The 57,671-nt window shown below is 46.7% G+C and carries 37 protein-coding genes and 1 pseudogene; 21 read left to right on the plus strand and 17 right to left on the minus strand.

From position 1 onward, the window contains the following. Positions 1 to 265: 265 nt before the first annotated feature. From QUA10_RS06830 to QUA10_RS06840, 3 genes are all read right to left on the minus strand, one after another. Positions 266 to 2,173: a TolC family protein gene (locus tag QUA10_RS06830; RefSeq protein ID WP_333081923.1), complete on the minus strand. Its 1,908-nt coding sequence runs from the start codon at positions 2,171 to 2,173 to the stop codon at positions 266 to 268. Positions 2,174 to 2,230: 57 nt separating this feature from the next. After that, the gene (locus QUA10_RS06835) at positions 2,231 to 3,403 is read right to left on the minus strand and encodes an ABC transporter permease (protein WP_333081925.1); all 1,173 of its coding nucleotides are present in this window, start codon (positions 3,401 to 3,403) and stop codon (positions 2,231 to 2,233) included. Between the two features lie 80 nt (positions 3,404 to 3,483). Then, positions 3,484 to 4,998, minus strand: coding sequence for an HlyD family efflux transporter periplasmic adaptor subunit (locus tag QUA10_RS06840; RefSeq protein ID WP_333081926.1), 1,515 nt, complete (start codon positions 4,996 to 4,998; stop codon positions 3,484 to 3,486). A 334-nt stretch (positions 4,999 to 5,332) separates the two neighbouring features. Between QUA10_RS06840 and QUA10_RS06845 the strand changes: the two are divergent. Both QUA10_RS06845 and cysS read left to right on the plus strand, forming a co-directional pair. Then, positions 5,333 to 5,500 (plus strand): annotated as a pseudogene (locus QUA10_RS06845) (Uma2 family endonuclease); the annotation flags it as partial. Positions 5,501 to 5,689: 189 nt separating this feature from the next. Further along, a complete protein-coding gene (gene cysS, locus QUA10_RS06850; RefSeq protein WP_333081927.1) occupies positions 5,690 to 7,261 on the plus strand; it encodes a cysteine--tRNA ligase in 1,572 nt (523 codons plus the stop codon). An 8-nt stretch (positions 7,262 to 7,269) separates the two neighbouring features. Here cysS and QUA10_RS06855 read toward each other — a convergent pair whose 3' ends face one another. Next, the gene (locus tag QUA10_RS06855; protein WP_333081928.1) at positions 7,270 to 7,503 is read right to left on the minus strand and encodes a DUF433 domain-containing protein; all 234 of its coding nucleotides are present in this window, start codon (positions 7,501 to 7,503) and stop codon (positions 7,270 to 7,272) included. 113 nt (positions 7,504 to 7,616) lie between these two features. Here QUA10_RS06855 and QUA10_RS06860 point away from each other — a divergent pair, with 113 nt between their 5' ends. Then, the gene (locus QUA10_RS06860) at positions 7,617 to 7,844 is read left to right on the plus strand and encodes a hypothetical protein (RefSeq protein ID WP_333081929.1); all 228 of its coding nucleotides are present in this window, start codon (positions 7,617 to 7,619) and stop codon (positions 7,842 to 7,844) included. Positions 7,845 to 7,891: 47 nt separating this feature from the next. Then, a complete protein-coding gene (locus tag QUA10_RS06865; protein WP_242729068.1) occupies positions 7,892 to 8,125 on the plus strand; it encodes a type II toxin-antitoxin system mRNA interferase toxin, RelE/StbE family in 234 nt (77 codons plus the stop codon). 40 nt (positions 8,126 to 8,165) lie between these two features. Here QUA10_RS06865 and QUA10_RS06870 read toward each other — a convergent pair whose 3' ends face one another. Then, the gene (locus QUA10_RS06870) at positions 8,166 to 9,122 is read right to left on the minus strand and encodes an alpha/beta fold hydrolase (RefSeq protein ID WP_333081931.1); all 957 of its coding nucleotides are present in this window, start codon (positions 9,120 to 9,122) and stop codon (positions 8,166 to 8,168) included. Between the two features lie 147 nt (positions 9,123 to 9,269). Between QUA10_RS06870 and QUA10_RS06875 the strand changes: the two genes are divergently transcribed. Then, a complete protein-coding gene (locus QUA10_RS06875) occupies positions 9,270 to 10,382 on the plus strand; it encodes an AI-2E family transporter (protein ID WP_333081932.1) in 1,113 nt (370 codons plus the stop codon). Between the two features lie 165 nt (positions 10,383 to 10,547). Here the strand turns inward: QUA10_RS06875 and QUA10_RS06880 are convergent, their stop codons facing one another. Next, positions 10,548 to 11,483 carry an OmpA family protein gene (locus tag QUA10_RS06880; RefSeq protein WP_333081933.1) on the minus strand — a complete coding sequence of 312 codons (936 nt, stop codon included), beginning with the start codon at positions 11,481 to 11,483 and terminating at the stop codon, positions 10,548 to 10,550. Between the two features lie 240 nt (positions 11,484 to 11,723). Between QUA10_RS06880 and QUA10_RS06885 the strand changes: the two genes are divergently transcribed. Together QUA10_RS06885 and QUA10_RS06890 are read left to right on the plus strand one after the other, a co-directional pair. Continuing rightward, positions 11,724 to 12,395, plus strand: a complete 672-nt coding sequence (locus QUA10_RS06885; RefSeq protein WP_333056017.1) for a hypothetical protein — start codon at positions 11,724 to 11,726, stop codon at positions 12,393 to 12,395. 5 nt (positions 12,396 to 12,400) lie between these two features. Beyond that, a complete protein-coding gene (locus QUA10_RS06890) occupies positions 12,401 to 14,476 on the plus strand; it encodes an abortive infection protein (protein ID WP_333081934.1) in 2,076 nt (691 codons plus the stop codon). 335 nt (positions 14,477 to 14,811) lie between these two features. On the opposite strand, the gene QUA10_RS06895 is transcribed toward QUA10_RS06890, so the two are convergent. The 5 genes from QUA10_RS06895 to QUA10_RS06915 all read right to left on the minus strand — a co-directional run bounded on the left by QUA10_RS06895 (position 14,812) and on the right by QUA10_RS06915 (position 19,753). Then, positions 14,812 to 15,981, minus strand: a complete 1,170-nt coding sequence (locus tag QUA10_RS06895) for a DUF4335 domain-containing protein (RefSeq protein WP_333081935.1) — start codon at positions 15,979 to 15,981, stop codon at positions 14,812 to 14,814. Between the two features lie 3 nt (positions 15,982 to 15,984). After that, positions 15,985 to 16,611, minus strand: a complete 627-nt coding sequence (locus QUA10_RS06900) for a DUF3038 domain-containing protein (protein ID WP_333081936.1) — start codon at positions 16,609 to 16,611, stop codon at positions 15,985 to 15,987. A 127-nt stretch (positions 16,612 to 16,738) separates the two neighbouring features. Next, a complete protein-coding gene (locus QUA10_RS06905) occupies positions 16,739 to 16,867 on the minus strand; it encodes a hypothetical protein (RefSeq protein ID WP_333081937.1) in 129 nt (42 codons plus the stop codon). Positions 16,868 to 16,890: 23 nt separating this feature from the next. Beyond that, positions 16,891 to 17,427 (minus strand): hypothetical protein, encoded by a 537-nt coding sequence (locus tag QUA10_RS06910; RefSeq protein ID WP_333081938.1) that lies wholly within the window; start codon positions 17,425 to 17,427, stop codon positions 16,891 to 16,893. Positions 17,428 to 17,548: 121 nt separating this feature from the next. Beyond that, on the minus strand, positions 17,549 to 19,753 hold the full coding sequence (locus QUA10_RS06915) for a cation:proton antiporter domain-containing protein (RefSeq protein WP_333081939.1): 2,205 nt from the start codon (positions 19,751 to 19,753) through the stop codon (positions 17,549 to 17,551). Between the two features lie 434 nt (positions 19,754 to 20,187). On the opposite strand from QUA10_RS06915, the gene rpsB reads away from it, so the two are divergent. The 7 genes from rpsB (at position 20,188) to QUA10_RS06950 (ending at position 29,781) form a co-directional block, all read left to right on the plus strand. Continuing rightward, on the plus strand, positions 20,188 to 21,018 hold the full coding sequence (gene rpsB / locus QUA10_RS06920; protein WP_172187021.1) for a 30S ribosomal protein S2: 831 nt from the start codon (positions 20,188 to 20,190) through the stop codon (positions 21,016 to 21,018). A gap of 425 nt (positions 21,019 to 21,443) precedes the next feature. After that, positions 21,444 to 22,103, plus strand: coding sequence for a translation elongation factor Ts (gene tsf / locus QUA10_RS06925; protein WP_333081940.1), 660 nt, complete (start codon positions 21,444 to 21,446; stop codon positions 22,101 to 22,103). A gap of 304 nt (positions 22,104 to 22,407) precedes the next feature. Next, positions 22,408 to 23,343, plus strand: a complete 936-nt coding sequence (locus QUA10_RS06930; protein ID WP_333081941.1) for a hypothetical protein — start codon at positions 22,408 to 22,410, stop codon at positions 23,341 to 23,343. A 4-nt stretch (positions 23,344 to 23,347) separates the two neighbouring features. Beyond that, on the plus strand, positions 23,348 to 23,488 hold the full coding sequence (locus QUA10_RS06935) for a hypothetical protein (protein ID WP_333081942.1): 141 nt from the start codon (positions 23,348 to 23,350) through the stop codon (positions 23,486 to 23,488). 102 nt (positions 23,489 to 23,590) lie between these two features. Continuing rightward, positions 23,591 to 26,104 (plus strand): ATP-dependent DNA helicase RecG, encoded by a 2,514-nt coding sequence (gene recG, locus QUA10_RS06940; RefSeq protein WP_333081944.1) that lies wholly within the window; start codon positions 23,591 to 23,593, stop codon positions 26,102 to 26,104. 541 nt (positions 26,105 to 26,645) lie between these two features. After that, positions 26,646 to 28,730: an elongation factor G gene (gene fusA, locus QUA10_RS06945; protein WP_333081945.1), complete on the plus strand. Its 2,085-nt coding sequence runs from the start codon at positions 26,646 to 26,648 to the stop codon at positions 28,728 to 28,730. 406 nt (positions 28,731 to 29,136) lie between these two features. After that, the gene (locus QUA10_RS06950; protein WP_333081946.1) at positions 29,137 to 29,781 is read left to right on the plus strand and encodes a Uma2 family endonuclease; all 645 of its coding nucleotides are present in this window, start codon (positions 29,137 to 29,139) and stop codon (positions 29,779 to 29,781) included. Positions 29,782 to 29,948: 167 nt separating this feature from the next. Here QUA10_RS06950 and QUA10_RS06955 read toward each other — a convergent pair whose 3' ends face one another. Next, positions 29,949 to 31,331, minus strand: coding sequence for a UDP-N-acetylmuramoyl-tripeptide--D-alanyl-D-alanine ligase (locus tag QUA10_RS06955; RefSeq protein ID WP_333081947.1), 1,383 nt, complete (start codon positions 31,329 to 31,331; stop codon positions 29,949 to 29,951). A gap of 409 nt (positions 31,332 to 31,740) precedes the next feature. Here QUA10_RS06955 and QUA10_RS06960 point away from each other — a divergent pair, with 409 nt between their 5' ends. After that, on the plus strand, positions 31,741 to 33,021 hold the full coding sequence (locus QUA10_RS06960; protein WP_333081948.1) for a hypothetical protein: 1,281 nt from the start codon (positions 31,741 to 31,743) through the stop codon (positions 33,019 to 33,021). 287 nt (positions 33,022 to 33,308) lie between these two features. After that, entirely contained in the window at positions 33,309 to 33,641 is a 333-nt protein-coding gene (locus tag QUA10_RS06965; protein ID WP_333035208.1) for an RNA-binding protein, read from the plus strand. A 239-nt stretch (positions 33,642 to 33,880) separates the two neighbouring features. On the opposite strand, the gene clpS is transcribed toward QUA10_RS06965, so the two are convergent. Next, positions 33,881 to 34,162 (minus strand): ATP-dependent Clp protease adapter ClpS, encoded by a 282-nt coding sequence (gene clpS, locus QUA10_RS06970; RefSeq protein WP_015178019.1) that lies wholly within the window; start codon positions 34,160 to 34,162, stop codon positions 33,881 to 33,883. Between the two features lie 291 nt (positions 34,163 to 34,453). On the opposite strand from clpS, the gene QUA10_RS06975 reads away from it, so the two are divergent. Continuing rightward, entirely contained in the window at positions 34,454 to 35,056 is a 603-nt protein-coding gene (locus tag QUA10_RS06975) for a DUF3172 domain-containing protein (RefSeq protein WP_333057009.1), read from the plus strand. A 216-nt stretch (positions 35,057 to 35,272) separates the two neighbouring features. On the opposite strand, the gene QUA10_RS06980 is transcribed toward QUA10_RS06975, so the two are convergent. Then, positions 35,273 to 36,601 (minus strand): AMIN domain-containing protein, encoded by a 1,329-nt coding sequence (locus tag QUA10_RS06980; protein WP_333081949.1) that lies wholly within the window; start codon positions 36,599 to 36,601, stop codon positions 35,273 to 35,275. 90 nt (positions 36,602 to 36,691) lie between these two features. On the opposite strand from QUA10_RS06980, the gene QUA10_RS06985 reads away from it, so the two are divergent. Continuing rightward, positions 36,692 to 37,249, plus strand: coding sequence for an NUDIX hydrolase (locus QUA10_RS06985; RefSeq protein WP_333081950.1), 558 nt, complete (start codon positions 36,692 to 36,694; stop codon positions 37,247 to 37,249). 47 nt (positions 37,250 to 37,296) lie between these two features. Here the strand turns inward: QUA10_RS06985 and QUA10_RS06990 are convergent, their stop codons facing one another. The 3 genes from QUA10_RS06990 to ppsA form a co-directional block, all read right to left on the minus strand. Beyond that, positions 37,297 to 44,352: a DUF4347 domain-containing protein gene (locus QUA10_RS06990; RefSeq protein WP_333081951.1), complete on the minus strand. Its 7,056-nt coding sequence runs from the start codon at positions 44,350 to 44,352 to the stop codon at positions 37,297 to 37,299. Between the two features lie 1,313 nt (positions 44,353 to 45,665). After that, entirely contained in the window at positions 45,666 to 45,986 is a 321-nt protein-coding gene (locus QUA10_RS06995) for a DUF6464 family protein (RefSeq protein ID WP_333081952.1), read from the minus strand. Between the two features lie 253 nt (positions 45,987 to 46,239). Beyond that, entirely contained in the window at positions 46,240 to 48,717 is a 2,478-nt protein-coding gene (gene ppsA / locus QUA10_RS07000) for a phosphoenolpyruvate synthase (protein WP_333081953.1), read from the minus strand. Between the two features lie 262 nt (positions 48,718 to 48,979). On the opposite strand from ppsA, the gene QUA10_RS07005 reads away from it, so the two are divergent. The 3 genes from QUA10_RS07005 (at position 48,980) to QUA10_RS07015 (ending at position 57,570) form a co-directional block, all read left to right on the plus strand. Beyond that, positions 48,980 to 49,111: a hypothetical protein gene (locus QUA10_RS07005; RefSeq protein ID WP_333081955.1), complete on the plus strand. Its 132-nt coding sequence runs from the start codon at positions 48,980 to 48,982 to the stop codon at positions 49,109 to 49,111. 495 nt (positions 49,112 to 49,606) lie between these two features. Further along, positions 49,607 to 56,098 carry a PAS domain S-box protein gene (locus QUA10_RS07010; protein ID WP_333081956.1) on the plus strand — a complete coding sequence of 2,164 codons (6,492 nt, stop codon included), beginning with the start codon at positions 49,607 to 49,609 and terminating at the stop codon, positions 56,096 to 56,098. Between the two features lie 266 nt (positions 56,099 to 56,364). Then, positions 56,365 to 57,570 carry a hybrid sensor histidine kinase/response regulator gene (locus QUA10_RS07015; RefSeq protein WP_333081958.1) on the plus strand — a complete coding sequence of 402 codons (1,206 nt, stop codon included), beginning with the start codon at positions 56,365 to 56,367 and terminating at the stop codon, positions 57,568 to 57,570. Positions 57,571 to 57,671 lie beyond the last annotated feature (101 nt).

The raw sequence follows: 57,671 nt of genomic DNA on the forward strand, positions 1-57,671 counted from the left end.
ATGCTTTCATTAGGTTTGATTACACAATGATATTTCATTATTATTGATTGTACCTCATTACAGCGGGAACCGCTGTAATACCAATTTAATATGAAGTTTCACATATCTCGATCCCCCCTCGCATCCCCCTGATTGTTGGGGAGTAGGGGTTGACTTTGAGAAGAATCTTGTCCCCGCCTTAGTAGGGGCGGTGCCCCCGTGCCCGCCCGCTCGCTAGGGGGGGATCGGATTCTATGCAACCTCATAAAAAATTGGTATAACATGATTATTCATTTTCAATCCTCACCTGCCAAGTCTCCAAAGTAGTACCTATTATTTGATCGAGATTTGTCAAAGCATTAAAATAGGCAATTCTCGCATTAAGTTCTGCATTTCTAGCCTCTATTAAATCCTTCTGAAAAGTCACAATATCGATACTCCGAGAACTTCCCACTCCCAATCTTCTTTTGTCTTGCTCTATTTCTAATTGCTTTTGCGCTAACTCCCTTGACCTTTGAGCTAGTTCTACTTGCTTAAGATTCAAATTTATATCTCGAATTGCATTTCTGACCCCAACTTCCAGCTTTTGATTGGACTCCTTTAAAATATTCTCAGCTTGTAATAGCTTAATACGACTATTCTGAAAATCTCGCTCAATTCCTCTATTTCCAAATTCGCGAGTCAAAACCAGTCCCGCTCTCAAATCCGAGCTGCTGTCTGAAAGATTAGTAGCATTATTATTATAACTTGCATTTACATCCAATTTCCATTTTCGATTATTTTCCGCTATGAGCAAGTTGTATTTAGCGATTTCCCGATCGAGCTGTACTTGTAAATAATCAGGACTATTTGACAGAGCTAATGGTAGAATCTTATAGAAATCCAGAGGGTTAGTCTGTACAGCAGCAGCTTCTCTTGCTATTATATTAAGATTGCGATCGAGGTCTAGAACTTGCAGCAGTGCTAATCTTGCCTTCTTCAGTTGCTCCTCACTAGCTAATACGGTCACTTCCCGATCTGCAACAGCTTTTTCACTTGTAAAAATCTCAACTTTTGCTAGCCTTCCTGCCTCAATCAAAACCTGATTAGTCTCCAATTCTTGACGAGCAATTTCCAGAGAAGTTTGTGAAATTTTAACTTGTTCCTGAGCCTTAATCAACTCTCGATAGGTTAAAATTACTTCAGTAATTGTCTCAATTAGCCTCGATTTCAAACTCAGAATATTTCTTTTTTCACTCAGGCGAGCAATCTCAATAGGTGCTCTATTGACAGCAAACCCAGCTCCCCTTAACAGAGGTTGGGTAAAATTTAACGTTAGATTTGGACTTAAAGAACCTTCACTATTAATGCCAAAACCATTCGCATCTTGTCCTTGTTTACTACTCCAAACAAAACTTATATTCCCTCCTGTGGGAATTTTGACACTCACCTGGGCCGATAAATCGACTTCGCCAGTAGTGGCGACTCTTCCCCCATTCCTCCAACGAATTGATGACACGGATAGTCTCGGTGTAAAACTAGGGACAAATAAGCCTTCTGCTACGGCTAAATCTTGTTTTTGGACGATGCGTTCGAGGTATTGATTTTTGATATCTCTGTTGTTTTCTAAGCCTAAAAATACAACTTCTGGGAGTGTCAGTTCAACCCCTAATTCATCCGCTATAGATTGCTGTTGAATAGTTGGATTTTTGGTATTTTCAGGTATTGATTCTGCTGTTATTTCTGGATTTGGTGGAACTTCAGAAATTACTATTGATTCTGGTGGAACAGGTTTCTTTTGAGTAGATTTTGTTAATAATTCGGAATTGGGGATTGGGGATTGGGAATGGGAAATTGGTGAGTGTTTGATTTTACTTGTGGGATTTTCGCCGGGGAATTGAGGAATAACTATTCTCTGGTTGGTAGTTGGCGTTTCTCTCTGATTTTGGGGTTTAATGAGCGCCTGATTTTGCGGTAGATTTTGGATGTATTGGAGATGTTTTTTAGTGGTAAGTGGCAGAATTTTTGGCGCGATCGCAGATTTAGAGCTAACATCAGTTTTGACTGTTGAACTAGACTTAAAAGCAACATCAAATATCGCCAATAGCCCACAGGTTGCAACCATAACTAGGCTAAAACGAAATATCCAAGGAATATCGTAGCGAGCAGGGGAATCGCTATTTGGGAGATAATCTTCATGCGGTTGCTCAGTCATGCTAACTCCAGTTATTCCTGCAAGTAATTTTATTTATGGCGATTTCCTACGGCATGACTACCCTTGACGCAGCGCTTTAACAGGATCGAGTTGACTAGCTCGCAGAGCCGGGAGAAATCCAGCTCCCACTCCCACAGCTAATGCCGATCCTAAAGCCAAAGCTGCTGTGTTGCTGTCAAATTTATAAGGCAACTTAAAAACATCCGCTACCACCACCGTTAACCCGTGTACCGTCACAATAGCAGCAATTCCCCCCGCTAAACTCAGAATTACTGCTTCTAGAATAAACTGCAACATTATATCTCTCTGAGTAGCCCCGATCGCACGTCTCAAACCAATTTCTGCGGTACGTTCCATCACCGCCGCGATCGTAATATTAGCAATACCAACCCCTCCCACCAATAGCGAAATTACCCCCACTGCCAATAGTCCCTGTGAAGCGAGTTCCAGAATTTCCTGCTGCTCCAAAATTTTCTTAACATTGTTCCGAGTATGAATCTCTGCCTTGGGAAAGCGCTGCTTCAAAACCTTTTTTCCCTGCTTTTCCATCCCTTTAATATCTTTGAGATTGTAAGGACGCACGGAAATTCCCCCAATTGTCTGGCTACCTGTCATCGCTTTGTAAACCGACATCGACACCCACATTTCAGCTTCGGGTTTGTCAAAAAAGCCTTCCTTGCTCTCCATTACGCCAACAACAATGTAAGGTCTACCGTTAGCATAAATGCGCTGATCTACAGGTTTTATGCCACCTTTAAAAAGTTGTGTCGCCAGCATTTCATCAATTACCACTACAGGTCGATAATTAGTAAAATCATTAGGGGAAAAAAAACGCCCCGCTATTAATCGCCGCCCCGATGTCAATAAATGATCTTCAGAAACAGCGAAGATATTAGTTTCCGCTTCTTCAGCCTGAAACATAACTTTTTCGTGATAACGAAACAAATTTGCTCCGCTAATCGCCTGAATTCCTTTCAGCCGATTCCGTAAAAATTCCATATCTTCTAACTTGAAACCTAAGTCATCCCACATAAAGATTTTAACTTGAGGCGCTTCTTGCTTGGCTAGTTGTTCAGCAATCACGGCGCGGCTAATGTTGCCAACTTGCAGCGTTGCGCTGACCGCAGCTACACCCATAAAAACTCCAACTGTAGTTAGGGCAGAGCGCAAAAGATTGCCACTTAGGGAAATGCAAGTAAGGCGGAGGAGGTCTAAAGGAGAAAGGCTCATAAGTAATTAAAAATCACAACTCAACATTTCTTACATTAATAAAATTAGCTAATTTGATCCTATTCTTTATTCTTTAATCTTTATTCCTGATCGGCACCGTCTGTTTTTTCTTTCTTTTTAGTTATTTTTTCTTCCTGAATAGGAGTTCCTGGCTTTAAGGAAGGTTCAGAAGGGGGTATCACAACACTGTCACCAGGCAGCAAACCAGAAGTTATTTCTACCTGTGTCAATCCTTCTAAACCTAATGTAACTGACCGTTTCTGGGCTTTGCCTTGACTGTCCCGAATCCAAACAAAAGGCTTAGACTCCGATCGCACAATTACCTCTGTATTTAAAACTACTACCTTCTGGCGCTGCTGCAAAATTATCTCCACATTCACTTGACTCCCTGGAATCAAAGTCCGGGTTGGAGCATCGAGTCTTACCGTTGCAGGAACCGTTGGTTGACTGCCTTGATTAGAGTCGTCATTTCCTTTACTATTACCACTTTGAGCAAGAATATATAAGCTATCTACTTTTCCTGAAAACTGCTTAGGATTGGGGCCAATAATGCTGATACGAACGGACTGATTGGGTCTAACTTTAGCAGCATTGAGGGTAGAAAGCTGTAGTTTTACCAGTTCTTGTGAAGGGTCACCTAATGTCAAAAGCTCTGTTCCCTGCGGCACTCCGTCGCCATTTTTAACTTGAATATTAAGTACCTTGCCATCAATAGATGCAGTCACCATATTGTTTTTTAGTTCCTGTTCTTTTTCTCGGTACTCAAGCAGAGAGCTTTGGAGAACGGGGCTATGTGTAGCAACATCTAACTGAGCTTGTCGCACTCCTGACTCAGCAGCGATCACTTTTTCCTGAAGTTCTTGCTCTTTATCTTGTCGCTGAATTTGCCGACTTTTGAGGTCGAGCAAATCGGTGTTGATTTGAGACTGTTCCTCTCGTAAACTGACTTTAGCCTTGCGAACTTCGTCTTCTTGGGAGCGCACGTTATCTGCCGGAATATAACCTCTTTCAAATAATGCTTTTTGCTCGGTAAGTTTCCGCTCAGCAGCAGCCAAAACCACCTCAGCGTCAACAACTTTTTGGCGATTATTTGCTAAGGCAATTTCCTGTTTTTTAATTTCTAATAAATCGTTATTTGGCCCGGATTTATAATTTTGAAGTCTCCCTTGGGCGATACTGAGCGTTTCCTGGGCTGCGACAAGTTTTTGGCGTAAGCTTTCTAGAGTGAGTTTTTCTTTTTGAATCACCAACTCTTGCTGGCTGAGAATTGTTTGTTTTTCGGGGTTACGAAGAGTGATTAAGTTCTGACCAGATGTGATATTTTGCCCGATTTTTACTAACACTTCATCAACAGTAGCATTAACGGGAGATTTAAGAGTTTGTTGACCAGCCAATTCAATAGTGCCGCTTTCATTAAGCGTATCTTCAATATCGCCAAGTTTGACGGGTATCAAGCCCACTCCTATGGGTTCGGGAGGTCGATTTTGATATAAGCCGTAGGCAAATAAGCCGCCGCCGATGCCTAGAGTGAGAAAACTCGACCACAGTAGCCATTTGACTCCTGTTTTGAAACTATTTTTTTCTTTATATTTCACTTTCAACTCCCCCCTACAAACTGTAAATAACTGTTAAGCGTGCGCGATCGCCCTTTAACCGTTTTGGTTACTGTTTGGATAAAAAAATGGCAACTTTGGGGCTGACATATTCTAGCATCTGTTGAGGTACTACTTTCTCTCTTCCCTTCTAAGGTTGCTATTTCTTCTGAATCTGTATTGCGTTCTAAGTCTGACAACCTGGCACTATTGCGATAAAAAATGCGGGAATATAGCCTTTCTCAGTAGCATGAGGTGCTCTTGGGGATGGGGCATCGGGTCTAAAAGCATGGGTCATCGAACTAGCCCGTGTATTTCACTTTCTTGAGAACCGCTATACATCGCAAATAGATCCATTTTGGGATGGTTAATCGATCGCAAAAACCAGAAAGTTGAGATATACAGACAAAATCAGGATGTGGAAATATTAGATAATCCCAGTACTTTATCCGGGGAAGATGTATTACCGGGATTTGTCTTAGATTTAACAGATGTTTGGCAGTAATACTAAATGCAGGTTTGATAACCCATTTATCTCTTAGTCTGCGGAGGTAGACTTCGTTTTTGTAGTTGCGGTTTCAACCGCCGAGTGATACAGGGGGTAGCAAACTCGTATTTGGTAGTGACACCGAAAGATTCACCAACAGCAATATAATAAATTAGAGCAGTACGTCAATCCCAAATCTCAAATCCCATGGCCCTAACGCTTTACAACAGCTTAACCCGTCGCGAATCACCTTTTGATCCCCTCGAACCCCCAAAGGTGCGGATGTATTGCTGTGGCGTTACGGTGTACGACTACTGCCACGTCGGCCACGCGCGCGCTTACATTGTTTGGGACATGGTGCGGCGTTATCTGATGTGGCGGGGATACGATGTCCGCTACGTGCAGAATTTTACAGATATTGACGACAAAATTCTCAACCGCGCCCGCGAAACCAATTCCACAATGGAAGCCGTGGCGGAACGCTTCATCGAGGAATATTTTGCAGATATGGACAAGCTAAATATTCTCAGGGCCGATGAATATCCCCGCGCTACCCATACAATCGACGGCATTAAACGGCTGATTCACGAATTAGAAAATAAAGGTTATGCCTATGCTTCCGGCGGCGACGTTTACTACAACGTGAGGCAATTTGCCGATTACGGAAAACTTTCCGGCCGTAAGTTGGAAGAAATGCAGGCCGGGGCTAGTGGTAGATTGGAAACCGCAGAAATAGAAGCTCAAAAAAAGCAAGATTCCTCTGATTTTGCCCTATGGAAAAGTGCTAAGCCCGGAGAACCTGCTTGGGATTCATCTTGGGGAAAAGGTCGCCCCGGATGGCACATCGAATGTTCGGCGATGGTGCGCGATTGTTTGGGCGAAACAATTGACATTCACTGCGGCGGTTCCGATTTAACTTTTCCGCACCACGAAAACGAAATTGCTCAATCTGAAGCGGCGACTGGCAAGTCACTTGCTAATTATTGGATGCACAATGCTTTTGTGACTGTCAACGGCAAAAAGATGTCGAAATCTTTGCACAATTTTATTACAATTCGCGATTTGTTGGAGGGGAATTGGTCGGGCGATTTGGAATCTAACCCCCCCACAGCCCAGGGCGGGCACGGGGGCACCGCCCCTACGCACGGGGGGAGTAAGAATGAAGGAAGCGAGAAGTCAAAAGCGGTGGAACCGATGGCGGTGAGGCTGTTTGTGTTGATGGCGCAGTATCGCAGTCAAATAGATTTTACCGAAGAGGCGATCGCTAGCGCTAAAAATGGCTGGCACACTCTTAAGGAAGGCTTACTTTTTGGAATTCAACACCGCTCTAAACTGGGTTGGGATGTTGAGAAAATTGATAAATTGACTGGAGAAGATAACACATTAGTCCAGCAATTTCAAGCAGCTATGGACAATGATTTCAATACTCCCGGCGCTTTGACTGTTTTGTTTGAATTGGCTAAGGAATTGGGCAAGGAAGGCAATGTTTTAGTGCATCAGGGAAAAACAGAAACTTCGCCGGATTTGTTGCAGCAAAAATGGGTAACTTTGGTGAATTTGGCGGGGGTTTTAGGTTTAGAAGTTCAGCCGGAAAGTGATAGGAATGATGCTGTTGACGGTTTGAGTGATGGGGAGATTGAAGCGATGATTCAGCAGCGGAAAGATGCCCGAAAGGCGAGGGATTTTGCTGAGGGCGATCGCATTCGCAACGAACTTAAGGATAATGGGATTACTTTGATAGATCAAAAGGATGGTACAACCATCTGGCACAGGAGTTGAAACTAAATTCATAGTCTGCGGAGGCAGACTTTGTTTGACAAGAAGCGGTTGCAACCGCCGAATTCTAAACACGATCTAATGTCTTCCTCCGTCAACTCAGGAAAATCGTTTAGAATCTCTGTATGAGACATTCCCGCAGCCAGCCAACCCAACAAATCATACACGGTAATTCGCATTCGGCTGATGCAAGGCTTTCCACCGCGTTTACCTGGTTCGATGGTAATGATTTTGCGCTCGCTCATGACAAGACCTAGTTTAGTGCATTTTTCTTGAAGTTTAGCCTAGTCTTGGAATAAGCGATACAATTTACTAAACTTCGCAAGTTGTTCAACCTTAGAGGTAATAGCCTAGTTCTATGAATACCCTCGACCAAGTGCTAGAAACTGCTTTGCAACTGTCCTACGAACAGCAGGAAATGCTGATAAAAATCCTGCAAAACCGTCACCGCGAGAGTATCCGCGCCGAAATAGCTGCGGATGCTCAACAAACCTTAGCTGATTTCCGTAAAGGCAAATTCCGACAGCAGTCAGCCGAGGATGTTATTTCAACATTACGCCAGTCTTTGGACGAGTCCGAAACATGAGACCACTGGTTCTGACCCCCAAATTCAAACGAGCATTCCGCAAGTTTGTGAAACGAAATCCTGACCTCCAGCAACGTATTGAAGACTCTCTTCAACAAATGGAAGCAGATGTATTTTTTCCCAACCTAGGTACTCATAAACTAGGTGGCAAACTTGATGGTCTTCAGTCCTGCTCTTGCGGCTATAATTGTCGGATTGTGTTCTCGATTGAAGAGGATACGGAAACAAATAGTGAAGTCATTGTTTTACTCGACATCGGGACACATGATGAGGTATATTAACTGTGCCAGTTATTATTAAATAACAACTCCACAACTAGATTTAATTTTTCTTTAACTTATCCACAAACTCCGCAACAGCCGCGACAAATTCTGCTGTTGATTCGTAGGGCAAAACATTGCGCCCCGGCATTAATAAACCTTCAGCATTGGGAAAAGTTGTTAAATATTGCGCTAATCTTTCATCCGGTTTCTCTTCCTTACCCGCTTGACTGATGCTTGAGGCTTTTTCTCCCATCACAATGAGTGCGGGGCGATCGAACTTTTGAATCGTACCGCTATAATCCTGGCGCCAAAACCCCGCTAAAAACGAGAAAACCGCGTGTCTGCTATCAGGATTTGCCGCCCCAGCCTGCAAAACATCCAACCATTCGCTGTCAACTTTTGCCGCATCGCCAAACAGTTGTTTCACTGAAAAAGAACGCAAAAACTCAGCGCGTCTGGCGTAGCGGTAAAAAGCGTTTCCCAAGGGAGAATTTAACAAATTCCAGACAATCCGTTGCTGTCTTTCGGTCGAATGTTTGTTCATTACCGCCCAAGCTGGAGGTCCCGCGAGGACTAAGCCACGAATTAAATTTGAGCCACTTTCCTGCTGCATTTTTGCTAAAGCCAAGCCTACAGACAGTAAAGCACCTTGCACGAGTACGATCGCAGGTTTTTTGACTACAGTTTCCAAGAAATACTGCAACTGTGCGGCCCAATCGTCTGGATAGCAAGCCACAGCGGGCATTTCGCAATCGCCACAGCCCAAAAGGTCGGGATTATAAATCGGATTAGTGTTCCCTGCTTTGTACCAACTCTCACAAAATCTATGCCAAAAGATTCTTGACAAACCAACTCCTATCGGATGAATTAATAACAAAGGGATGCTATCTTCTGCCGCAGTAGTTGGGTTATAAACTTCATAAGCACAGCGATAATTTTGCCATTCGTAAAACAGCGTTGGTGACTTTATAGACGAAATAGTGGAGAAATCTTGGGTTGAATATGGGGGTTGCATATTATTTTTTTTTTGAACCGATGTTACTTTTTATTATAATATGAGTAGGTGCGGGTTTTACCCGACATATATTTGGTAAATGAGAATATAAATAAACCCGCCCTGCGGGATGACATAAGCGCCAATACAAACCTTGATTACTTAATTATGTCAGAACAGCGGATAACTATTTCTTTACCTAACTTGCTGCTAATTGTAGCATCGTCCTTGCTGCTAGTGCTGCTGTGGCAATTGCGGAGCCTGCTAGTAATTCTGATGATATCAGTTGTGCTGGCTGCTTCGATCGTCCCGATCGTTAATTGGGCCCAAACGATGCGGGTTCCCCGCTGGCTGGCGGTGATTATGGTTTATTTAACTCTCATCGGCGGATTTAGCGGGACGGTAGTGTTAATCGGGCCCACGGTCATCGAACAAATAGAGTTACTGCTGCGGCAGTTACCACTGTATGTCGAAAGTTTGCGAACTGTGGCAACTAATTTATTGAGTCGCCTAACCGACGATGCCCCAACCTTGGTGGGTCAGTTGGTGGATACTCAATCGCTGACTAATTGGTTGATTCGATCGAGTCAACAACTGGTTTTGCGATCGTACAGTTTAACGAGAGGCATTCTAGGCGGGGTCTTCAGCTTAGTTTTAGCATTATTTATTTCAGGTTACATGGTAGCCGACAGCGACACATTAATCAAAAGTTTGGTGCAATTTTTCCCTAAACCTTGGGACACAAGATTAGCTGCACAAGCCGCACCAATCGGTCAAAGAATGGGGAGTTATATTCGCGGGCGAGTGTTAGTTTCGGGCATTTTAGGGATATTTATTACCACAGGTTTGAGCATTTTGGGAATGCCGGAATTTGCTTTAGGCTTGGGTGCGATCGCAGGTGTTACCAACTTGATTCCCTTCATCGGCCCCGTGTTAGGAGCAGTACCAGCATTAATCGTAGCATTAGCGAAAGGTGGCTGGGTACTTGTGTGGGTATTACTGTTATTTGTAATCATCCAGAATTTAGAAACTTACGTCCTCGATCCTTTGCTAGTTGGTTCATCGGTTGGTGTGCATCCTTTATACCAATTGCTGTCTGTATTGGGAGGAGTTCAAGTATTAGGAATTATTGGAGCTGTAATTGTGCCACCTTGGTTTGCGGGAGTGGCAGCTTTGATTGAAAACTTGTATTTAAAACCCAAACTTAGGAGCGAACATCGAGAGGCAATAGATCAGGCTAAAAATAATTCTGATTTGCCACCTCTTACACCTTCAGCGTGACAGCAGCTTACGCCTTGAGAATTCCACACAGTAGACTCCAATTGCCAGCATTCGCTCACCTCTGTGGAAATTATCTGCGTTTATCCGTGTTTATCTACCTTACATCTGCGGTTGACTATCAATCAAAGATTCATGCAATAAATCTAGTATCCACAAGTCCGCTGACTAAGGATTAATTGCCACTTCAATGCGACGGTTGCGCTGCCGATTAGTATCGGAACTATTATCCACCGAAGGGCGACTTTCCCCGTAGCCGATCGCCACCCAATGATACTTCTGACCGAGCACACCAGACAAATACTGCACCACAGCCTGAGCCCGCGCAAACGACACATTGCGATTGTCCGCCGCTTCCCCCGCGTCGTCAGTGTGGCCCGCAACGCGCACAGTTGCCCCCTCGTGATTGCCCAACTCCGCCACCAAATTGTCCAAAATCGCATTAGTTCCCGCGCGCAAAGAAATGCTGCCAGTATCAAACAAAACATCGCTGGGTAGAGTCACCATCAGCCCATCCCCCCCAAACACCGGATTATTGGCATTCTGTGGCGCAGTATTCACCGTTTCAGGGTTCAGACTCGGGCTGCTGCCGATCGCAGGTAAAGCAGGCGCAACACTTGCCGCCGTTTCCGGCGCCGCCAATTCCCGCGACATCAACTGCAAACGCTTTTCCAAAGTTTCCGTCGGGCGGCTGCTGCCCAACTGACTCTCCAAAGCCGCCGTGCGACCAATCAGCGCGTTGAGTTCACCCTGCAACTGTCTCAAATCCGACTGCAATTTCTCTCTCTGGGCAGGACTAACTTTTGACTGGGGAGTCGGTGTAGCCGTTGGTGGCGGAAGCGCCGGAATTGGCGTTGCTGGGGTGCGTTTCGGGCTGGAGGTCAAATTTTGAGTTACACGCAGCAATCTCTCTGCCAGCGGCATTTCCGTCGCGCCTGACGGATAAATTTGAGCGATCGCCATCCCCAAAACCCACGCAAAACCGCTGCCCACCCCCAGCAGCAGCAGTCGAAAAATCAGCGACAGTACAAGCAAACCTTTTCCCCGCGACTGGGAGACGCGAGTGGGGGGGATTGAAGGTTTTTGGTTAAAAGATCGCGTCATATTTCATCCCTCTCAGTGTACATACCAGATTAATTTCGATACTATCTTACCTATCCGATTTGAAATTTGAGATTTAAGATTTGAGATTTATCCTCCAATCTTAAATCTAAAAAATCAACCCGGTTTCTATAAATCTGGGGTTTGGTGGCGAAGCATCGAGGCAAAAACCGGGTGTCTAATCCGTTGCCTGCAAGCCTGAATCTGTTGGATAATTCAGTAAAACTTTTGGAAAAAAAACCGATGACTGACCCTTTAAATAGCCCTTATCCCGTTCCTTGGGAATGGATTAGTGCCACTCATGCTAAAGTGAGCTCCACTGCCGGCACAGGCCTCCGCTACTATCGCAGTCCATCCCTAGTATCAACTAACGGCCAATACGCAGCTTACAGTCGAATTGAGTTGCAAGTACAGCCGGAATTCTCCCGGTGTCGGGTTAGCAGCGTCATGTTTGTGGAAAATCTCAAAACCGGGGAACTGCAAACAGTGGCGGCTGCTTCGCCACTGGCCGAAAGTGGGATGTATGCTAGCGATGATACAGATATGTCCGGGACGATCGCCATTTTAGTGCCTGTTTCTTGGAATCAAGACGGTTCCCGCATTCTCGCCCGCGAATTTGAAGCACTTTTCAACTCTTCCGATATGTCCGACTACGGTGTCATTTGGGACAAAAATGATAATTACACTTATACCGTTGCTCCCGCTCGCAGTCTTTACACTCATGCTGTATTGTTGGGTTGGAGTCAAGTTTGTCCCGGAAAAGTTCTGTTCCGCGCCGGCAATTTGGGCGATCGATCTTGGCCTCTTTGTGCCGTTGATATGACAGGGCAAACGGTAGCAGTCACCGAGGACAAACCCCTAGTTTTCGGCAGTCAAGCCAGCACAGACTGGATCGAACCTAAAACTCGTTTTTAGACATTATGGCGGCATTTCCTTGGATCGGGCCAACCATTTTTTTACTGTCAGGTCAGTCTTTCAACCAATTCATTTTGACCCTGGGGCTGATTATTTTAGCTGTTGTTTTTGGTTTAACAGCGTTTATTTTTATTCGCATTTTCCTCAATTGGTTGCAGGCAAAATTCGATAACCATCACCTCTTTAGGCGATCGTTCACAAAAAAATCTGGTTATTTAACCGCTAATATTTCACAACCTGAAAAAGTTTTTTTAGAACCCAGATTTGTAGAAAGCGACGGCAATTTAACTGCTACTATTTTTGGAGGCAAAAGCGATATTTCAATAGCTTTTGAGCCGGAGATAATCTGCGAGAATTCAGCATCAGTTGCCTATCTCTATAAGCCGATCGCCCTTTGGCACGGACGCTTAATTTTGCCCTCAAACGAACAGCGCCAGCCCTACGGAACAGTGTTTTTTGAAGTAATAAATGCCCCCAAAAAATATAAAAGTTTTATTGGCAAAACAGCTTTTTTGAAATGGAGTACAAATCGCGAAGTACAGTTTTTTGTCCATGCAGTCAGTCAAGATATAAACTTCACACAAGAAACTAAAAAAAGTCAAAAAGCTGGCAATATCCATCCAGAAAGATTGAACGGCTGGCGAAATGTAGGCCCTTTAGAAACTCTAGCAGGCAGCAGACTTGAAGACAGCGTGACTGTGATGCTACGCAGACCCGTGATTGCGGTTAATTATAGCAGCAGCGATCGCCAGGATCTCACGATCGATCGCGAACCAGTACAAATTATCGGACGTTTCTGCGCCTTAGTCTCAATTTTACAGCGAAAAGAACCCGACAGCGACAAATTTATTGTCCGGCATTTCAACAAAACATCTCGACAATTTGACGGCGCCGCTGAAATCATTCGGATTCCCCAAGTACAGCCAGACAAAAATGGCGTAGCGAGGTCTACCAATCACCTGATCGAAAAATCGCCATTAAATCCAGACGGTTGGTACATTTACGGCGAAAGAGACGAAGACAGTATATTTGTAGTGCAGGCAATCGAACCCCGCAAAATTGCCAAATTAACACCAGATGAAACACATTTCGGCCTCACAAAATCTCTCGCTTATTTAAACAACAAAAATTGGGAAAATACACCAGCCCAAAAAGGGCAAGTAAAAAGAGTATTGTTAACCCCGAATGATGCTACAGAAAACGCTTCAATCTCTCCTTGGCAAGAAGGAGATATCGGGATAGTTATTCACAGTTTCGGGGGTATCGGCGGCAAAAAAGGCGAACGGCCACCACTGGGAATTGTCACCGGACATTTTGCTTTCGGAGTAGCAAAAGTAGTGCGCGATCGCTTTACCAGCGAACTGCGTTTTGACATAGAATACAAACAAGTTTACGCCCACAATCCCGACGGAATTGTTGCCGGTTCCAGCAAATGGCAAAGTTATATGGGAGACTTGCATCGCGGCTGGTTGGGCGATCGCCCGGTTTGCGATATAATCTGTAAATTAGACTGCGTGTGTTGCGACTACGATTTTGACGGGATAACCTTGTCGCCTTTAACCGAATTAAACCAGCAACTAGATATCATGATGGCCCGCTACCGCAGCGGAGACGGCACCGGTGCAAGTTTAGTCACCCCAGCAACTTCTTGCGTCCAAGATTCAAGTCAGGCAATTTACGCGACAATTAAAAAAATCACTTCCGAAATAGAGTCAAATCCTCAGATTCAAGACTGGTTGAAAACACATCCTACGGACGCACAAACCCAAAGATTTCACCAGTTAGTAGCATTAGGAGAAAGTTTAGAAACAGTATTAATCCCCCTCGGTATTGTTCGTCCAGATTGGCGAAAAAATTCGAGATTAACGGGGATTGATTCTGAACTGAAAAAAACCTTTTTTGCTGGTATAGCAACCCTGATAAAAGCTGCTATTAGTTACCGAACAATGTTGCCGAGGCGCACCCAAGATGAAATCGCCAAAGTTTTATTAAAACAGGGAGCCTTTTTGTGGATAATTCGCACAAATCAAGTCGGAGGATTTGACCCAGATATTGAGCCGATCGCACCAACAGGCCTTTAAATCAGCAATCGGCTTGTAGATGATTCGGCGATTGATATCAAATCCCTTGGCATCGTCCTGTATTCATCTCTCTCTTCCCTTTCTCTGTATCCTCTGTGTCTTCTGCGGTTTCATCATTCCGATACAACCGGAATTGATATGACAACTGACTGTTTGGACATTTGAACAATACCGATGCAACCAGAAACGATATGAAATCGCTACTAGAAAAACCAAGTCTGCCTCCGCCGACTAAGAGATTGAGGGAGTATTTAAGCGGGATTTGGTATCAGTCAACAGTCAACAGTCAACCGTTAACAGTCAACAGTTAACCGTTAACAGTCAACAGTTAACCATTACCAAGGAGTGACTTGAACTTTGCCGTCTGGTGCCAAAACTACGCGGAAATCAGCCAGCGGTTCCGCAGGGGGCCTGGTGCCAATGGGTTTGTAAAGCAACTCCGACAACGGCGTTTCGGATCTCTCGACTGCTGCCGAATTTTCCGGCTTGTAACCGACAATCGCCCCGTCTGGGGCCACACTCACCCGATAAACCAACTCCGCATCAACCGGAGGCTGATTCTTCACAACTCCATCAATTTGCTGGGAAAGTTTGCCCCTCAACAGGTCAATTTCCCCTGGATCGGTAATTGGCAGGGCTGCCACATCTGGGCTTGCCAAACCTTCAGCAACAGGGCTGGGCGTGCTTTCCGGTGAAGTGCTCGACTGCGGTGTGGCGCTAGGTGAAGCGTCCGGCTGCGGGGCGGGGATCGGAGTCGGCGAAATCGATTCGTTCGGAGTTTGATTTCCAGGCAGCAAACCGTCAGCAGGGGGCGTGGGATTGGGATTAGGCGAACCCGATCCGCCCGGATTCGGCGTCCCCTGATTTTGGCCCGCTGGATTGGGCTGCGGCATCGGATCTCTCTGGCGCTGGACTTCCGGCACCGGCACCAAGAAAAACGCCATCGCCGCCAAAGCCAAACTCGACACCCCCACCACAGCAGGTAAAGTCCGCTTCGCCAAAGGTTCGGCCGACTTGATATAACGCCTGGAAATTGGGGTTAATTGCAGCGACAATTCCGGCAGTGTCTGCGTGTCGGCAAAAAACTGATCGATCGCCTCTACCAAGTCAAATAGCTGTACCGTCGTCAAATCAACTTTTGCCGACAGTTCTGTTTTTTGATCGATTTGGGTGGCGCTGCCTGTGGAGACGGGTAGAACGGTCAACCGATGCACATTCCCGTCAATTCTGTGTAACTGCACCATACCCACATTCGGGCCGTAGCGATCGGGATAATGCACTCCGCTCATAAATTCTTGAGCGTAGCTGCTGACGGCCCTCACCAAGCTTTCAAAAAACTCCCGTCCCCCGCTTAGGGGTTCGCCAAGACCTGTAACATAGCATTCAGCGCTCATTAATATGGAAAGCACCGGCCGTATATCCAACTGGCTGGCTGCCGATCCATCGCTCAACCCTTCTAGAACCAGGGTGCAATTTGGCAGACTGTACTGACGCCTAATAGTCATTTTTTATTCAACTTCTCCATCAAACAGGCTAACCCAGAAGCGCTGCATTCCGGCTGTGCCTGTACAAAATAGCAGTTTGCTCAACAAGTTCAAAGCTAGTTCGTTGAGCTTGTCATCGGAATCGTAAGCTGCAACTAGCGATCGCTTGGGGTTCATGCGCGATCGAAAGTGAGCTCGAAAACGTTCTAAATACTCGGCCAGCGGCAAGTGCTGGTTGAGGGGGATATTTTTCGACCGCAACTGCTGCGAGTCTAGCAGCAACTGCCGAATTGTCGCGGTTAACTTACGCGCCATATTACAGGCGATCGCCACCAGCGCTTTTGCCTCCACCATGGTAAGCGAGCGGCGCTGGGTGTAGCGTCTCAGCGGGTTAGTATTACGCATCAGCCAAAGGGCCACCCGATTTTTGATAATTGATTCCAATTCCAGGTCCTTTGACACGGCCAGCATTTCTTCCGCACCTCCGAGATACAAGGCTTCGATCGCCAGCAACATCAAGTCAATTTGCAATCTGGCTCGGCGGGGACATCCCCCATCGGAGGGCGACAAGTCTGGCAAACTGTCTAAAATTAACGGGTTTGACTGGGTAAGCGAAGTTTCTGACGGCATTAATATCACGGCAACATCCATTCCAAACAAACTATACGGGCACGGGGGGTCTTGAGCAAGACAAATTCTCAACCAAGAACTTCTCTGGGATACTTTATTTTTATCATTGACTTTTAGGTATATTTTCTAATTTAGCAGCAACCGACCGTCACAGGCGAGCTCCGGCGGCCGGAGTTCGATCGCCCACTCCCCCACCCCGCCGCAGCTTTGTGATTCCTTGCTTCATGAGGGGAGAAGGGGAGAGTCGGAAAGCGTCAAAGAATTTCCCATTTCCCATTTCTTATTCTCTATTGGGATCAATCAATGTTGCTGCTTTTGGGGTTGCACCGCCGCTTCTCTTTGAGCCGTAAAATCAGTAGCCGCCGTCTTATCAGTTAGACTAATTTTTCCCTTGAGGCTTTCTTGCTCCACAATTCCGCGCATTTTAACAGAACTGTTTTGACCGGTTGCTCTGGAGTCGCTGCAACCCGCTAAATTAGGAACCGCACCCGACAAGTTCAATCCTTGAGTTTCCCACTTACCAAATAGAGAAGGTTTCTCCTCGGCTCTTTTTTCCCTGCCCTCCCTGCTGCCCGATCGCAAATTACCGCTCAAATAAACCCCCGATTGCTCGATTGTCAATACCAAAACATCAGAATTTAGACATTCGGGCAAATTTTTAGGATCGAAGCGATAAGTTCCCGCAATTGCCGGGGCAGCCTTTAAATTTGTTTCCCCATAAGCAGTTACTACTTTAAACAGCAGTGCAACTGAGCCGATCGCAATCCCGTAAAATGCCAGTGATTTCAGGCTTAAATGATTCATCATCTTGCTAATTAATAATTGGGCATTGGGCATGGGCATTGGGCATTGACCAAACAGGGCATGGGGTATTGGCCAAACATGGCATTGGGCATTGGTACTAACTCACAAATAACCAATAACCAATAACAACAGTCAACAGTCAACAGTCAACTGACTACATTTGAGGAAGTACCGATGCCAAGTGCGATCGAACTCTAACGTAACACCGTGCAATCAGTAGCGAAGAATGACACTGCACAGCCAATTCATCAGTATACTGTCCCAAAGTTTGGCGCTCAATTCCCCACTCCCGACTCGTACCCGCAATAGTCAAATCAGCATTAGCAGAAGCCGCAACCACTGCTTGAATGGGTTCAGCAGCCTCCACAATCGGAGTTTCAATGCGCGATCGTACCTCAACCGGTAACTGCTCCATCACTCGCTGAAAATCGTAACTCAGCTCGTTTTCAGCTTCCCCGTCAACCGCCACCCGCAGCACCGTCAAACGGCGTTCCTCGCTATTAACTAACAGTCTCAGCGCCAATTCTAAACCCAAATCATCGTGAATGTTTGCTGCGTAAGGTACTAACAAGTTATTCAACCTTTCCCGGCCTCTGTCAACAAAAATTGCTACATCCACCTTAGCGTTGCTGAGAATTTGGCCGACACGTCCTCCCAAACGGTTGCTGCTAAAAGTAGGTCTGTGCCACCCTACTAAAATCAAATCCGCGCGATCTATTTCCGCAATTTGTGCCGTCTCCCTGGCTACATCATTAGTAACCCGAATGATGGGATGTACGAATTTTCTCGCCTCCGGCAGTTCCAAACTCTCAATCAATTCTGATAATTTCGAGCGACGTTCTTGAATAATGCGATCGGCTTCCGCAGGCGTACTTTCAAAAGCATAGTCATCATTTAATTCTATCAAACTCAGAGGATGAACCGCCGCCGACTGTAAATCCTCACCACCCATACCAGTAGCAGGCTGCGCCAGCGCTACCGCTAGTCGCAGTAAACCTTTCTGCGTGCTGGGATTGGCAACAGGTACTAAAATTCGATAAGTGGGCAGCAATTTGTTAGCAGTTTCTTCATTGCTGTCAGCAATTTGTGAATCTTCTAATTCTGAATCCTCAGAGTTAACTTCTGAAATATCTAATCTAATTAACCGTTTTGGATAAGTCCACTCCAACAGCGGGGAAGTCATAAAAGTTGTCACTAAAGCCATGATGACTAACATCGTAAATAGTAGCGGCGAAACTACACCCAAGGAAAGACCGATATTTAGCACAATTAGTTCAGTCAAACCACGAGTATTCATCAGCCATCCCAGGGCTGAAGCTTCGCGGTTGCTTATACCACAGACTCTGGCGGCAACGTAAGTTCCGACGTACTTGCCGACAATAGCCACTCCCAAAACTGCGGCGCACAGCAGCCACAATTCGGGGCTGTTAAGCAAGCCGATTTGAGTCCGCAATCCGCTATAAGCAAAAAAGATGGGCAGCAGAAATATTAGTACAAAGTCTTCGGTTTTTTCAGCTAATTCTCTGGTTAATCCCGCATTTTTAGGCATAGCAGCACCCAGCAAAAATGCACCGAAAATTAAATGAATGCCGATCAATTCAGTAATTAAGGCAGAAGCTAAAACTCCCATGTAAATGCCGGAGAGCACTAACTGTGTTAATCTGCCAGTGCGGTTGTAGTGTTTGGAAAGCCGCTGCAAGAACCAGCGGACTACAGTCAGCATGAAACCGATGTAAATTAAAGACTCAATAATTGTCGGCAAAGCACCGATCATCGAATTAGTACGAGTAACTGCGATCGCCACCGCTAACAAACACCACGCCGTTACGTCATCTACCGCAGCGCAAGTTAGGGCCAGCGTCCCCAATTTTGTATTCTGCAAGTTGTGTTCTGTAATAATTCTTGCCAGCACCGGAAAGGCAGTAATTGACATGGCAGCGCCCAAAAATAGGGCAAAGGCTGTAAACGAAACGCTATTATTTGAAACGATGGGATACAGCAGCAGTGCTAGGATGCTTCCCAGGGAAAACGGCACTAGAATGCTGACGTGGGAAGTTAAAATCGCTATATCTAAATTGCTTTTGAGGTACTTGGGATTCAATTCCAAACCAATCAAAAACATGAAAAATATTAGCCCCACCTCAGATAGCACATTGAGGAAGGGAACGGCTTCGGCTGGAAAAAGTGCTGTTGCTAAATCTGGTACAACTAAGCCAAACAGAGAAGGCCCAAGCATAATTCCTGCTACAATTTCTCCAATGACTTGAGGTTGTTTGATCGCTCGAAATCCTAAACCTACAAGTCTCGAAAGTGCGATGACAATTAGAACTTCAAGCAGAACGAGAATGGGTATGGGCATGGCGTTTTTAGCTTTGGGATTTTTGCGGATCGAGAGGGCAGGCTACTAAAGCTGACTGAATTGCCGATCGAAAAAAATGGATACCAGCTAGATCGAAGGTAGAAGGCACAAGATGCGCACCAACAACGCCATTCTCTCACAAGCGAACAAAGGCTTTGGCAACCTTCCACCTGGATTTTTTGTTTTTAAGAAGCTCTTGCAAGTAACTTTAACCGCAGCGTGTACACCCCGCACCCAACCCCCCCATTAAATCTCACATCCGGGTGCCAAGCCAACCCTACGGATATCAGATTGTCAGAAAAAGTAGCGCGCTTGTGATAAACTAGAAAAGTTGTTTAAATTCGCACATCCGGGTTTTCGGGTGTTTCTAGGGCTCAAACCTTCAGAAATACGACCGGGTGGAGGATTAACCCGAATTAGGAGTTAAAAATACAATGCCAGTAGTCAGTTTGGCTCAAATGTTAGAGTCAGGGGTTCACTTCGGACACCAAACCCGTCGGTGGAACCCAAAAATGTCTCCATACATTTTTACAGAGCGCAACGGGGTTCACATCATCGACCTCGTGCAAACCGCTCAGCTTATGGAAGACGCCTACGAGTACATGAGAGTTGCCTCAGAAAAAGGCAAAAAGTTTTTGTTCGTGGGTACTAAGCGCCAAGCTGCCGGGATTGTAGCCCAAGAAGCTCAACGCTGCGGTGCTTATTACGTCAACCAGCGCTGGCTGGGGGGAATGCTCACCAACTGGACGACGATTAAGTCCCGCGTGGAGCGCCTCAAGGATTTGGAGCGTCGCGAGGAAATCGGCGCTCTCGATTTGCTGCCGAAAAAAGAAGCTTCGGTACTGCGCCGAGAAATGGCGAAACTCCAGAAATATCTGGGCGGGATTAAATCTATGCGGAAGATTCCCGACGGAGTGGTGCTGGTAGACCAACGCCGCGAGTATAATGCGGTGTTGGAATGCCAAAAGTTAGGAATTCCGATCGTCTCTCTGTTGGATACCAACTGCGACCCGGATTTGGTTGACATTGCGATTCCGGCAAATGACGATGCTATTCGATCGATCAAGCTGATTGTCGGCAAGTTAGCTGATGCCATCTACGAAGGTCGTCACGGTCAGCAGGGCGGTGACTCTGAGGAAGACTACGACTACGACGGTGGTTACGAAGGCGCTGAATATGATGTCGAAATCGAAGAATTGGATGACCCCGATTATGTAGATCCCGACGACGCCGCTGAAGCCGAGGGCGAAGAAACCGAGAGCTAGTATTGCCCTCGGAATCTGACACCAGGAAATTAAAAATTAAAGATTGAAAATTAAAAATAATTATTATTATTTTTAGTTGGATATTTTTAATTTTTAATTGTACATAAGCTGGTCTGCATTTAAATTGTATGTCAAAAAAGATTAAAGTCTTGTGGGGTGGGCGTCCCGCCCGCCCTGAATATACAATTTAAATGGGCGACTGCTTAGCACGAGTCTAAGTCATTAGTAGAGCTCTGGCAAAAGCATTCATTGTGTGAGGGCCAGAATTCATTCTGGCGCTACACTTACAAAGTCGGTACTAATATCCACTGGGTATTTCTTCACTTTGGTCTAATCATTAACATTAAAATTAGTGACTAATGACTGATGACTAATGACTGATGACTAATGACTAATAACTAATTTTGATTGGGAACTTAAAGAAGATGGCGGACATATCTGCAAAACTTGTTAAAGAACTGCGCGAAAAAACTGGCGCGGGCATGATGGACTGCAAAAAAGCCCTCGTTGAAAACGAAGGCAATATGGAAACATCCATCGAGTGGCTGCGGAAAAAAGGTCTGGCTTCGGCAGGTAAAAAAGGTGGACGAGTTGCCTCAGAAGGACTTGTAGGTAGCTACATTCACACAGGCGGCCGCGTGGGAGTCCTCGTGGAAGTTAACTGCGAAACAGATTTTGTGGCACGCCGCGAAGAATTCCAAAAGTTGGTGCGGGATATTGCGATGCAAATTGCAGCTTGCCCAAATGTGGAATACGTGAAAGTTGAAGATATCCCCGCCGAAGTTGTCGAAAGAGAAAAGGCAATTGAAATGGGCAAAGATGACTTGGGCAATAAGCCGGAAAACATCAAAGAAAAGATTGTTCTAGGGCGGATTGAGAAGCGCATGAAAGAGTTATCTTTGATGGATCAGCCTTTTATTAAAGATCAGAATATCTCGGTGGAAGAGTTGGTGAAACAAACGATCGCCCAAATTGGAGAAAATATCCAAGTGCGCCGATTCGTGCGTTTTGTCTTGGGCGAAGGCATTGAAAAGGTAGAAGCTAACTTTGCCGATGAAGTGGCAGCCCAAATGGGTGTTCAATAATCCCAAATTAAGATAAAGAATTAAAAATTAAAAATGTGAAAAATCAATTTTTTGCATTTTTAATTTTTAATTTTTATAAGACTTATCGACAGACTATATTTGTAGTGTGGGCACTGCAAACCTTACTACTACAGACAGCGTAAAAATGGAAAACTTGCGTAATATCAAATCCGTTAGCATCGGCATAGTAAATTAGAGTTCACTGTTCACTGTTCACGGCGTCAACCGTCAACCGTCAACCGTCAACATCATTCCGGTGTAACCGGAAATGATATAAGTCCTATTTTAATTTTATACGAGAGATATGGTGCGACCAAGAGAGCGAATAGAGCAAGATTTGGCAGGACTCGAAGAGGCTTTAGCAGCCTTGAAGTTGGAGTTTAGCAGTACCTACGAAGGTTATTTAACTGCGTTGGGACAAGCGGTGCGGCAGCAGTTAATTTTGGCTTGCTATCACCTTTGCACTCAAGCAGTACCGGAGTCGTTTCTCAAGTTGTCTTTCGAGGGGAGACAAAAAATGCAGCAGTCTGTAAGGGCTTTGGCTGCGGCGTCGGAGGAAAAATTGCGATCGCTGGTGACTGAATCACAAGTAGATGAAGAAATAGAGGAAGAGGAAGAAGAAGACGAAGAGGAAGACGACTTCGATGAAGAGGAAGACGACTTCGATGAAGAGGAAGACAAATCAGACGAAAAGGAAGAAGACGAAAAGGAAAAAAACCAAGTTTCCGCCATTAACTATCTATTTTCATTGGCAAATTATCAATTGCCAAACGCCAATTCCCCTGAAAGTTTGGCACGCTGGCAAAATAGTATTGAAAAGTCGATCGCCCATATACTCAAGCTGCTTTCTCGCGACACCAACCGCTTGCTGCAACAGTCGGGAATCTTGCCGAGTCAATTGCCAGAACCGGTTTTAGAAGCTGCTTCTCAAGCTGAATCCTCCGGCGATAGTGTTGCCGGGCCGCCTAACTTATTAAACTTAATCATTGAAACCGATGCCTCATCAGCATCGCGAAAACTGGCAGCAACCTTTGGTAGTAGGGCGCTGCACATTACAGCGATTAAACTGCGGCTATCGGAAATAGAGTTTGCCGATGCGGGAACCTCGGCTTGGCGCCAGCAAATTCGTAACCTGTCTGTAAAGTTGAACTCGCTGGGTCGCGATTACCAGAAAAAGCAGCGGGAACTCGCTGTGGTGGAGGCTGAGTCGGCTTGGCGGTCGAGTTGGTTTGAAGATTGATCGGATGTTGAGGGAAGAAGAAAGTTCGGCAACGGATTATGTAACGGATGTAACGGATGTAACAGATGTCAGGAAGCCGGAAGAAGTCCGATGGAAGTCGGAAAAACGTACAACTTTTAAGCTATTGGAAACCGGGTTTCTTTAAGAAACCCGGTTTCTCGGTGTTATACTTTTTTGGTGGAAGCTTCTTAAAAGAAAAAGTTAAAATTTAAAATCTAAAATCTAAAATCTAAAATCTAAAATTGATATGACTATCGATCGACCAGAATGGCAGCGATTGCAAAAAGCTCTTTCAGTAGAAGCCGATCGCGGATTTAACGACATCCAAGGCAGTCAATACCGCTTCAGCGAGTTTCTGGGCCTGAGTTTGAGACAACTTGCAGGTTCTGTGGTGGCTTCGGCGCGCGATCGAGCCAGACAACTAGCCACTGAATTTGACATCTACCCTCAGAAAGATCTCGAACAGCGCCAACATTCGATCGCCATTACGGTCAGTTTTCTGAGGCAAATGGAGCAAGTTTGGGAACAAGAAACTCGCCACCAGCAAGAACAAGTAGCACAAGTCAGACCCGCAAACGCTAACGCTTCTGAACCAACCGCCCCAACACTTTCCGTTCCCCGAACAGTACCCCTGAGTACAGCCCCCCCACCGCCCAGCCTGACTCTCGACCAACAGTTAACCCGCGTCACCGGCATCGGCCCCGCCAACGGCAACCGCTTGGTAAAACTGGGTTTATACACTGTATATGACTTGCTTTACTACTATCCCCGCAACCACATCGACTATGCAAAGCAAGTACAAATTCGCGAGCTAATAGCCGGGGAAACTGTCACTTTAATAGCCGAAGTAAAGCGCTGCAATTGCTTTTCTAGTCCGAAGAATAAGAAGTTAACCATATTAGAAGTAATTTTAAAAGACCGCACCGGAGAAATAAAAATTAGTCGTTTTTTTGCAGGCCCTCGCTACAGTAATCGCGGCTGGCAAGAATTTAAAAAGCGCGAGTATTGTACTGGTGCGGTGCTGGCAGCTTCCGGGTTGGTGAAGCAAGGTAAATATGGAATTACTTTAGAAAATCCTGAGTTAGAAGTATTAGACGACTCCGGCGGTGCGATCGAATCAATGAAAGTCGGCCGCCTGATACCAGTTTATCCGCTGACTGAGGGGGTGGATGCTGGTTCGGTGAGGCGATCGATTTTGGCGGCAATGCCGGCGGCGAAAATGTTGCCAGAATCCCTACCAGAAGATTTACGCGAGCGTTACGGTTTAATGGGTTTAGCCGATGCCGTGACTAATATTCACTTTCCGCTCGATCGAGATTGTTTGGCCGCCGCCCGCCGCCGCTTAGTTTTTGACGAATTTTTCTACCTGCAATTAGGACTTTTAAAGCGCCGCCAAACCCAAAGGAAAGCTCAAGCGAGTGCAGTCATCATTCCGACTGGCAAATTGATCGAACATTTTTATGAAATATTGCCTTTTGCCTTGACTAATGCTCAGGAAAGAGTAATTAACGACATCCTCAACGATTTAGCTTCGTCGCAACCGATGAATAGATTGGTGCAAGGCGATGTCGGCGCCGGCAAAACTGTAGTCGCCGTCGTGGCAATGCTAGCAGCAATTCAATCCGGCTATCAAGCCGCTTTAATGGCCCCGACAGAAGTTTTAGCAGAACAGCATTACCGCAAATTGGTAGGTTGGTTTAACTTGATGCACTTGTCTGTCGAACTGTTAACTGGTTCCACAAAAATAGCCAAGCGCCGCGAAATTCACAACCAATTAGAAACCGGAGAATTGCCAGTTTTAGTGGGAACTCACGCGCTAATTCAAGATACGGTGAATTTCCATAAATTGGGTTTGGCGGTAATTGACGAACAGCACAGATTCGGTGTACACCAGCGCGCTAAATTGCAGCAAAAAGGCGAAGCTCCCCACGTTTTGACGATGACGGCAACTCCCATTCCCCGGACGCTGGCGCTGACGCTGCACGGGGATTTAGATGTGAGTCAAATTGATGAACTTCCCCCCGGCAGGCAGGCGATTCAAACAACTGTACTATCGGCAAAAGAACGCATTCAAGCTTACGATTTGATTCGGCGGGAAGTGGCGAGCGGGCGTCAAGTTTATGTGGTGCTGCCACTGGTGGAAGAGTCGGAAAAGTTAGATGTGCGATCGGCAATTGAGGAAAAAGAAAAACTTGAAAAAAGTGTATTTCCTGAGTTTAAGGTGGGTTTGCTGCACGGTAGGATGAGCAGTGCTGACAAAGATGAAGCAATTTCTAAGTTTCGAGACAAAGAAACTGATATTTTAGTATCTACTACTGTCGTCGAAGTGGGAGTAGACGTGCCGAATGCCACGGTAATGCTGATTGAAAATTCTGAGCGTTTTGGACTGTCGCAACTTCACCAGTTGCGGGGTCGAGTGGGTCGGGGCAGCAACCGTTCTTATTGTTTGTTAATGCCTGGTTCCAAAACGGCGGAAGCTATGCAGAGAATGAAGGTTTTAGAACAATCTCAAGATGGCTTTTTTATTGCGGAAATGGACATGAGATTGCGCGGGCCTGGTCAGGTTTTGGGAACTCGGCAGTCGGGTTTGCCGGATTTTGCTTTGGCGAGTTTGGTGGAGGATCAGGAGGTTTTGGAGTTGGCGAGGGCGGCGGCTCAAATGGTAATTGAGAATGATGAAAGTTTGAATCAGTGGCCGGTGGTGCGGGATGAATTGGAGCGCAGATATCAGCGGATGATGAGTGGGTCGATTTTGACTTAGAGAGTTTTGGACGCAGCAACGGGGTTTTTAATATTTTGTAGTGGGCGGTTAAGCGAATATCTATCAAAGCCGGCTGTTTATTGCTGCCAAACCACCCCTCTCCCCGTAGGGCGGTTTATTTGCCTTTGCCTATTTAATGTCAGAAACCCGGTTTCTTGCCACAAAGTCCCGTAAAATCATAGTTTTTTTGTCAAGAAACCCAGTTTATACGGTTTTGCTGAGAATGGTGCAAAATATCAGGTTGAGCGAAGCGTCAAAAACACGAATTTGTTGGGTAGGAGTGCCTCAACTCAACCTACTTTCGGAGACGATTTTTCCCTTGGTCTAGGGTATTTTTATCAGTTGTCAGGCTTGGGGCACTTATTAAACCAAGAATCCTTCGCAGGAATGACGAGAAAGTGTCAAAATTAAGATAGTCCTGCCAGAAACAGGGAAAAGGAAATCCGGCCTGTACTGGCCTTACCAGGCAACATTCATTCCTCGCTTGTCACGCTTGCAGGTGGTCGCCGACGGTTCGTCGCATTTAATCTCAACAGTAATTATGAAAGATCTCACTCGTTATCGAAATATCGGCATCTTCGCCCACGTAGATGCTGGCAAGACCACCACAACAGAAAGAATCCTGAAACTGACAGGTAAAATCCACAAAATAGGTGAAGTTCACGAAGGCGCGGCGACTACTGACTTCATGGAACAGGAGCAAGAGCGCGGTATTACGATTCAATCCGCTGCTACCACCTGCTTCTGGAACGAGCATCAGCTCAACATCATCGATACTCCCGGACACGTCGATTTTACGATCGAGGTTTACCGTTCTTTGAAGGTTCTCGATGGTGGCATTGGTGTGTTCTGCGGTTCGGGTGGAGTTGAACCGCAATCTGAAACCAACTGGCGCTACGCTAACGATTCCAAAGTCGCTCGCGTCATCTACATCAATAAGCTTGATCGCACCGGTGCAGATTTTTACCGCGTTGTCAAGCAAGTTGATAAAATCCTTGGCGCTAAACCGATGGTGATGGTATTGCCGATCGGCATAGAAGAAAAGTTTTGCGGCGTAGTAGATTTGCTGACCCGCAAAGCCTGGATCTGGGATGACTCCGGCGATCCGATGAACTACGAAATTAAAGATGTCCCCGCCGATATGGTCGATGATGTCGAAACTTGGCGCGAACAGTTGATCGAACTGGCAGTAGAGCAAGACGACGCTCTGATGGAACAATATCTCGAAGGCAATGAACCGAGTATTGATGACCTCAAGCGCTGTATTCGCAAAGGTACTCGCGATCGGGCATTTTTCCCCACATACTGCGGCTCATCGTTTAAAAACAAAGGCGTACAGTTGGTTCTCGATGCCGTAGTTGACTACCTGCCAAACCCGATGGAAGTCACACCACAGCCAGAAGTCGATCTCGATGGGAATGAAACCGGCGAATTTGCCCTTGTCGATCCCAATCGGCCATTGCGGGCACTGGCGTTTAAGATCATGGATGATCGCTACGGTGCTTTAACCTTCACGCGCCTGTACTCAGGTAAGTTGTCCAAGGGCGACACCGTACTCAACACCGCCACAGGCAAAACCGAGCGCATCAGCCGTTTGGTGGAAATGCACGCCAACTCGCGCGAAGAAATTGAATCTGCCCAAGCAGGGGACATTGTGGCGATCGTCGGCATGAAAAACGTCCGCACCGGACACACCATCTGCGACCCCAAAAATCCCGCCACCCTAGAGCCGATGGTATTCCCCGATCCCGTTATTTCGATTTCGGTCAAACCGAAACAAAAAGGCGGCGAAGAAAAAATGGGAGCAGCCCTCACCAAAATGGTGCAAGAAGACCCATCCTTCCACATGGTGACGGATCTAGAAAGCGGCGAAATGATTCTTAAGGGGATGGGCGAGTTACACCTCGACATCAAAGTAGACATTCTCAAGCGCACCCACGGCATCGAAGTAGAAGTCGGCGAACCACAAGTGGCTTACCGCGAGTCGATTACCAAGCGCCTCGAAGACGAATACACCCACAAAAAGCAATCAGGTGGTTCCGGTCAATTTGCGAAAATTGGCTATGTGATCGAGCCTGGTGAGGTGGGAAGTGGCTTCCAGTTTGAGTCCAAAGTGACTGGTGGTAGCGTGCCGAGAGAATATTGGCCAGCGGTCGAAAAAGGCTTTGAAAGCTGCATCGACAAAGGCGTCTTGGCTGGATTCCCCTGCCTAGACTTGAAATTCACCCTACTAGACGGCGGTTTCCACCCCGTTGACTCGTCAGCAATGGCCTTTGAAATTGCTGCCAAAGCGGCCTATCGGCAGTCTCTGCCTAAAGCTGCGCCTCAGTTGCTCGAACCGATTATGAATGTTGATGTATTCACTCCAGATGATTACATGGGCGACGTGATCGGCGACCTCAACCGCCGCCGGGGGATGATGAAATCTCAGGAGACAGGGCAAACAGGAGCACGGATCAAGGCAGATGTACCGTTGAGCGAAATGTTTGGTTACATTAGCGATTTGCGTACTATGACATCTGGCCGCGGTCAGTTTTCCATGTCCTTCTCGCACTATGCTCCTTGTCCGAATAACATCGCTGAAGAAGTGATTAAGGCGGCCAAAGAACGTCAAGCCGCGAAGTAATGTATTGACTGTGACGAATCGATTCGTCGCAGTCAATAACCAACGTTAAAAACTAGATTTTTCTAGTTTTTAACGTTGGTCAATGGAAGTAAGCTGTTACGCATTTAAATTGGAAATTCGGGACAGGCTAGAAGCCCGTCCCACAAGAGTTTTATTGATTTTTGACACACAGTTTAAATGTAGAAGAGCTTATCCCAATTTTATTTTCCCAGGAGCGTTCGCTGTGAGAACTCGCTAGGGATATACAACCTAGCCAACGTCCTGTTTGCACTTATCACAAATGCTTTTTACTATCCAAAAGAGATGTTCCCTTCAAAAGTCTCTCTAATAAGGGCGATCGCGCATCAATAATCAAGATAATATTTGCTAATATACAATCAATAATTTAAAACCCTGGCAGGTAGCCATGACAGCCACCCTGATTCAAGCCCCAAGAGCCGGATTTCTGCTGAAAAACATTAGTTGGCAGACTTATGAATCTCTAGTAAACGAACTCGCCGAACAGCCGGGAATTCGTTTGACTTACGATCGTGGAAATTTAGAAATTATGACTCCATCAGCACCCCATGAAGGTAGTAAGAAAATTTTAGGCCGTTTTGTGGAAAGTGTGACTGAAGAATTAAATGTCGAAATTCGGAGTTTGGGTTCACTAACTTGTAGGCGCGAAGATTTGGCTCGCGGATTAGAACCAGATCAGTGCTACTACATCCAAAATGAGAATGTGGTTTGGGACAAAGAACAAATCGATCTCAATCAAGATCCACCACCAGATTTAGTGGTGGAAATAGACGTGACTAGCAGTTCGATTGATCGACTTTCTTTATATGCAAGTTTAGGCGTACCGGAAGTTTGGCGCTACGATGGAAATCGTTTAATAATTTATCAGTTGGAATCACAGGTATATGCCGAAAGAGATGTTTCTCCGACTTTCCCTTTTTTGTCGCAAGTTGAGATGCTGCGCTTTTTGGAATTGAGGAGGACTACAAAAGAAAATGCTTTAATTCGCTTGTTCCGGGAGTGGGTGAGGAGTCAAATTCAGTCAGGAGAGTGAAGCAGCAGGGCGATTCCCTTCGGGATAGCTCCGCTTCACGCACTTTGGAGATGATATCATATCGTGTAAAACATGAGTTTGTAGCGAGGACTTCACTGCGAGCGAGTTTTAGGAAGACTTTAGTCCTCACTACGAACTTAATTATAATTATTGACCCGGACAGGATATTATTCGCCAGCCAAATCAGCGCGAAACTTCTCCACAACTCGATTTAACTCCACCGAATGAGAGGCTTTAAATAAAATCCGATCGCCCTTTTCGACAAATCCCAACAACCGCTTTGCTAAATCTTCCCGCCCATCCTTGGCTGTAATATCTCCTATCTCCACAAAATGCAAACCCGCAGCGCCCCCAGCCATCGCCGCTGCTTCCTCAAAATCAGCAAAAACAAACAAAGCATCGAGATTCAAATCTCGCGCCGCCCTTCCCACTTGTCGGTGAAATTCGATCGCCCTATCGCCCAATTCCTTCATCGTTCCCAACACCGCAATCCGGCGCTTTCCTGGAGTATCTGCTAACAGTCTCATGGCCGCCAGCATCGACTCCAAACCAGCATTGTAAGTCTCATCCAGAATCACAATATCCTGTGGCAAATCGTAGCGGCGCGCCCGTCCATCCGGTAACTGCACAGACAAACCTTGCTTTAAAACTTCCCAATCAATACCTAAAACTTTTCCTACCGCCAAAGCCGCCAAATAATTTAGAGCATTGTGTCGTCCCGCCAGCGGCAGTGGCAATTCTATACCTTCTACTAATATTGTATCATGGTTGAGCAATTCTCCGCACAAATCGCCTTCTTCTAAACCGTAACTTAAAGTTTTTCCCTGCCAAACTTTGGCCGCAGTTGCGATTAATCTGTCACAATCGTGATTGAGAATAGCAATGCTATCCCCAGGCATTTCGGCTAACAGTTCGCACTTAGCTTGGGCGATCGCCTCTTCCGATCCTAATCGCCCGATATGTGCCGTTCCTACATTAGTAATTACCGCCACAGTAGGACGCGCAATTTGCGACAGCAGCGCAATTTCGCCACTCCCGCGCATTCCCATTTCAATTACAGCATAATTGTGGGTCGGTGAAAGCTCCAACAGAGTTTTTGGTACGCCAATTTCATTGTTGTAGTTATATAGAGTTTTAAGAACATTTCCCGTCGTTGACAAAAGTGCCGCAATTAACTCTTTAACAGTAGTTTTACCTACAGACCCAGTAACAGCAACTATAGGTATACTGAATTGGTCACGCCACCAGCGGGCGATCGACTGATAAGCTTTTAAAGTATCATCAACGCGCAACAGCGGAAAATTAGGCAATTCCTCTTGCCAATCTCGATCGACTATCGCCGCAATCGCCCCCAAATTCCGGGCTTTTGCCACAAATTGATGACCTTCAAAATGCTCCCCCCGCAGCGCCAAAAATACTTCGCCCCCCTCAAGAGTGCGCGTATCTGTGGCAATACCTGTCCCTAAAGCTGTCAAAACGCCCTCAGACACAGCAGGCAAAGGTACACTTAAAATTTCAGATAGTTGGGCGATACTTACACGACAAACCATAACCAGCACTCACATTTCAAATAATTATTTTCACAGCTAATTCTACCCCGCCCAACCTCAAATTTAACTAACAGCGGGCTGCGGATCAGGATTGACCTTGATCATCCTAATACTAAATCGTCTGCCCACTAAGAAATTATCCCGTACCCACCCACAATCTTTACCAATACTTTACACAGTCGATGGTGATTTAAGGCCTTGCTAATTACCAACAATTCATGTCATGCTGGTGTTGATAAATAGTTTAACTAAGCAAAAAATATCGATCGGCTTAAGCTGCTGACAGCTTCTACCCATAAGTCTCAGCCGGCGAGAAGCTTGGTTGACTCAATTATTGCGATTCATTTGCCAATTCATCAAGCTAATAGCGCTGAAAGCTCCTGCCCCACCCTCGGAGGGTTAATCCACAGTGAACGACTACAACAGACAAAGCCACGAAGAAGAACAGCTACTTTACAAGCATTGGCTGGAGTTGGTACAACGAGAGCAGCCGGCCGAACTCATCAGCCGCTTTCGCACATTGTTTATCCAGGGTACGGGATATCCCGATCGCTCGATCGCCGACGCACTCGATAAAATAGCACGCTCAGAACACGCCGAACAAGAATTCAAATACATCCTCAACCGCTGCTGCCACATCCTGATCAACCGCTGGCAAACATACCCCAGCAAGCAAGCCGCCATCCCTGAATTGATCGCTGTGTTTGAAGAAGCGCCCAAAATATTATTTGGATACAATCGATCGCGGGGGCGAGGCTCCATCCCCCAATTAGTAAATCAATTTACCGAAAGTGAGCAATACCTCACCCTCCAGCGCTTAGCGAAAGTCATAACTCACAGCAATGAAGATAGCAGCAACAGCAAAACCCCTGCTACCCTAGCTCTCGGAACCTTAATTCCCCGCTACCCTTACCTCTACAAACACTGCCTCCTCAGCGACGACAGCACCTACGAACAGCAAAAGATCATTAAAAAAATCCAAGCTCAAAAGCAGCAGCAATTTGAGATCAACCTCTCACAATATGTCGCCCACCAAGTGAGAAAGGCTCACATAGCGCGTCGGGAAACCTCCCTTTCCTTCGGCAGAAATATACAGCCTATAAAAAATCCGACCCTGTTGACAGACCCGGAACTATTCTTTGCCCTCAAGCAATTTGTCGGAAAAGTAGAAGGAGCCGATACCTACAGACAGCTAGCGGGCCGTTTCACGGCGAACGCCAGCACATATCAGTCCTACCGCTCCTTTAAAGACGACCTGTACGAATACCTGATTTCTTCTGTCACCGACGATCGCTACGGCAAACGTCTCTTTAACGAAAAATTGTATAAGCAACTACAAAATACCCTGCCCCACAGCGATGATCAGAAGTTTAACGAATTTTTAATGATCAGAACTTGCAGCCAGTTATTGAACTTTTTAGTAGTAGAGAGTCCTGTGCGGCCCAACCACTTTGTCTTCATCGACCTGATCTCAAACCTCGGGCCGACCCAAACCACAGGTTTGCTGCTGAAAATCGTACTAATTTGCGGCAAAGTCAAGCCCTACCTAGAAAAGCGACTGGCAATTTTGTTCGGTCACTACGAATGCAGTACCCGAGAAGGCGTCGTGTGGTTAGTCAAAGCCTTAGAAAACGTAAACCTAGCTTTGAGTACCAACTTTGGCAAGGTGGATGTATCTTTCCTGCGGTGAGAGGGCGTGGCATAACTTTCTCTGCTTCCACTGCAGGCAAAACATCACACCGATCAACCAGGTTTCTGAATACCCTAAAAGTTTTACCTTTAATTAGAACAACTTAATTAACTCCTGAAACCTACTCAAAAGACATTATTCTATGTTAAAGTACCAAGTGTGAATCAGATTCAGTTGCAGGCTTTGTTCATTGCTACAGAATTGTCTAAAAACTTGCCCTTCTGTATCGGCAGGGGACTCTCCGAAACTGAAATCTTCGCACTGTCTAAATTTTGGAGTTATTCCTCATGTCGATATACGTCGGTAACTTATCCTACCAAGTTACCCAAGAAGACATCACCACCGTCTTCGCCGAATACGGAACCGTTAAGCGAGTACATCTACCTACCGACAGAGAAACCAGTCGCCCCCGCGGCTTCGGTTTTGTAGAAATGTCCACAGATGCAGAAGAAGATGCAGCCATTAGTGCTCTCGACGGAGCAGAGTGGATGGGTCGCGACCTCAAAGTTAACAAAGCTAAGCCCCGCGAAGATGAAGGCGGCCGGGGCGGCGGCAACCGGGGCGGCGGCCCTGGAAAATTTGGTCGCGCAGGAGGGGGAGGCGGAGGAGGACGTTATTAATTTCCTCATTAATTTCCTCGGATAAAGATTTGAGATTGGAGAGTTGAAATTGGCGCGAGAGCTCACCTAGCTCCGAACCACTTCCGGCAGTTCCGAAAAACCTATGCTCTTCAAATTTCCATCTCTACCGGATTAAATATACCAAAAAGCCAAGGGCCTAACCCTTGGCTTTTTGGTATGAGGGTTGACGGTATGAGTCTGAAACCTGCTAAGCCAATCCGTTGCAGTACCGTCAGGTTCTAATCGTCAGGTTCAATGCTGCTGCTCAATCCGTGATTATTGAGCGTTTCAGCGTAAAACTCAGCGTGTTCGAGAGCGCAAACAATCACCAATCCCATCCCGTTAGTATGGGCTTCCATCATCACATTTACCGCCTGTGGCTGAGTCAGACTCGGTACCGTCGCCATCAAAGTCTGCACCACGTACTCCATAGGATTGAAATCATCATTGTGCAGCAGAACGCGGTAGCGCGGTGCAAGCTTGCGGACTGTGGAAGGCTTTTGAATAATTTCGACAGACACTAATCTATACCTCCTGACTTGTAAAATGTTAAAATTTGTCAACAATCTTGAGCCGGATTCCTCCGCTGTGCAAGACTATCTCACTTTCAGCTATTTTATTGAAATCTGAAAATTCAGACAAGGCAGCCCCTTGGTCGATCGCGAGCTGTGAACCCAACACCAAACCCACAGGGCGTGTCCTGGGCCCTCCGCAACCACATTCCTAGCGCCATAATATTAGAAAGGCGCGATCGGTTAAAAATAACAAACTACTACCTGTTGAGTCTCCAGAACTGAGGGAACGAACATTATATGAAACGCAAACCTAAATCCTACAACGACAGATTCAGCGGCGACCCATCCCGAGCAGATGAAGACTCCGACTACCCAGGCTCCTTTGGCGGACAGTCGCGGCGTCAACCTCAGTCCGGCAAACCCTCTTTTCTCAATTCCGCCACCCTAGGGATTTTAACAGCCGTCTTTATTCTGGGAATTGGCATTGGCATTGCCTTTAGCTCCACAGCTACAATTAGCCCAGAGAACGTAGCCTCCCGCGAATTTATTGATCGCAGCGCCCCGAACCCAGAACTTTGCGTGCAGTTTGGAGCAAGCGCGATGGTGACAGATATGCGCCTCTACGTCACCCTTAACCCCTTCAACGTCTACATCTCGCAGCCAAGTATGCGCCCCGGATGCGTTTTGCGAACCAATAACTGGGCAATTCTCGAACAAAGAAAACTCATCAGCCAAGACCAAGTGCGCGATTGCAAAAATCGCATGAACACCTTTGGCTTCACCGGCCCCCTGGAAGCTCAACCGGAAATTAACTGTATCTACCAAAACGACGGCGCTAAAAACCTGTTCCTCAATCAACCGGGCTCGATAGCTCCAACCAGTGAAGGTCAAAATTTCTAAATCGCGGATATAGCGGTTTTCAGTTGAGTCAATTACACATATGGGGTAGGGACTTAGGCTTGGCTTAAGTCCCTACTTTACTTCAAGAATGGAAAACTGCTCTAAGAAAATATTGAAGGAAGAGGTTCGAGGGAAGAAGAAAGTCTTCCTTCTTCCTGACATCCGTTACATCTGTTACATCCGTTTCAAAATCCGTTGCCGAACTTCCTTCTTCCTTCAAAAACCAAACTGGGGGAAATCTTCCGTTAACTTAACTTGCAAAATTTGACCGGGTTGAATCGTAGCAGGTTGAGGAGCAGCCACGTAAGTTGTAGCAACACCACCGGCGGCTCCCGCCAACAAACCGATACCAGAAAAGCCGCTCAGCAAGAACAAAGCTAAGCCACCAATACCAGTATTTCGCAACAAACTGCGATCGGAAGGCTGAACTCGTCGGCCTCCCACTGGCTCCGAGTGAGCCACCAGAGGAATATTGCGACCGTTGAGACTAATAGCTTCGACCACAAATCGACTGCCGAGGTTGGTTGTTTCAAACCGACCGATGACCGGCGTATTAGCAGGTACGATCGTATTACCGAGACCGTCGAGAATTCCCCCTGGCAGCAGCAACACTTCCTCTTGGCTGGGCTTCGCTTGCAGCCGCAAAGCCCGATCGCCGGGGTATAGCAAACTGAGCTCCGTGCCCGCCGGCAACAAGACATTCGCCCCAGCCGCAGCCTGCAAAGGAGCATTCGAGCGGCCGCGAGGAAGTGGTTCACCAAAAGTAAGCGTCCGCTGTTGGGGTGCAGCAGCAGGCGTTATTTGAGGGTCTAGGCGGGGTAGAGCAGCAGCTTGTACCCCACGGGGTTCGTCAAGGCGAACATTAACTAAAGGCACTTTTAGCGGTCGGATTTGGTCATTTGAAGTTGGCGACTGCGAAGAATTTGTAGCGGGATTCAGGGAAGTAGGAGGCTCAGCTCGATCGACCTCTGTGGCTGCAGTTGAGTTGGAATCTGTCTGCCGCTGGTTTTGCGGTACTTGTATTCCATGCTGGGGTTGAGTTTCGGAAGTTTCCATAATTCGAGTCGGTTCGATCGAAGGACGCAACACCCAGCGATTTTCTACCCCATTTCTTTGGAATTGAACTTGCCCTGCGCTGAAACCGACTCCAGGAGCCAAATTGAGCAGAATTCTCGCCGTTCCCGGTTGAAGTTGACTCACTCCCACAGAACGCACTCTACCTTGTGGGTATAGCTGAGTTGCATCTACTCCGATCTCAGTATTGGGCAAATCCACAGCAATCTGAGACGGGTTGAGTAGAGAATATGTGGGGGTTGTTCCCTCTGGGAGAGTAATTTCTAGCTGATTGGTCGCCGGATCGAACTTCCAACTTGTTACTGTAGAAGCATTTGCTGGTTCCAGTGTTGCCGGCACTGTCGCAACTGCAGCGACGACTGCTAGACTCAGACTCAGTGACTCGATCGCAAACAATCCCGCTGGTAGAGAATTAACAGTCACTTTTTGTAAGTCTTCCCCAAATCTGGTGAGTATTTTTTTGTATGGCATGGCGGCTGGGTGAAAATTTTGATCTGAAATAGATTATGGATGGGAAAATTTGGCCTTCGGAGGACGCTGAAAGTTTAACATTATTGCGATATGAAAAATTTAACTAAATGGAAATTATTGCGATCGCGCTTCGTTCTTAACAACAAGTGGTGTCAGGTTAGACAAGATGAAATAGAATTGCCAAGCGGACAAATTATAGACGACTTTTTTGTTAATGTTCGACCCAATATCGCCCTCGTATTTGCCACGACAAAGCAGCAAGAACTTGTATTAGTGCGGCAATACAGGCACGGAGTAGGCGAAATTTTGCTGGAACTGCCTGCTGGATCTTTCAACCCTGCTGAAGAAAGTGGCAAATGTGCTGCCGCCAGAGAACTTGCCGAAGAAACGGGATATGTTGCTGAAGAAATTTTGGAACTAGCAACCTTATATGATAACCCCGTAAAAGATACCAATTCTATCTACCTCTACTTTGCTAAAAATGTCAAATTTGCCAGCAAAATACAATTAGATATTACAGAAGATATTGAAGTAGTTTTAGTCCCCGTTGCCGAAGTCTCGGTAAAAATAGAAAACCGAGAAATTTGTGTAGCCGGAAGCATCGCAGCTATTTTTTTAGGATTAGACTTTTTGAATAAACAGCGGTAAGGTGCTGTGTGAATAGAACCTTATACGCTGTTTAATGCGGTTTGTTATTAAAGAGAAAGAGAGAGAAAATCCAGAGCAGTGAGAGAATTATCAGCGCCAAAAACCTGAGCCAAAACCTGACCAGTCTCTGCAACTTGCAGCAGTGTGGCATTCGCAGTAAAGTTAATTTGCAAAGCCTCAAAACTCAAGCCACCAGCCAGAAAAAACTTATCACTTCCTACGGAAAAATTGAGCACAGTATCCAGACCACTGTTAGCGCTTAACACAAAGTGATCATTCCCAATCCCCCCAATCAAAGTATCATCTGAGCCATCACCAAACAGCCAATCATCCCCAACACTCCCATTGAGAATATCGCGATCTTTCCCTCCATAAATAGTGTCATTACCATCATCACCATTGAGAGTATCTTGACCTTCATTGCCGTATAACAGGTCATCGCCCCTACCACCATTAATACAGTCTTGCTGACCGTCAGAGCCCACAGCGCCTCGCTCATTTTGCCCACGATCGCCACTAATGGTATCGTTACCTTCATCGCCACACAAAATATCGCTGCCCGAGTCGCCGTAAATCGAGTCATCGCCAGCATCTCCCTGTACTACATCATCATCCTTGCCACCACGAAGGGTATCGTTACCAAAACCCCCATCGAGAGAGTCGGAACTCTCACCCCCATTGAGAAAATCATTTCCATCTCCCCCAAACAGCAAGTCGCGGCCGTTGGCATCCAACACTAACTCGTTTTGCAAACTACCGTAAAGCGAGTCGTCTCCCTCATCGCCGACAATCGTGTCGGAACCGAGTTCTCCCCAAATCCGGTCGCTGTCTTTGCCACCGTAAACTAAGTCATTACCTTTGCCGGCAAAAATGCTGTCGTTACCGCTACCGCCGCCGATGATGTCGCCGGTGTCGTTGCCGAAAATTAAATCGCTTTCATCAGTCGCCACTGTACTACCTGCTGTAGTGCCGTAGTCGCCGATGATGGTGTCGGAACCTTGATTGCCGTAGAGAGTATCCGAGTCAGTTTCGCCGAAAATTTGATCGCCCCCTTTGCCTCCAAACAGCAAATCCCGTCCGTTGCCACCCAGCAAGGTGTCGTCTTGTTCTTGACCGTGAAGTAAGTCGTTGCCATCGCCTCCTGTCAGCAAATCGAAGCCGTCGGGGTCACTGTCTAGGGAGTTGAGTACGCCACCAAACAAAGAGTCGTCTCCCTTGTCGCCGTCAAGGGTGTCGGGGCCTTTGTCACCCCAAATCAGGTCGTTGTCGATGCCACCATAGGCGATGTCAGGGCCTTTGCCGGAGTAAATCGTGTCATTGCCTTGAGTGCCGGCCATGGCGTCGCCTGAAGAACCGCCGAAAATTAGGTCGCTGTCGTTGTCGCTTAAGTCGATGTTGTTGCCGTTGTCGCCGACTATGGTGTCGACACCGCGATCGCCGTACAATGTGTCTCCGTTGCGATCACCAAAAATGCGATCATCTTGTTTGCCACCAAATACGGCGTCGGTGTGTTTGCCGGCGTAAATGATGTCGTTGCTTCTACCTGCTGCGATGAAGTCTGGCTGTTGTTCGCCGAAGATGATATCGCTGCCGCCTTCACCTAATACTGTGTCGTCGCCTCCAAAGGAGAGAAACAGTTGGTTGGTTTCGTTTCCTGTTAAGGAATCGTTTCCGGGAGTGCCGATGCTGGTGTTTTGGATGTCGATGAGTTGGGCGGCGTTGGAGTCGAAGTTGAGTATCGGCTCTGGCTGGGGTTGGATAAATGTGAGCGGGGGTAGCAAGGGCAAGGGGGCGCAACCGCAACTGGTATCGGGTTCGGGTACTGGGTTGAATATAGGGGTTGGTTCTGGCGCTGGTGTGGGTGTTGGTGTGGGTGTTGGTGTTGGTGGTGTTGGTGGTGTTGGTGTTGGTGTTGGTGTTGGTGGTGTTGGTTCCGGCGCTGGTGTGGGTGTTGGTTCCACTGCGGGTGTTGGTGTTGGTTTCACTGCGGGTGTGGGAGTTGGTTCCGCCGCTGGTGTTGGTGTTGGTTTCACTGCGGGTGTGGGTGTTGGTTCCGCCGCTGGTGTTGGTGTTGGTTTCACTGCGGGTGTGGGTGTTGGTTCCGCCGCTGGTGTGGGTGTTGGTTTCACTGCGGGTGTGGGTGTTGGTTCCGCCGCTGGTGTGGGTGTTGGTTCCGCCGCTGGTGTGGGTGTTGGTTCCGCTGCTGGTGTGGGTGTTGGTTCCGCTGCTGGTGTTGGTTCCGCTGCTGGTGTGGGTGTTGGTGGTGTCGGCACGGGTATCGGCGCGGGTGCCGGTGTTGGTGGTGTGGGCACGGGTGTCGGCGTCGGTATCGGTCCCTTAAGGGGAATGAGAGAGACAGTGGCGACTGCCGCACTGGTGACGCCGAGGTTATCTGTAGCGCTGTAGGTGAAGTTAGCCCCTATGAAATTGCCCGATGCCTGGAAGAACAACTGGGTAATTTGCTCGGCTGTAAGGGTTTGACCTGCCGTGACCCGCACTCCTTGGCTGGGTTCGCCTAAGAACAGCGTGCCTTCATTGGCTGGCGGTAAGGTGTTTACGATAAAGGAAACCACCGTCCCGTCTGGGTCGGTTCCTCCGAGTCCGGGGATGTTCACGGTTGTTCCCAGCAACAGAGCGAGGCTGGAGTTGTTGGCGATGGGTGGCTGGTCGGTGGGAGGTAATAGGGCTAGCAGGGAGGCTGTAGCGGGGGCTGGACTAATAGCGCCGCGGCGGTCTGTGGCGCTGTAGGTAAAGTTGGTGGCTGCGAATTCGCTGGTTGCTTGGAAAAATAACTGGCTGATTTGAGTTGTACTCAGTCTTTGGCCTGCCGTGATCCTGATTCCCTGGCTGGGGTCGCCCAAGAACAGGACGCCTTGATTTGCCGCCGGCAGGGTGTTGATAGTGAAGGATTCGATCGAGTCGTCGGGGTCTTTGGCTGTCAGCCCTGTGAGGTTGACGGTGCTCTTTGGCGCCAGTGTCTTGCTGAAGTTTGTCGGTACCGGCGGGTAGTTGAACGCCAGCGACACCAGAGAAACTGTGGCGGCAAGACTGCTGCCACCGAGATTGTCCCTGCTGCTGTAGGTAAAATTAGCTCCTGTGAAATTGCCCGCCGACTGGAAGAATAACTGCGTCATTTGCTCGGCTGTCAGGGTTTGACCTGCCGTGACGGCGACTCCTCCCGTTGCGGGGTCGCCCAAGAATAGGACGCCTTGATTTGCCGACGGCAGGGTGCTGATGGTGAATGTAACCACTGTGCCGTCTGAGTCTCTGCCTCCGAGCCCGCTAATTTGGACAATGCTGTTGGGCGCTAGCGCAGCGTTGCTGCTGTAGGCTGATGGAGGTTGGTTGGGTGTGGGCTGGGCGAGTAAAATGGCGGTGGTGACAGTGGCTCTGGACTCGGAACCGTTGTTATTGCTGGGTTCGGGGTCAAAAGTAGTCGATCGACTCTGGGAAGTATTGCTAATAGTGCCCGTCGCTGGAACGACTAATGTTACCTCGCGGTTGATGTTGCTGCCGCTAGTCAAACTGGGAATTGTTGGGAAGGTGACAACCCCTGTCACCGGGTCGTAAGTGCCGTTATCGGATGCGCTGACTCCCGTTAAACCGGGAATGATGCTGTCTGTAATCACTACGTTTTCAGCAGCATTCGGCCCATTGTTGGCGGTAGTTATAGTATAAGTCACGGAACTACCAGCAGGAGCAGATGTGAGACCGCTCTTGGACGTAACCAGGTCGGCCACAGGATCGATCGAGGTAATGACTTGACCCCCCGCTTCACCCGGCACTGCGACTGTCGAGCCGTTGTTGTTTGTTAAGTCCGGGTCAAAAGTGTCTGATCGACTTAATACAATGTTGGTGATGCTCGTCAGGGTAGGCGGGGGTACAAAAATTAGGCGGCGGGTGACACTGCTGCCGCTGGCTAAAGTCGCGATCGCTGGAAACTCGATCGCCCCTGTGGTTGGGTTGTAGGTTCCGCCATCGAACATGCTGACATTAGTTAAGCCGGGAATCAGGCTGTCGGTGATGACTACGTTGGTCGCAGGACTCGGCCCGTTGTTGGTAGTAGTAATTGTATAAAGTAGCGTGTCGCCTACCTTGATGGTGGCCGGAGCCGTTTTTTGGGTGACAACATCGGCTACAGCCTCGATCGAGGTAATGACGGTGGCGTTGAGGTTTGTACCGTTGTTGTTGGTCGGAGTGGAGTCGGGAGTGATGGAGGTACTTCTGGCCGTGTTGCTGATGGAAGTTAGGGTGGGCGGTACTGTGAAGTCGATCGTCCGGGTGACAGTCTCCGCGTTGGCGATTGCCACGGGCGCGAAGGTGACAATGCCGGTTACTGGATCGTAAACGCCGCCGTTCGATGCCGTGACTCCGGTTAACCCAGGAACTATGCTGTCCGTGATGGTTACAGCTTCTGCAGGACTCGGCCCTAAGTTGACTGTGGCGATCGTATAGCTGACCGAACTACCAGCAGTAGCACTCGTAGAGCCCGTTTTTGTGGTTGCGAGGTCGGCGTTGGGCGCAATACTTGTCGTAACCGTAGAGTTAGTGGGAGTGCCGTCTTTGTTGGTTGTCGAACCGTTGTTGTTAGTGACGATCGGATCGAAAGTCGCCGAACTGCTCCGGGCCGTGTTGCTGATGGCAGTAACGGTGGCTGGGGCACTGAAACTCACAGTGCGGGTCGCAGTAGCCGCATTTGCCAGCGCTGTCAGTGCTGGAAAGGTGACAATGCCCGAAACAGGGTCGTAAGTCCCCCCGTCCGATACGCTGACTTCTGTTAAACCCGGAATAATGCTGTCAGTGATGGTCACATCGGCAGCGGGGTCTGGGCCGATGTTAGTCGTAGTCAGCGTGTAAGTCACGCTTGACCCGGCCGAGGTAGTCACAGGGCCACTTTTGGTAGTAACTAAATCCGCGACTGTATCAACAACTGTGGTAGAGACTACACCAGGCCCCTCGATTTGCCCTGGCGCGAGTATACCGCTGTTGTTGCTGAGGTCGGGGTCGAAAGTCGAGCTAGTGCTGAATGCAACGTTGGCAAAACTGCTACCGCTGGTTAAACCGGGCGGCAAATCAATAGTCAGGGTGTAAGTCACAGTCTCACCCGCATTGAGAACCGGAATTAACGGCCAGGTGACAGCTTTCGTTTGGTTCACGTAAGTGCCGTTGTTGGAGGCAATCAGAGCCGGCGGCAATCCGCCCGAAAACAGCAGTTCTAAAGGTATTTCGTCTTGAATCAGAACATTTGTAGCAGGCGCTGGCCCCCTGTTTACAGTAGTAATCGTGTAGGTAATGCTGCCTTCGGATTTGACGAACTGCGGGCCGGTCTTAATAGTGGCAACCTCTGCGGCGATACTGGGAGGATTGATAGTTTCAACTACCAGGTTTTGAACTTCGTGAATGTTGTTGGCGGCTCCTGTGGAACTGCCAAAACCAAATTTAAAAATTGGCGGTACTGCGCCGTTTTCAGTTGCTAAGTTGGGGATGTCGATCAATGTAGTTTCGTAGATGTCGTCGAAATTTTCATCGAAGGCAACGGTGAGGCGAGAAGGTTCCACCGGATCGTTAGATGGATTCAGCGTAATTTGAACGGATCTTTTGGCTAAATTGCGATCGCTCGTGAACGTATTGCTGAAGTTAAAAGTGGTGCCGGGAGGGCCGATAAAGTTAATACTCGTAGGAATGTTATCGATGCCGAAGGGAACGATCGCATTTGTTAAAAACGGATAACCCTTTGCTTGATTTCCTCTAACAGTTACTGAATCAGGTCTGAAAGAACCAATAGAGGAGCCGGGAATCGGAGGCGGCTGTGGGCCAGAGCGCCCTTCTGTAGACGTTGAAAAATTGCCAAACTCGTCAAGCCCAATGCCTAAATAACCTCCCTCAATACCGGGTATACCCGTTCGTGGAGCGTAAGCCAGAGAACCGCCATAACCCCCAGTCCTGGTTGGACTAACAGTGCCGTCAATCAAGAAGAAACCCAGCCCGTCTCCTGGCTGAGGGCTAATAAAGGGGGCCGGAGGCTCAAATTGCTCGCTTGAACCGTAAGAATAAAAATCAAACTGGACTCTGAGCCCGTCGGTTGAGGGAATGGGGTTGTTGTAGATGACGAAGGCTTCTCGGAGGTTTACTGCTGGAGTTAATAGCAGAGCGCCATCGCCGGGACTTGCACCGCCCAAAGCCGGAAGTACGCCAGATACAGTGCCTCCGGTAATGCCGGGGATAAGTTGCTCGGCTGCTGGAACCCCGCTGCTGGGATCAAACAGTGCCCCGTCGTTTCCCCCGTAAATCCAAGGCCCCCTAACTGTGGAGTTTTTGAAAGTTTCGTTAACTAATGTGCCGAGGGCGTAAGGGTAGGCTTCGATCACTTCTTTTTCAATGGCGATTCTCGCCTTTATTTCCCCGATCGCAAATTTTAATTGCCAGTCGCCGCCGAGTGCCGCACTCCCCGTCAAGTTGTCGGAAGCTGCAATATCTGCACCGACTATCAAGCTCAGCCCCCGCACGAAGGCCTCGCCGCTTTCCCCCGCTGCGACGCTGCACCCGAATAACAAGATATCTCCTCTCTCGCTGAGGGCTTTTCCCCACTGCTGTAACAAATGGCTGTAAGTTTCTAAGTTGTCGTTGCAGAGTTCGATCGACCCTAGCTGCACCAGAGCTTCTCGACCGTGAGAAACTATCTGAAGGCTGTCTAAATCGCTGTAATGGGTCAAAATTCTAGTAATTTGCTCGACTCCATCCCGCGTCGAGTCCAATACAAATACCTCTGTATCGGCTGTTGCTCCTCTTGCCAAGCTGTCGCAGTTCTCTACTCTGGCATCGAGGAACAGTACATTTTTTAGAGTCCGAGGGGGCAACCACGGGGGGTTTGCCCCTACGGTGGCTCGCAAAAATTCTCTGTGGGGATGCCCAATTCCCCTGTCGCCACGCAGTTTCTGGGACAGGGGCAACCACGGGGGGATTGCCCCTACTGTTTTTACTTGTTTTATGTTTTTTTTCTGATAATAAGTTGCGGTGGTTCGGGATTTTTTGCCCGCAATCCTGGCGGTAGAGTCACATATTTGGGGTGTGATAAAAATTGGTTTGTTGCAGATGCTTTGCATGGTCAAATTGGCTCACGAATTGTAGATGATGTACCCATTTCCAGATGATCATTATCACCTCTTGAAAAGGTTTAATTGCAGAGTAAGATGCGATGCAGCTTGACTTGGATCAAGAGCAAAAAGCGAATTTTACTCAGCACAAAGCACTGCTACATTGATATTTGATAGCATTGCCAATATCGCCGGCAGAAGCGCTGAGGATTTGGGGTTTAAATCCCCATAATCTCTCTATCGGGTGATATTTTGCCTTCGACTTTTTTCTTTTCTGTTAGCGAGTGTATCTGTTACACGCTTATCTCTTACATCCCGCAGTAGATAATCACACGAGTTCTCAAAAATTTACTTGATGAGGTTTTCTGTACATCGTCTAATGCACTTTCTTGGCAGAGAAAATTCACTATTTCTAGAGGTATAAACCTGGTGTGAGGGACGAAAAGACTTCTTTGCAGCCCTCGCTCCCGGTAAAAAACTAGGTTTCTTTGGTTTTGGTGTGCAAGCCCTGTTAACAATAGCAACCAGACATTAATTAGGGAGTGATAGCCGTCACATAATTATGGCGACCGTGCCCGAAGTGTCATTCAACTGAGATCTTTTACCATTCTCAATAACCCTTCTATGGGGGGGTTCTCCTGCCCAGCCCATAGGAAAATTCACTTGTGAAACAGGCCTGAAAGCCTATTCTTGAAAATGGTGCAACATATGAGATTCAATTGAAATCGGCATACCCTGTATCGACGAAGCATCTTAAAAATTCATGACTTGCAGTCTGGAGATAGCAATCTAGGTTTGAGACTGTTTCGCTACGATCGCAAAAACAGATTAGTGCCGCCCACAAGCAACTTCTCAAACTATCCACAAGCTAGTCTTCGAGCTGGTTTCTGTTTAAGATAAAAGCTCGGGACAATGTTTCGTGCAGAATTTTTCATGATGTTTTGGAGAAACTGATTTGGAGATTTACCCCTCAGCTACTTACGATTTTTGTTGGCTAATTTTCTTAACTGCAGGAGTTACGCGCAGGAGACGAGAAACCCAATTTATTTCTAGATTTATCGCCACCCAACCAAAATTTATCATCTAAACTTCGTTTCTGATCGTAAATCCTCAACTAAAAAAACACCGATCGCAATTCCCCTGTTATGGCAACTTTAACCACCAACTGTAACCAAGCAATAATGTTCGATTAGGTTTTAACTGCTGAGTTTGGGCGTTGGTCGTCCAAAACAAGCTTCAACCATAATCCTTACACGTAAGTACATATTAACTCATTGATTATTACATCCGCAAATAGGCGTAGATACAAGCACCAATATAAGCTATATCTTTTCACCGCGAGCGTCAAGAGTTCTGGCTTGGTAGTACCGACAATCTTGACAGGGTCCAGAAGGATTGACTGCGCAGCGAATGTAATTAGAGCGGGCGTTATACTCGCAAGTGATATCGCCGATCGCATAACCGAGGCTTTGTATGTAAGTGCGATCGGCAGTTTGTAGTTGAGTTCGCATGGATCTATTCGCTACCGCCAGTCTGGCCGCAGCAATTCTATCGCGGGCTTGGCTCTGGGCAGAGCGCATCACCCACAAAGACAGCAGCGAGGGAGCTAAACCTATAAAAATAATCAGGAGAGCAGTTAGCACTTTTTCAGAGCTTATGTGGAGAATATTTGTTTTAATTTAGGCGATCGGCAACAAAAAATCCTCCTCGATAAGACGGTTTTAAATAATAAAAGTTCCCGCTCAAGTCTCAAACTAGGCCGCCCCTGTGTTAACCGTTAGCTGGCGGCTGAGGAAGGCGAATTAAATAACTTATTTAATTGTTATTGTGGGACGGGCGGGACGCCCATCCCAGAAACTTTTTGAGAAACCCGGTTGCTCTTCAAAACCAAAACGGTTAAATCTTAGCAACATCCCCCGCTAAATCCATCAACGAACCCGCGCCTTCCACCTTAGCAACATCCAACAAAGTCTTCAAAACCGAATCGGGATTCAAACTAATCGAATCAATTCCCAACTCAACCAAGAAACGAGCAAACTCAGGATAATCGCTGGGCGCTTGACCGCAAATCCCAATCTTGCGATCGTACTTTTTGGCGGCTTTAATGGCAATTGCTACCATGCGCTTGACAGCTTCATTCCGTTCGTCAAAGATGTGGGCGACTAAAGCAGAATCCCGGTCTAATCCTAATGTTAGCTGAGTTAAATCGTTAGAGCCGATCGAGAATCCATCAAAAACTTGGGCAAATTCGTCAGCAAATATGACATTGCTCGGCAATTCGCACATCACATAAACTTGCAAGCCGTTCTCGCCCTTAACTAAACCGTGTTTTGCCATCTCGGCTAACACTTTTCGCCCTTCATCCGGGGTGCGACAAAATGGAATCATCGGAATCACATTTGTCAAGCCCATTTCGTCGCGAACTCGCTTTAATGCTTTGCATTCTAAAGCGTAAGCTTCGCGGTAATTTGGGTCGTAATAGCGAGAGGCGCCACGCCACCCGATCATCGGGTTTTCTTCCTTGGGCTCAAACTGTCGCCCTCCCAAAAGATTAGCATATTCGTTGCTCTTGAAATCGCTCATCCGCACGATAACTGGATTTGGATAAAATGCGGCGGCAATTGTGGCAATCCCGTGGGCGAGTTTGTCGGTGAAGAAATCGGGTTTGTGTTGGTAAAGTGCTGTCAGGTTTGCAATTTCTTCTTTGACTGATTCATCCACCAATTCGTCAAAGTGAATCAGTGCCAGCGGGTGTGCTTTAATGTGATTGGCAATGATGAATTCCAACCGCGCTAAGCCTACGCCGTCGCAAGGAATGGCTGATAAACCAAACGCCTCTTCTGGGTTCCCGACATTCATTAAAATTTGAGTGCGGGTGCGGGGTAAATTCTCGATCGCAGTTTCTTGAATTTCAAAAGGAAGCAAACCCGCATAAACTTTGCCTTCGTCTCCTTCGGAACAAGAAACAGTGATTTCTTGCCCGTTTTTTAAGATTTGGGTGGCATCGCCAGTACCGACAATGGCGGGAATTCCCATTTCTCTGGCGATGATGGCGGCGTGACAAGTGCGGCCACCGGAATTGGTGACGATCGCACTTGCTTTTTTCATAATCGGTTCCCAATCGGGGTCTGTTTTGTTGGTAACTAAAACTTCTCCTGATTGAAATTCAGCGATTCTGTGAACATCTAAAATTACGCGGGCTTTTCCTTGTCCGATTGATTCGCCAACGGCGCGTCCTTTTGCTAAAACTACACTGCTACCTTGCAATTTGTAGTTTCGCAAAACTTTAGCAGATTTTTGAGATTGTACTGTTTCTGGTCGTGCTTGGACAATAAACAATTCGCCCGTGTTGCCGTCTTTTGCCCACTCAATGTCCATCGGGGTATAAGTTCCGCGCACTTTAGAGTAGTGTTCTTCGATGATGACTGCCCATTTGGCTAGTTGCAGAATTTCATCATCTTGTATGGCAAATTTATTTTTTTCGGCTGCTATGACGGAGACATTTTTGGTGTATTTAGAACCGCCGATATCGTACACCATTTTGAGTGTTTTGGTGCCAAGGCGTTTGTCTAAAATCGGGAGAAAACCTTGTTTTAATGTTGGTTTAAAGACGAAGTATTCGTCGGGGTTGACGGTGCCTTGGACGACGTTTTCGCCTAATCCGTAGGCGGCGGTGACTAATACGGCGTTTTTGAATCCAGTTTCGGTGTCGATGCTGAACATGACGCCGGAGGATGCTAAGTCCGATCGCACCATTTTTTGGACGCCGACTGATAGGGCGACTTCAAAGTGGTCGAAACCCCGCTGTTGGCGGTAGGAAATCGCGCGATCTGTGAATATGGAAGCAAAGCATTTGTGACAGCATTCGAGCACGCCAGCGCAAGCTTGGACGTTGAGGTAGGTTTCTTGCTGTCCCGCGAAACTGGCGTCGGGTAAGTCTTCGGCGGTGGCGGAGGAACGCACTGCTACGTCTGTACTGTCGCCGTAGAGATCGCACAATTTTTCGTAAGCATCCGCGATGGCTGCTTGCAGTTCTCGCGGAAATGGTGTGTCGAGAATCAGTGCCCGCGCTTGCTTGCCTTTTTGTCGCAGGTTCTGCAGATCTTCTACGTCTAAATCGGCAAAAATTTCGCGCAATTTAGCTTCTAAACCCGCTGACTGGATGAAGTACCGGTAAGCGTATGCTGTAGTTGCAAATCCGTTGGGAACTCTAACTCCTTGGGGGCTTAACTGTTGAATCATTTCGCCCAAAGAAGCATTTTTTCCCCCTACTAATGGGATGTCGGCTATGCCGACTTCATCAAACAACAATACTAAGGCTTTTTCTTTGGGAATTAAACCGAGTTTTTGTTCAATTGCTAAATTGTCGAGCATTGCTTTTTTCCTCTCAAGTTCAGCTCATTTCGGTCAAAAGATAGTAAACACAAGACAGTTAATTGGGAATTGTAATTTTGTTACAAAAATTCTCAAAATTTTTCCTAGGCTGTATCAACCGAGTTTTCGATTGCCTCTAATTCAACATTATCACTTTTTGGCTAAATAGCAAGGCCTGGGGAGATTTTTTATTTGATTGCAAAAAGTAAAGAAATCGCAGTAATGAGTTTATGTAAGGTATTATAAAAGAAGTGCTAAAAATATGAATAGCGAAGATAGTTGCCACCGCTTTTTTGGCGTTGAGCGCTCATTGGTGCGGGGATATCGCTTGGATGCTGTTGCTAGCGGAATTGAAGGACAACAAAGGGTGGGGTTCGATCGCGCGATCGGCTGAACCCGCCCAAAAACGGATACTTATTTTCCGACAAGAGTCGTGAGTGGCCGAAAATTGGAGATTCTAGTTCCACATCCCCGATTCATCTGTGGACTAAATCTAAAATCTAGCATCGTGTCACAGGGGCGATGGCCCAAAAAAATACTACGCCGCCTAGTTTCCTCCTGAAACCCAGCTTCTAAAAACCATAGAAATTTTATCTCTGATTGCGTTAGCCTACTTAGAGGAAAAACACAATCGCATAGATATCAGATATTGTACCATTTTCAATAAGCCTTTTAAGGGCTGGCCAGAAGAACCCCTCCCAAGAAAATGGACTCTTTGTGAAATGGGCCGGAAAGCCAGTTTTTGAGAACCGTTCAACATCTGAGATCAAGTGCATTGTAATTGTTGAACCAAAGAGTTTTTAACTGGTAACGGCAGGATTTGTGGCTAGACAATTCTTTATATGCTATAATAGTTGGCTACACTGCCTTCTGACAAAAAATAAGGTATATGATATCAGTTTTGAGCCCACCCGCAAAGCGAAATGGCTTTAAAGTTCTTCTGGTCGAAGACAATCAAGCAGAAGCCGATCTGATCGAAGAATTATTATTAGAAACAAATGTCAGTAGAGCCGAACCCCAAAAGCTATCAGTAAGTTGTACAGACCGTCTCAGCAAAGCGCAGCAACTTTTGGTCAGCGAACATTTTGATGTGATTTTACTAGATCTTTCGCTGCCCGATAGCCAAGACTTAAATACAATTGTCAAAATACAAGAATATAGCCTAAATACTCCGATTGTCGTACTGACTGCCCGCAACGATGAAGAGCTTGCCCTGCAGTCAATCCAAGTCGGAGCTCAAGATTATCTAGTGAAGCGAAAAATCGACAGCGAAGTGTTAATTAGATCGCTGCGTTACGCAGTCGAGCGACAGCACAACCAAGAAGCTTTGCGAAAAAGTGAAGAAAAATATCGCTCGGTAGTCGAGAATTCTCTCGTCGGAATTGCCATTCTTGCTCCTCCGAATTCTCCCTCAGAACCAGAAAAATACGAGTGGTTAGAAGTAAACGATGCTTTGTGCGATTTGCTGGGATACGATCGCCAAGACTTTTTGCACGAGAATTGGGAGATGTGGGGTTTTCCTGAAGACTTGCAGGCAAGTTTAGAGCAGTTAAATAAAATTTTGGCAGGGGAGAGTGAAGGCTATGTTTTGGACCAAAGGTGGCGCAGAAAAGACGAAAAAATAGTTTATACTAGAGTTTCCCTGCGCTGTATTCGCGCCCTAGACGGCTCGATCGACCACCTGATTAAAGTAGTCTTGGACGTGAGCGATCGCTACCGTTACGAAGCTCAATTAAAAGCATCAGAAGAGTTTTTAAATCACACAATTAATTCTACTCCTGACCCGATTTTTGTTAAAGATGAGCAGCACAGATGGATCGTATTAAACGATGCTTTTTGCAATTTGATAGGAAAAAGGCGATCGGAACTGATTGGCAAGTCAGGATACGATTTTTTACCCCCAGCACAAGCGGCTTTTTTTGGGCAGCGAGACGAGCAAGTATTGCAAAGAAGTCTTGCTGAGGAAACAGAAGAATTGTTTACTGATGGCGGCGGTCAAGAACGCATTATATCTACTAAAAAAACAGTATTTAAAAAAGCCGACGGGACTAAAATGTTGGTCGGAACCATGCGAGATGTGACTGACTACAAACGCCAGCAAATAGCGCTGCAGGAAAGCGAAGCTCGATTTCAAATAATGACTGACAACGTGCCGGGAATGATTTATCAATATCGGCTTTATGGAAATGGTAAAACATCTTTTACTTACGTTTCCTCGGGCAGTTGGCAGCTCTACAATTTAAAGCCAGAACAAATAGAAGAAAATGCCACGTTGGCTTTTGCAACAGTTCACCCCGACGACATCTCAGACTTGCAGCGATCGATCGCAACTTCAGCGGCGACTCAGCAAGCTTGGCAACACCAGTGGCGGCAAGTTATGGGAGATCGAGTGAAATGGCTGCAAGGCGCGTCAAAGCCAGAAAAGCAAGCCAACGGCGATATAGTTTGGGACGGTTTGGTGATGGATGTTACGGAATTGAAACAAACCCAGCAAGACCGCGATCGATTTTTTAATCTCTCGCTGGATTTACTTTGCATTGCAGGTTTTGACGGCTATTTCAAACGATTAAACCCCGCTTGGTCAAATTTATTAGGTTATAGCAGTGATGAAATCTTAGCCAAACCTTTGATAGAATTCGTGCATCCAGAAGACCTAGAAATTACTATAGCGGAATTAGAAAAACTTAAAAAAAGCCACCCCGTTATTAGCTTAGAAAACCGCTATCTTTGCCAAGATGGTACTTATAAATGGCTGTCGTGGACAGCATCGCCGTTTGCAGAAGAAGGTTTGATTTATGCAGTTGCTCGCGACGTTACATTTAGCAAGCAAGCTGAAGCTGAATTGCGTAAGAGCGAAGCCACTAACCGCGCTCTTTTAAATGCGATACCAGATATGATATTTCGCTGTCGGGCAGATGGCACTTTTGTAGACTTCAAACCTGCCAAAGATTTCGAGAATATCCTACCACAAAAAGCACTAATTGGCAAAAAAGCACAAGACATATTGCCGGCTGCTTTTGCTGACAAAATCTTGTCGGGCAATCAACAAGCGATCGCCACCGGCGAGATTCAAGTGGTAGAATATCAAATGCCAGTTAATGATGAACTATACGATTTTGAAGCGAGAATTGTCTTCTGCACAGAGGACGAAATTATCGCGATCGTCCGCGACATCACTAATCGTAAACGTTTTGAGTCAAAACTCCACAGGCAAGCAGCAGCAATGGCTGCTGCTTCCGAAGGTATCGCCATATTCAGTGCCGACAAAGAGGTGATTTATTGCAACGCAGCCCGACTAAAAATCTACGGTTACGACTCTCTCGAAGAAATCTTAGGTAAAAGTTGGAAAATATTCTACCAAGGTGCAGAGCTGCAAAGGTTCGAGCAAGAAGTCCTGCCGAATTTAGTGCAGAAAGGTTCTTACAGCACCGAAGCAGTAGGATGCCGTCGCGACCGCTCGGAATTCCCTATAGATGTCTCGCTGACAATGCTGCCCGACGGGGAAATCATTTGCATTGTTCGCGATATTTCCCAAAGAAAAAAAACAGAAGCAGCACTGCGGGAAAGCCAGCGGTTAACTCAACAAATTGCTGGGGCAAGTCCTAATATGTTGTATGTTTATGACTTAATAGAACAAAAAAATATCTATGCGAACGCTTCTATATACCACATTCTCGGCTATACAGTAGAGGAGATTCAGGCAATCGGGCCGTGGATGATGTCAACTTTAATCCACCCCGAAGATGCAATCAAAATGCCTGATTATTTACTGCAAGTCGAAACAGGCAGCGAAGGGGATATCTTTGAAATTGAATACCGAATTAGGCACAAGGATGGTTCTTGGCGCTGGATGGTCAGCCGAGATACTGTATTTGCGAAAACAGGAGACGGTAAGTTAAAACAAATTCTCGGTACGGGAACTGATATTACAGAAAGCAAGCAAGCAGAAGATGAAATAAAGCTGTTGCTGGCAGCAACTCAAGCCATTAGTCAGTCTGCAGATTTTCACAGTGCCCTCCCAGATATCCTGCGGTTGCTGTGCAATGCGATCGGCTGGAATTTTGCGGAAGCTTGGATACCGAATGCTAATGGTACTTTTTTGGAACACAGCGAAACTTGGTACGCTAGCGATCGCCATTTAGATACCTTCGGCAGCGAAAGTAAAAAAATTAGATTTGCCGCTGGAGTGGCAGTACCTGGACGGATTTGGTCTAGCAGAAAAGTAGAATGGATTGAAGATATTTCTCTAGCTAAAAATCATCTTTTTGCCCGATCGCAAATGGCGGCATTAGTCGGATTGAAAGCTTGTTTCGGAGTGCCAATTCACACTAGCTCGAAGGTGCTAGCAGTTTTAGTATTCTGCAAGCGCGACCGCTCGATTATGGAACCGCGTATAGTAGAGTTGGTCAAGGCTGTAGCGACGCAGTTGGGCGATCATATTCAGCGCAAACAAGCCGAAGAAGAATTGCGTAAAAGTGAAGAACGCTGGCAGTTAGTTCTCAAAGGCAATCAAGACGGAATTTGGGATCTGAATCTTCAAACAAATGAAGCTTTTCGATCGGCCCGTTGGCAAGAAATTATCGGTTACGCAGAGGGCGAAATCGACAGCACCAACAGCGCATGGATCGAGCGCATCCATCCAGATGATCACTCACGAGTGCAAGCAGCGATCCAAGGTTATCTCGATCGCCAAACCCCCAATTACGCCGCCGAATACCGCTTGCAGTGTAAAGACGGTAGCTATAAGTGGGTTCTCGCCCGCGCTCAAGCAGTGTGGGACGAAGCCGGAAACCCTCTGCGGATGGTGGGTTCAATGACGGATATTAGCGATCGCAAAGCAGCAGAATTAGCTTTACTGCAGGTCACTCAAGCCGTCGAAAGTACCAGCGACGCGATCGTGATCGCCGACTTGAAAGGGCGGTCTATTTACCACAATCAAGCCTTCATTCAGCGCTACGGCTATACGGTGAAAGAACTCAATGATATTGGTGACATGACGGCACTTTATGTCCGGCATAAAAATTCCAAACAAATCTATAAAAGCCTTCGCAAAGGTTGCTCTTGGTGTGGCGAAGTTGCACTGCAGACTAAGAGCGACGAAGCAGTAACTGCTCTGGTACGCGCCGACACTATTCAAGATATTAATGGGAATTACATCGGCTTAATTGGAGTCATTACAGACATCACAAAACGCAAAGAATCAGAGTTAATTTTGAGACAAAAGTTAAAGCGCGAACAGTTGGCGGTAGCCATGCTGGAACGCATTAGATCCTCTCTAAATCTTGAAGAAATTCTTACCAAAAGTGTCGAAGAAGTGCGGCAGTTCTTGCAAGTAGACCGCACTATTATTTACCAGTTCAATCCTGATTGGAGCGGGTTTATCGCTGTCGAGTCGGTTGCCGAAAATGTCCGACCAATTGTAGGAATGGAAATTTATGACCCCTGTTTCGGGGCAGCCTACGTTCCTCTTTACCAAGACGGTAGAGTTAGATCCATAGAAGATGTTCACAATGCCGGCCTGGCCGACTGCCATTTGGCTTTGTTGACCCGGCTCGATGTGAGAGCGAATCTGGTAGTGCCGATTTTGCAAGGCGAAAACTTGTGGGGGCTGTTAATTGCTCACCACTGCACGGGCCCGCGTCCCTGGCAGCAATTGGAGGGAGAGTGCCTAAAACAATTGGGGGTGCAGTTAGCGATCGCGATCCAGCAATCAATGCTATTTGAACAAGCACAAACCGAAATTGCCGATCGCAAACTTGCAGAAGCCGCCCTGCAATTAGCTAAAGAAGCCGCCGAATCCGCCAACCGCGCTAAAAGCGACTTTCTCGCCAACATGAGCCACGAATTGCGGACGCCTTTGAACGGGATTTTGGGATACATTCAACTGCTCAAAGTCGATAAAAACTTTACCGCCGATCAGCAGGAAAGTCTTAACAACATTCACCAGTGTGGCAACCACCTGCTGATGCTGATTAATGATGTTTTAGACCTCTCAAAAATCGAAGCTAGTAAAATGGAGCTGTCGCTGACAAACGTGCATTTTTCCAGTTTTGTGAAAAGTATTATTGATTTGTTCCAGATGCGATCGACCCAAAAAGGAATTTCCTTTAATTACGAGCAACTGTCAGCGCTGCCAGACGGCATTTTGGCAGACGAAAAAAGGTTGCGTCAAGTTTTGATTAATTTGCTCAGCAATGCCGTTAAGTTTACGAACAGCGGCAGCGTTACATTCAAAGTCGGTGATGCAGAAAAATTCCCCGATAACTATCCTCAAACCACCTGCGAAAATTCTAGTTGGACAGCGGCAATTGCCATTCAAACGCTCAATATGACCGCGAATTTAGACGCGCAGCAAATGTCGAGCCAGCCCCTAGGAACAACAGAAGGGCGCGAGGTGACAACAGCAGAAAATATCTGCCGTGTTCCTACCCCTAAAATTCGCTTTCAAATCGAAGATACCGGCATTGGCATTTCTCAGAATAAATTAGAAGAAATATTTTTGCCTTTTCATCAAGTGGGCGATCATAACAATTTTGTTGAAGGTACGGGACTGGGACTTTCCATCAGCCAAAAATTAGCCAAAATGATGGGCAGCCAAATTCGCGTCAAAAGTACCTCCGGCAAAGGCAGTATATTTTGGTTGGATCTAGACTTGCCCGCAGTCGCCCAGTCTTCTGAACTCCCCTCCCGGCAAGAAAAAAGGCGGCTTATCGGTTTTACCGGCCCCCAGCGGAAAGTGCTAATCGTGGACGATCACGAAGTAAATCGCGCCATGTTGCACAGGCTACTTTTTCATTTAGGCTTTGAAATTGCAGAAGCTACAGACGGCGAAGACTGCTTGCACAAAGCACAGGAATTTCTACCGGATATAATTTTAATGGATTTGCTGATGCCCGTAATGAACGGTTGGGAAGCTACCAGGCGGCTGCGACAGTTGCCGGAATTAAAAGATACGGTTATCCTTGCTTTGTCCGCTAACGTTTACGAGACTACTAAGCGAGAGAGCATACTTGCAGGTTGCGATAATTTTCTCACCAAGCCGATTCAAACTAACGAGCTTTTAGAATTATTGCGCCTGCATTTGAGACTAGAATGGGTTTACGAAGAAGGATCACAAACCAAAAAGCGGACAGATCAAACTGCAAAAGCATCTTCTGAGATTGCTGCTGCTGACTCAACGATGGTGTCTCCTGCCTCAGAGTCAGTCTTGGCGTTGTTAAGATTGGCTGCAATGGGCGATATTGAAGCTATTCTGGAAGAAATTGCTAAAATCGAACATTCTGACCCGACATTAGTGCCTTTCGTTCATCACCTGCGCCAACTTGCTAAAGGATTTCAGCTCAAGCAAATTCGAGATTTTTTGAAGCAACATTTGTCCTAAAATTGACGGTAGCTAACAGATAAGTCAAAATCAGTTAAATCTCGCGCCCAGAGTACCATTCTCAATCAGGTGTTCTGGCCTCCCGCGAAGCGACAACTTAATTTGCTTGGGCGGCCCGGACTCGCAGCCGGCTCCTCAAAGGGTTATTGCAAATAGAAGCATCTAGGAATCAACCGGGTTTCTAGAGCCACAAAAAATTCATTGAATCCGATTTAACGTCACAACCCACAACTCAAAAATCAAAAATTTGAATTTTTCCCTTGAATATGAACGATAAGAATTCCGAAAGAAGCATCATACTAATTGTCGATGACAACCAAACAAATCTTGACGTACTTTTCGAGTTGTTAAGGAATTACGGGTTTAAAGTATTAGTGGCTCTAGACGGCGAAAGTGCGATCGAGCAAATTGACTACATCCATCCCGACTTGATTCTTTTGGATATTATGATGCCAGGAATTGACGGTTTTGAAACTTGCCGACGGTTGAAAGCAGACCAGTCAACGCAAGATATTCCCATCATATTTATGAGCGCCCTTTCCGATACGCCTGATAAAGTAAAAGGCTTTCAGACAGGAGCCGTTGACTACATCACTAAGCCTTTCCAGCACGAAGAAGTTTTGAGCCGGATTCAAACCCACTTGACAATCCGCAGCTTGCAAAAAAAACTCGAAGAAAAAAACCTCGAACTTGCCCACCTCAACCAAAACCTGGAAAGACTTGTTGAACAAAAAACCAAGCAATTAATAAACCAGGAAAAAACAGCCATCATCGGACGTTTGACTCAGGGCATGGTTCACAACCTCAAAAGTCCCCTGCAAGTGATCCAGACTAGCGTCGATTTGATTGAAACAAAAGCCACACAAATTCAAGAAGACTCTCTGTTTAATTATACTAAGTATATTTTTCAAGCAGTCACAAAAATCAATCAGATCATGGATACTCTGATGATGAAAAGCCGAAACGAGCAAAAGCAAGATTTGCACCCGGTGAATATCAACGATTTAGTGCAGCGAGAAATTCAGCTATTGGAAGGCAACCTGTATTTTAAAAATAAAATTAGGAAAAAATACTTTTATGACGAAGAAATTGGCAGTATTCCATTAATTTATTCCTATCTTTCTCAAGTATTTTATAATTTAATCAATAATGCAATGGATGCTATGTGGGAAAAGAAAAACAGAGAAATAACTATCGTGACTCGGCAAGACGACTCGAACATATACATGGATATTGCAGATACGGGATGCGGCATATCATCTGAAGATTTGCCAAAAATTTTTGACCCTTTTTACACATCAAAGCCGCCTAAAGGCGAGGAAAAAACCACAGGCGAACCGACAGGAACTGGTCTAGGACTTTATACTTGTATTGAACTTTTAAAACCTTTTAATGGTGAGATTGCTATTAGCAGCAATGTCGGTCAAGGCAGCGTGTTTACAGTTGTGCTGCCCAAACCGCAGAAAAATTGAGCGACTCCACTGAGTTAAATTGTGTCCGGTTAGACAACCTTAATTAAGTTGGTAATTAGGTTTGTAGCAAGAAATGCAAGTCTTGGTTTCTCGCTTAAGAG

The sequence above is a fragment of the Microcoleus sp. Pol8_D6 genome (assembly GCF_036700965.1).
Classification (GTDB): Bacteria; Cyanobacteriota; Cyanobacteriia; order Cyanobacteriales; family Microcoleaceae; genus Microcoleus.

Coding starts and splice junctions, on each gene's coding strand:
- tsf (WP_333081940.1), top strand. CDS start 21,444: ATGGCGGACATATCTGCAAAACTTGTTAAAGAACTGCGCGAAAAAACT.
- QUA10_RS06935 (WP_333081942.1), top strand. CDS start 23,348: ATGTTGAGGGAAGAAGAAAGTTCGGCAACGGATTATGTAACGGATGTA.
- ppsA (WP_333081953.1), bottom strand. CDS start 48,717: ATGCTCGACAATTTAGCAATTGAACAAAAACTCGGTTTAATTCCCAAA.
- QUA10_RS06830 (WP_333081923.1), bottom strand. CDS start 2,173: ATGACTGAGCAACCGCATGAAGATTATCTCCCAAATAGCGATTCCCCT.
- QUA10_RS06955 (WP_333081947.1), bottom strand. CDS start 31,331: ATGGTTTGTCGTGTAAGTATCGCCCAACTATCTGAAATTTTAAGTGTA.
- fusA (WP_333081945.1), top strand. CDS start 26,646: ATGAAAGATCTCACTCGTTATCGAAATATCGGCATCTTCGCCCACGTA.
- QUA10_RS06985 (WP_333081950.1), top strand. CDS start 36,692: ATGAAAAATTTAACTAAATGGAAATTATTGCGATCGCGCTTCGTTCTT.
- QUA10_RS06910 (WP_333081938.1), bottom strand. CDS start 17,427: ATGCCCAATGCCCAATTATTAATTAGCAAGATGATGAATCATTTAAGC.
- QUA10_RS06950 (WP_333081946.1), top strand. CDS start 29,137: ATGACAGCCACCCTGATTCAAGCCCCAAGAGCCGGATTTCTGCTGAAA.
- QUA10_RS06975 (WP_333057009.1), top strand. CDS start 34,454: ATGAAACGCAAACCTAAATCCTACAACGACAGATTCAGCGGCGACCCA.
- QUA10_RS06835 (WP_333081925.1), bottom strand. CDS start 3,403: ATGAGCCTTTCTCCTTTAGACCTCCTCCGCCTTACTTGCATTTCCCTA.
- rpsB (WP_172187021.1), top strand. CDS start 20,188: ATGCCAGTAGTCAGTTTGGCTCAAATGTTAGAGTCAGGGGTTCACTTC.
- QUA10_RS06980 (WP_333081949.1), bottom strand. CDS start 36,601: ATGCCATACAAAAAAATACTCACCAGATTTGGGGAAGACTTACAAAAA.
- QUA10_RS07010 (WP_333081956.1), top strand. CDS start 49,607: ATGATATCAGTTTTGAGCCCACCCGCAAAGCGAAATGGCTTTAAAGTT.
- QUA10_RS06855 (WP_333081928.1), bottom strand. CDS start 7,503: ATGAGCGAGCGCAAAATCATTACCATCGAACCAGGTAAACGCGGTGGA.
- QUA10_RS06860 (WP_333081929.1), top strand. CDS start 7,617: ATGAATACCCTCGACCAAGTGCTAGAAACTGCTTTGCAACTGTCCTAC.
- QUA10_RS07015 (WP_333081958.1), top strand. CDS start 56,365: ATGAACGATAAGAATTCCGAAAGAAGCATCATACTAATTGTCGATGAC.
- QUA10_RS06890 (WP_333081934.1), top strand. CDS start 12,401: ATGGCGGCATTTCCTTGGATCGGGCCAACCATTTTTTTACTGTCAGGT.
- cysS (WP_333081927.1), top strand. CDS start 5,690: ATGGCCCTAACGCTTTACAACAGCTTAACCCGTCGCGAATCACCTTTT.
- QUA10_RS06870 (WP_333081931.1), bottom strand. CDS start 9,122: ATGCAACCCCCATATTCAACCCAAGATTTCTCCACTATTTCGTCTATA.
- QUA10_RS06900 (WP_333081936.1), bottom strand. CDS start 16,611: ATGGATGTTGCCGTGATATTAATGCCGTCAGAAACTTCGCTTACCCAG.
- QUA10_RS06875 (WP_333081932.1), top strand. CDS start 9,270: ATGTCAGAACAGCGGATAACTATTTCTTTACCTAACTTGCTGCTAATT.
- QUA10_RS06885 (WP_333056017.1), top strand. CDS start 11,724: ATGACTGACCCTTTAAATAGCCCTTATCCCGTTCCTTGGGAATGGATT.
- QUA10_RS06915 (WP_333081939.1), bottom strand. CDS start 19,753: ATGCCCATACCCATTCTCGTTCTGCTTGAAGTTCTAATTGTCATCGCA.
- QUA10_RS06880 (WP_333081933.1), bottom strand. CDS start 11,483: ATGACGCGATCTTTTAACCAAAAACCTTCAATCCCCCCCACTCGCGTC.
- QUA10_RS06895 (WP_333081935.1), bottom strand. CDS start 15,981: ATGACTATTAGGCGTCAGTACAGTCTGCCAAATTGCACCCTGGTTCTA.
- QUA10_RS07005 (WP_333081955.1), top strand. CDS start 48,980: ATGAATAGCGAAGATAGTTGCCACCGCTTTTTTGGCGTTGAGCGCTCA.
- QUA10_RS06990 (WP_333081951.1), bottom strand. CDS start 44,352: ATGCAAAGCATCTGCAACAAACCAATTTTTATCACACCCCAAATATGT.
- QUA10_RS06965 (WP_333035208.1), top strand. CDS start 33,309: ATGTCGATATACGTCGGTAACTTATCCTACCAAGTTACCCAAGAAGAC.
- QUA10_RS06905 (WP_333081937.1), bottom strand. CDS start 16,867: ATGGGAAATGGGAAATTCTTTGACGCTTTCCGACTCTCCCCTTCTCCC.
- recG (WP_333081944.1), top strand. CDS start 23,591: ATGACTATCGATCGACCAGAATGGCAGCGATTGCAAAAAGCTCTTTCA.
- QUA10_RS06930 (WP_333081941.1), top strand. CDS start 22,408: ATGGTGCGACCAAGAGAGCGAATAGAGCAAGATTTGGCAGGACTCGAA.